This window comes from Tessaracoccus zhenghani (assembly GCF_054552775.1).
Map to the genome: position 1 here is coordinate 1,990,121 of NZ_CM137275.1, position 57,671 is coordinate 2,047,791.

At 67.8% G+C, this 57,671-nt stretch carries 49 protein-coding genes (2 of these 49 running past the window's edge); 36 read left to right on the forward strand and 13 right to left on the reverse strand.

Going from position 1 to position 57,671, the window contains the following annotated elements; all coding sequences use genetic code 11:
• The 3 genes in view from ACX1DX_RS09480 to ACX1DX_RS09490 are tightly spaced (at most 9 nt apart) and all read left to right on the forward strand, a layout consistent with a single transcriptional unit that may run on beyond the window.
• Window positions 1-604, forward strand: partial view of an ABC transporter ATP-binding protein gene (locus ACX1DX_RS09480; protein ID WP_459396400.1) — the 3' portion only. The gene continues 194 nt to the left of window position 1, outside the view; the window shows 604 of its 798 coding nt (coding positions 195-798); its start codon lies beyond the left edge, outside the window; the stop codon is at window positions 602-604.
• Window positions 601-1,374 (forward strand): ATP-binding cassette domain-containing protein, encoded by a 774-nt coding sequence (locus tag ACX1DX_RS09485; RefSeq protein WP_459396401.1) that lies wholly within the window; start codon window positions 601-603, stop codon window positions 1,372-1,374. The genes ACX1DX_RS09480 and ACX1DX_RS09485 overlap by 4 nt, the downstream gene beginning before the upstream one ends.
• Before the next feature lie 9 nt (window positions 1,375-1,383).
• Entirely contained in the window at window positions 1,384-2,205 is an 822-nt protein-coding gene (locus tag ACX1DX_RS09490; protein WP_459396402.1) for a CPBP family glutamic-type intramembrane protease, read from the forward strand.
• Window position 2,206: 1 nt separating this feature from the next.
• On the opposite strand, the gene ACX1DX_RS09495 is transcribed toward ACX1DX_RS09490, so the two are convergent.
• Window positions 2,207-3,985, reverse strand: coding sequence for an AMP-dependent synthetase/ligase (locus tag ACX1DX_RS09495; RefSeq protein WP_459396403.1), 1,779 nt, complete (start codon window positions 3,983-3,985; stop codon window positions 2,207-2,209).
• A gap of 174 nt (window positions 3,986-4,159) precedes the next feature.
• Here ACX1DX_RS09495 and ACX1DX_RS09500 point away from each other — a divergent pair, with 174 nt between their 5' ends.
• Window positions 4,160-5,773, forward strand: a complete 1,614-nt coding sequence (locus ACX1DX_RS09500) for an ATP-binding cassette domain-containing protein (protein ID WP_459396404.1) — start codon at window positions 4,160-4,162, stop codon at window positions 5,771-5,773.
• A gap of 4 nt (window positions 5,774-5,777) precedes the next feature.
• On the opposite strand, the gene udp is transcribed toward ACX1DX_RS09500, so the two are convergent.
• Window positions 5,778-6,551, reverse strand: a complete 774-nt coding sequence (gene udp, locus ACX1DX_RS09505; RefSeq protein ID WP_459396405.1) for a uridine phosphorylase — start codon at window positions 6,549-6,551, stop codon at window positions 5,778-5,780.
• 122 nt (window positions 6,552-6,673) lie between these two features.
• Here udp and ACX1DX_RS09510 point away from each other — a divergent pair, with 122 nt between their 5' ends.
• The 4 genes from ACX1DX_RS09510 to ACX1DX_RS09525 all read left to right on the forward strand — a co-directional run bounded on the left by ACX1DX_RS09510 (window position 6,674) and on the right by ACX1DX_RS09525 (window position 10,860).
• The gene (locus ACX1DX_RS09510; protein ID WP_459396406.1) at window positions 6,674-7,537 is read left to right on the forward strand and encodes a glycoside hydrolase 64/thaumatin family protein; all 864 of its coding nucleotides are present in this window, start codon (window positions 6,674-6,676) and stop codon (window positions 7,535-7,537) included.
• 78 nt (window positions 7,538-7,615) lie between these two features.
• Window positions 7,616-8,497: a hypothetical protein gene (locus ACX1DX_RS09515; protein WP_459396407.1), complete on the forward strand. Its 882-nt coding sequence runs from the start codon at window positions 7,616-7,618 to the stop codon at window positions 8,495-8,497.
• Between the two features lie 80 nt (window positions 8,498-8,577).
• Window positions 8,578-10,020, forward strand: coding sequence for an MFS transporter (locus ACX1DX_RS09520; RefSeq protein ID WP_459396408.1), 1,443 nt, complete (start codon window positions 8,578-8,580; stop codon window positions 10,018-10,020).
• 45 nt (window positions 10,021-10,065) lie between these two features.
• Window positions 10,066-10,860 (forward strand): deoxyribonuclease IV, encoded by a 795-nt coding sequence (locus ACX1DX_RS09525; RefSeq protein ID WP_459396409.1) that lies wholly within the window; start codon window positions 10,066-10,068, stop codon window positions 10,858-10,860.
• A 3-nt stretch (window positions 10,861-10,863) separates the two neighbouring features.
• Here the strand turns inward: ACX1DX_RS09525 and xylB are convergent, their stop codons facing one another.
• On the reverse strand, window positions 10,864-12,258 hold the full coding sequence (xylB, locus tag ACX1DX_RS09530; RefSeq protein ID WP_459396410.1) for a xylulokinase: 1,395 nt from the start codon (window positions 12,256-12,258) through the stop codon (window positions 10,864-10,866).
• 10 nt (window positions 12,259-12,268) lie between these two features.
• Entirely contained in the window at window positions 12,269-13,432 is a 1,164-nt protein-coding gene (gene xylA, locus ACX1DX_RS09535) for a xylose isomerase (protein ID WP_233120763.1), read from the reverse strand.
• Window positions 13,433-13,584: 152 nt separating this feature from the next.
• On the opposite strand from xylA, the gene ACX1DX_RS09540 reads away from it, so the two are divergent.
• The 14 genes from ACX1DX_RS09540 (at window position 13,585) to ACX1DX_RS09605 (ending at window position 30,048) form a co-directional block, all read left to right on the forward strand.
• Window positions 13,585-16,485 (forward strand): Na+/H+ antiporter subunit A, encoded by a 2,901-nt coding sequence (locus ACX1DX_RS09540; RefSeq protein WP_459396411.1) that lies wholly within the window; start codon window positions 13,585-13,587, stop codon window positions 16,483-16,485.
• Window positions 16,482-16,916 carry a Na(+)/H(+) antiporter subunit C gene (locus ACX1DX_RS09545; RefSeq protein ID WP_182763244.1) on the forward strand — a complete coding sequence of 145 codons (435 nt, stop codon included), beginning with the start codon at window positions 16,482-16,484 and terminating at the stop codon, window positions 16,914-16,916. The genes ACX1DX_RS09540 and ACX1DX_RS09545 overlap by 4 nt, the downstream gene beginning before the upstream one ends.
• Window positions 16,913-18,469 carry a Na+/H+ antiporter subunit D gene (locus ACX1DX_RS09550; RefSeq protein WP_459396412.1) on the forward strand — a complete coding sequence of 519 codons (1,557 nt, stop codon included), beginning with the start codon at window positions 16,913-16,915 and terminating at the stop codon, window positions 18,467-18,469. The genes ACX1DX_RS09545 and ACX1DX_RS09550 overlap by 4 nt, the downstream gene beginning before the upstream one ends.
• A complete protein-coding gene (locus ACX1DX_RS09555; protein WP_182763242.1) occupies window positions 18,466-19,065 on the forward strand; it encodes a Na+/H+ antiporter subunit E in 600 nt (199 codons plus the stop codon). Before ACX1DX_RS09550 ends, ACX1DX_RS09555 begins: the two co-directional genes overlap by 4 nt.
• Window positions 19,062-19,376 carry a monovalent cation/H+ antiporter complex subunit F gene (locus tag ACX1DX_RS09560; protein WP_459396413.1) on the forward strand — a complete coding sequence of 105 codons (315 nt, stop codon included), beginning with the start codon at window positions 19,062-19,064 and terminating at the stop codon, window positions 19,374-19,376. Before ACX1DX_RS09555 ends, ACX1DX_RS09560 begins: the two co-directional genes overlap by 4 nt.
• Window positions 19,373-19,735, forward strand: coding sequence for a monovalent cation/H(+) antiporter subunit G (gene mnhG, locus ACX1DX_RS09565; RefSeq protein ID WP_459396414.1), 363 nt, complete (start codon window positions 19,373-19,375; stop codon window positions 19,733-19,735). Before ACX1DX_RS09560 ends, mnhG begins: the two co-directional genes overlap by 4 nt.
• A 267-nt stretch (window positions 19,736-20,002) precedes the next feature.
• On the forward strand, window positions 20,003-21,442 hold the full coding sequence (locus tag ACX1DX_RS09570; RefSeq protein WP_459396415.1) for an HNH endonuclease signature motif containing protein: 1,440 nt from the start codon (window positions 20,003-20,005) through the stop codon (window positions 21,440-21,442).
• A gap of 47 nt (window positions 21,443-21,489) precedes the next feature.
• Window positions 21,490-22,563: an LLM class flavin-dependent oxidoreductase gene (locus ACX1DX_RS09575; RefSeq protein ID WP_459396416.1), complete on the forward strand. Its 1,074-nt coding sequence runs from the start codon at window positions 21,490-21,492 to the stop codon at window positions 22,561-22,563.
• A gap of 75 nt (window positions 22,564-22,638) precedes the next feature.
• A complete protein-coding gene (locus tag ACX1DX_RS09580) occupies window positions 22,639-23,187 on the forward strand; it encodes an NADPH-dependent FMN reductase (protein ID WP_459396417.1) in 549 nt (182 codons plus the stop codon).
• Window positions 23,188-23,238: 51 nt separating this feature from the next.
• The gene (gene pta, locus ACX1DX_RS09585) at window positions 23,239-25,296 is read left to right on the forward strand and encodes a phosphate acetyltransferase (RefSeq protein ID WP_459396418.1); all 2,058 of its coding nucleotides are present in this window, start codon (window positions 23,239-23,241) and stop codon (window positions 25,294-25,296) included.
• A 71-nt stretch (window positions 25,297-25,367) separates the two neighbouring features.
• Window positions 25,368-26,552 (forward strand): acetate kinase, encoded by a 1,185-nt coding sequence (locus ACX1DX_RS09590; RefSeq protein WP_459396419.1) that lies wholly within the window; start codon window positions 25,368-25,370, stop codon window positions 26,550-26,552.
• Window positions 26,553-26,757: 205 nt separating this feature from the next.
• Window positions 26,758-27,531, forward strand: a complete 774-nt coding sequence (locus ACX1DX_RS09595; RefSeq protein ID WP_459396420.1) for an SDR family NAD(P)-dependent oxidoreductase — start codon at window positions 26,758-26,760, stop codon at window positions 27,529-27,531.
• Between the two features lies 1 nt (window position 27,532).
• Window positions 27,533-28,339 carry a lysophospholipid acyltransferase family protein gene (locus tag ACX1DX_RS09600; RefSeq protein WP_459396421.1) on the forward strand — a complete coding sequence of 269 codons (807 nt, stop codon included), beginning with the start codon at window positions 27,533-27,535 and terminating at the stop codon, window positions 28,337-28,339.
• Window positions 28,336-30,048 (forward strand): FAD-binding oxidoreductase, encoded by a 1,713-nt coding sequence (locus ACX1DX_RS09605; RefSeq protein ID WP_182766696.1) that lies wholly within the window; start codon window positions 28,336-28,338, stop codon window positions 30,046-30,048. Before ACX1DX_RS09600 ends, ACX1DX_RS09605 begins: the two co-directional genes overlap by 4 nt.
• A 21-nt stretch (window positions 30,049-30,069) precedes the next feature.
• Here ACX1DX_RS09605 and ACX1DX_RS09610 read toward each other — a convergent pair whose 3' ends face one another.
• Complete coding sequence (locus tag ACX1DX_RS09610) at window positions 30,070-30,969, reverse strand: PAC2 family protein (RefSeq protein ID WP_459396422.1); 900 nt, start codon at window positions 30,967-30,969, stop codon at window positions 30,070-30,072.
• Window positions 30,970-31,058: 89 nt separating this feature from the next.
• On the opposite strand from ACX1DX_RS09610, the gene yaaA reads away from it, so the two are divergent.
• Window positions 31,059-31,829, forward strand: a complete 771-nt coding sequence (gene yaaA / locus ACX1DX_RS09615; RefSeq protein ID WP_459396423.1) for a peroxide stress protein YaaA — start codon at window positions 31,059-31,061, stop codon at window positions 31,827-31,829.
• Window positions 31,830-31,848: 19 nt separating this feature from the next.
• Here yaaA and ACX1DX_RS09620 read toward each other — a convergent pair whose 3' ends face one another.
• Window positions 31,849-32,139 (reverse strand): hypothetical protein, encoded by a 291-nt coding sequence (locus tag ACX1DX_RS09620; protein WP_459396424.1) that lies wholly within the window; start codon window positions 32,137-32,139, stop codon window positions 31,849-31,851.
• A 428-nt stretch (window positions 32,140-32,567) separates the two neighbouring features.
• Here ACX1DX_RS09620 and ACX1DX_RS09625 point away from each other — a divergent pair, with 428 nt between their 5' ends.
• Window positions 32,568-34,145 (forward strand): sodium-dependent transporter, encoded by a 1,578-nt coding sequence (locus ACX1DX_RS09625; RefSeq protein WP_459396425.1) that lies wholly within the window; start codon window positions 32,568-32,570, stop codon window positions 34,143-34,145.
• Window positions 34,142-34,264, forward strand: a complete 123-nt coding sequence (locus tag ACX1DX_RS09630; RefSeq protein ID WP_459396426.1) for a methionine/alanine import family NSS transporter small subunit — start codon at window positions 34,142-34,144, stop codon at window positions 34,262-34,264. The genes ACX1DX_RS09625 and ACX1DX_RS09630 overlap by 4 nt, the downstream gene beginning before the upstream one ends.
• Before the next feature lie 63 nt (window positions 34,265-34,327).
• Here ACX1DX_RS09630 and ACX1DX_RS09635 read toward each other — a convergent pair whose 3' ends face one another.
• From ACX1DX_RS09635 to ppdK, 3 genes are all read right to left on the reverse strand, one after another.
• Window positions 34,328-34,825, reverse strand: a complete 498-nt coding sequence (locus tag ACX1DX_RS09635; RefSeq protein ID WP_459396427.1) for a hypothetical protein — start codon at window positions 34,823-34,825, stop codon at window positions 34,328-34,330.
• A 101-nt stretch (window positions 34,826-34,926) separates the two neighbouring features.
• Window positions 34,927-35,448: a hypothetical protein gene (locus tag ACX1DX_RS09640; protein ID WP_459396428.1), complete on the reverse strand. Its 522-nt coding sequence runs from the start codon at window positions 35,446-35,448 to the stop codon at window positions 34,927-34,929.
• A 63-nt stretch (window positions 35,449-35,511) separates the two neighbouring features.
• On the reverse strand, window positions 35,512-38,166 hold the full coding sequence (gene ppdK, locus ACX1DX_RS09645; protein WP_459396429.1) for a pyruvate, phosphate dikinase: 2,655 nt from the start codon (window positions 38,164-38,166) through the stop codon (window positions 35,512-35,514).
• Window positions 38,167-38,386: 220 nt separating this feature from the next.
• Between ppdK and ACX1DX_RS09650 the strand changes: the two genes are divergently transcribed.
• From ACX1DX_RS09650 to ACX1DX_RS09680, 7 genes are all read left to right on the forward strand, one after another.
• Window positions 38,387-39,955, forward strand: coding sequence for a type I restriction-modification system subunit M (locus tag ACX1DX_RS09650; RefSeq protein WP_459396430.1), 1,569 nt, complete (start codon window positions 38,387-38,389; stop codon window positions 39,953-39,955).
• Complete coding sequence (locus ACX1DX_RS09655; protein ID WP_459396431.1) at window positions 39,952-40,965, forward strand: virulence RhuM family protein; 1,014 nt, start codon at window positions 39,952-39,954, stop codon at window positions 40,963-40,965. Before ACX1DX_RS09650 ends, ACX1DX_RS09655 begins: the two co-directional genes overlap by 4 nt.
• Window positions 40,962-42,200: a restriction endonuclease subunit S gene (locus tag ACX1DX_RS09660; protein WP_459396432.1), complete on the forward strand. Its 1,239-nt coding sequence runs from the start codon at window positions 40,962-40,964 to the stop codon at window positions 42,198-42,200. The genes ACX1DX_RS09655 and ACX1DX_RS09660 overlap by 4 nt, the downstream gene beginning before the upstream one ends.
• On the forward strand, window positions 42,197-43,093 hold the full coding sequence (locus tag ACX1DX_RS09665; protein ID WP_459396433.1) for a GIY-YIG nuclease family protein: 897 nt from the start codon (window positions 42,197-42,199) through the stop codon (window positions 43,091-43,093). Before ACX1DX_RS09660 ends, ACX1DX_RS09665 begins: the two co-directional genes overlap by 4 nt.
• Before the next feature lie 111 nt (window positions 43,094-43,204).
• On the forward strand, window positions 43,205-43,918 hold the full coding sequence (locus ACX1DX_RS09670; protein ID WP_459396434.1) for an AlbA family DNA-binding domain-containing protein: 714 nt from the start codon (window positions 43,205-43,207) through the stop codon (window positions 43,916-43,918).
• Window positions 43,879-44,838, forward strand: a complete 960-nt coding sequence (locus ACX1DX_RS09675; RefSeq protein ID WP_459396435.1) for an ATP-binding protein — start codon at window positions 43,879-43,881, stop codon at window positions 44,836-44,838. The genes ACX1DX_RS09670 and ACX1DX_RS09675 overlap by 40 nt, the downstream gene beginning before the upstream one ends.
• Window positions 44,835-47,864 (forward strand): type I restriction endonuclease subunit R, encoded by a 3,030-nt coding sequence (locus ACX1DX_RS09680; RefSeq protein WP_459396436.1) that lies wholly within the window; start codon window positions 44,835-44,837, stop codon window positions 47,862-47,864. The genes ACX1DX_RS09675 and ACX1DX_RS09680 overlap by 4 nt, the downstream gene beginning before the upstream one ends.
• Before the next feature lie 21 nt (window positions 47,865-47,885).
• Here ACX1DX_RS09680 and ACX1DX_RS09685 read toward each other — a convergent pair whose 3' ends face one another.
• A complete protein-coding gene (locus tag ACX1DX_RS09685; RefSeq protein WP_459396437.1) occupies window positions 47,886-48,788 on the reverse strand; it encodes a pyruvate, water dikinase regulatory protein in 903 nt (300 codons plus the stop codon).
• A 136-nt stretch (window positions 48,789-48,924) separates the two neighbouring features.
• On the opposite strand from ACX1DX_RS09685, the gene ACX1DX_RS09690 reads away from it, so the two are divergent.
• Entirely contained in the window at window positions 48,925-49,323 is a 399-nt protein-coding gene (locus ACX1DX_RS09690; RefSeq protein WP_459396438.1) for an SRPBCC family protein, read from the forward strand.
• A 74-nt stretch (window positions 49,324-49,397) separates the two neighbouring features.
• Here ACX1DX_RS09690 and ACX1DX_RS09695 read toward each other — a convergent pair whose 3' ends face one another.
• Window positions 49,398-50,852: a BamB-related PQQ repeat family beta-propellar protein gene (locus ACX1DX_RS09695; RefSeq protein ID WP_459396439.1), complete on the reverse strand. Its 1,455-nt coding sequence runs from the start codon at window positions 50,850-50,852 to the stop codon at window positions 49,398-49,400.
• A gap of 209 nt (window positions 50,853-51,061) precedes the next feature.
• Between ACX1DX_RS09695 and ACX1DX_RS09700 the strand changes: the two genes are divergently transcribed.
• Window positions 51,062-53,545, forward strand: a complete 2,484-nt coding sequence (locus ACX1DX_RS09700) for a sodium-translocating pyrophosphatase (protein ID WP_182763381.1) — start codon at window positions 51,062-51,064, stop codon at window positions 53,543-53,545.
• Between the two features lie 104 nt (window positions 53,546-53,649).
• On the opposite strand, the gene ACX1DX_RS09705 is transcribed toward ACX1DX_RS09700, so the two are convergent.
• Window positions 53,650-53,985, reverse strand: coding sequence for a YciI family protein (locus ACX1DX_RS09705; protein WP_076061457.1), 336 nt, complete (start codon window positions 53,983-53,985; stop codon window positions 53,650-53,652).
• A 146-nt stretch (window positions 53,986-54,131) separates the two neighbouring features.
• Here ACX1DX_RS09705 and ACX1DX_RS09710 point away from each other — a divergent pair, with 146 nt between their 5' ends.
• Window positions 54,132-55,604, forward strand: coding sequence for an NAD-dependent succinate-semialdehyde dehydrogenase (locus tag ACX1DX_RS09710; protein WP_459396440.1), 1,473 nt, complete (start codon window positions 54,132-54,134; stop codon window positions 55,602-55,604).
• Between the two features lie 10 nt (window positions 55,605-55,614).
• On the opposite strand, the gene ACX1DX_RS09715 is transcribed toward ACX1DX_RS09710, so the two are convergent.
• Entirely contained in the window at window positions 55,615-56,391 is a 777-nt protein-coding gene (locus tag ACX1DX_RS09715; protein WP_459396441.1) for a FadR/GntR family transcriptional regulator, read from the reverse strand.
• Window positions 56,392-56,519: 128 nt separating this feature from the next.
• Here ACX1DX_RS09715 and ACX1DX_RS09720 point away from each other — a divergent pair, with 128 nt between their 5' ends.
• A protein-coding gene (locus ACX1DX_RS09720) for an ABC transporter substrate-binding protein (protein ID WP_459396442.1) crosses the window boundary here: on the forward strand, window positions 56,520-57,671 show its 5' portion. 141 nt of this gene lie beyond the right edge of the window; 1,152 of the gene's 1,293 nt are visible here — the first part of the coding sequence; its start codon is at window positions 56,520-56,522; its stop codon lies off the right edge, out of view.

Here is a 57,671-nt window from a genome sequence, read left to right on the forward strand (position 1 = left end):
GGCCGGGCAGGAGGTCATCGGCGCCTCGGAACGGGTCCTCGCGGGTGTCCGCGGCGCGAAGGTGGCGATGGTGTTCCAGGATCCCTCCACCGCTCTGGATCCCCTGACGCGCGTGGGGGCGTTCCTCGCCGAACCGCTGCGCCGACACCGTGGGCTCGGCGGCTCCGGCCTGGAGGCGGCCATCCGGCAGGCCCTGGACGAGGTGGCGCTGCCGTCGACGGACCGGGTGCTGCGGGCCCTCCCGCACGAACTGTCCGGCGGGCAACGCCAGCGCGTGGCGATCGCGGCCGCCCTGGCGTGCCGGCCGAAGATCCTGCTCGCGGACGAGCCCACCACCGCGCTCGACGTGACGGTGCAGGCCGGCGTCCTGAGCCTGCTCGCCCGGGTGGTGGAGGAACACGAGATGGGGTTGCTGTTCGTCTCGCACGACCTCGCCGTCGTCTCGCAGACCGTCACACGGGCGCTGGTGATGCGCGACGGACGCGTCGTGGAGGAGGGGCCGGTGGAGGCCCTGATCACGGACCCCCGTGACCCGTACACGCACCGGCTGGTGGGCAGCGCTCGGGCGCTGGACCGTGCGCTGACCACCGGGAGGCTCGAGTGACGATCCTGGCGCTGGAGGGCGCCACCTACCGCTACCGCGGGGCCACAGAGCCGGCCCTGCAGGGGCTCGACCTCGCCGTCGACAAGGGGCGGAGCTTGGGCGTGGTGGGCGAATCGGGCTCCGGCAAGACCACCGCGCTGCGGCTGCTGCTGGCACTGGCGTCGCCCAGCGAGGGGCGGGTGCTGTTCGACGGCGAGCCGCTGTCGCTGCGGAACGCCGGGCAGGTGCGGCGGCTGCGTCGCGCGGTGCAGCCGGTCTTCCAGGACCCGTACGCGTCGCTGGACCCGCGGATGCGGGTGGACCGCATCGTGGCCGAGCCGCTGGTGTCGCTGGCGGTGGAGCGCGACGGTGCCCGCCGTCGAGCCCGGGTGGCCGACGCATTGGCGGAGGTGGGCCTGGAGTCCGACGCCCTGAAGCGCTACCCGCACGAGTTCTCCGGCGGGCAGCGGCAGCGCATCGCCATCGCCCGGGCCCTCGTGACCAACCCCGAGGTGCTGATCGCCGACGAGCCGGTGAGCGCCCTCGACGTGACCACGCGCATCGAGGTGATCGCGCTCTTCGACAGGCTGCGGAAGGACCGCGGGCTGAGCATCGTGATGGTGTCGCACGACGTCAGCGTCGTGGCCGCGCTGTGCGACGAGACGGTCGTCCTGCAGGACGGCCGGCTCGTCGAATCCGGCCCCACCATGGAGGTGCTGAACGCACCACGGGAGCCCTACACCCAGGCGCTGATCGCCGCTATCCCGCGGCTCGGGGCCGGCGCTGGATAGGGTGACGGCGTGACCACGGACTCCTCCGACGTCGCGCGCAGGCCGGGATGGAGCGCGTCGCTGATTCCCGCCGCGCTGGTCTCCCTGTCCGCGTTCTTCCTCTTCGGCCTCGAGGCCCGGCCCGTCGGTTACCTGACGATGGCGCTCGGCATCGCCCTGGCCGTCTGGCTCGACCGGGTCCTGCTCCGCGACCTCCTGCTGGTCGCCGTCGGCCTCATCATCGTCTCCACCATCTCGGTGCGCGCCGACGTGAGTTGGGGCAACGTGGCGCTGATGGGCACGGTGCTGACGCTGGCCGTGGCGGTGCCGTACCTGCTCAACCGCTTCGGCTACGGAGACCACACCATCCGTTTCCACTGGCTCTCAGGCCGCTGGACGACATGGATGTGGGCCTACCTGCTGGCGGTGCCGGTGATCGGCTGGGTGCTGCTGCCCACCTACTTCGTGCGCTCCGGTGCGTACCGCAACTGGCCCGCGCTCGAGGACTGGACGGAGGTGGCCCGCTTCTTCGTCGGCGTGAACTTCGTGGGCTCCTGGGACGAGTTCTTCTTCATCATCACGATCTTCGTGCTGCTGCGCCGGCACTTCTCCTTCTGGTTCGCCAACGTGTTGACCGCGATGATCTTCGTGTCGTTCCTGTGGGAGTTGGGCTACCGGGAGTGGGGCCCGCTGCTCACCACTCCGTTCGCCCTCCTCCAGGCGTACCTGTACTCGAAGACCCGCTCGCTACTGTACGTGCTGGTGGTGCACCTGCTGTTCGACGTGGTGGTGTTTCTGTCGATCGTGCACGTGCGCTATCCCGAACTGCAGATCTTCTTCTACCTGTGGTGACTCAGCCCTGCTTGCGGGCCTTCTCCAAGCGGGCGTACATCTCGTCCACCAACTCGCGGAAGCGCTTCTCCACCTCGCGACGGCGCACCTTCAGCGTGGGCGTCAGCAGGCCGTTGTCCATGGTGAATTCCTCATGCAGGACGGTGGTCTCCTTCGGCCGCTCCTGCGATGGCAGCCGCGCCGTGATCTCGTCGACGCGGCGGCGCAGCTCGTCGAGCAGTTCGCTCGAGTTCATCCAGTCCTTCATCTCCCCCGGCCAGGAGAAGCGCTTGGCCAGTTCCTCCACCGCGGGCAGCGACGGCTTGACCAGCAGCGTCACGAACGGCCTGTTGTCGCCGAGCAGCACGGCGTGTTCGAACAGCGGGTCCGCCAGGATCAGTCCCTCGATGGGCTGCGGGGCGACGTTCTTGCCGCCGAGGGTGACGATGATGTCCTTCAGCCGGTCCGTGATGATGAGGAAGCCGTCGGTGTCGACGTAGCCGACGTCGCCGGTGTGCAGCCAGCCGTCCTTGATCACCTGGTCTGTGGCCTCCTGGTCGTTCCAGTAGCCCAGCATGACGTTGAGACCCTTGTAGAGGATCTCGCCGAAGTCGCCGATCCGGAGTTGGCCACCTGGCAGCACCTTGCCCGTGGTGTTCTCCTTGAAGTCGTCCGGCGCGTTGAACGACACCAACGGCGAGGCCTCGGTCAGCCCGTAGCCCTGCATCACCGGCAGACCCACCGACGCGAAGAACTCCTCGATCTCCGGACGCAGCGGGGCGCCGCCGCAGGCCAGCACGGTCTTCGGGCCGCCCAGCGCGGCGCGGACGTTGCCGAGCACCAGCTTGTCGGCGATCCGCAGCTTCGCGCGGAGCGAGGCGCCGGGCTCACGGCCGGCGCGGAACGCGTACTGGTTGTGCCTGCCCACCTTCAACGCCCAGGCGAAGATCGCGCGCTTCACCGGCGACCCGCCGGCCTTCTGGTGCGCCGTGGTGTAGACCGTCTCGAACAGCTTCGGCACCGAGACCATCAGGGTGGGCTGGGCCAGCACCATCTGCTCCGCGACGGTGCGCGCGTTCTCGACGTAGGTGTTCATGCAGCCGTGCATCAGCACGACGTAGGTCCAGGCCCGCTCCAGCGCATGCGAGAGTGGCAGGAACGACAGCGAGTGGTCGTCGGGGGTGATGTCGAAGAACTGGTCCAGCGCCTCGGACTGCATCACGAACGCCTTGTGCTGGAGCATCACGCCCTTGGGGTTGCCGGTGGTTCCGGAGGTGTAGATGATCGAGGCGAGGTCGTCCCCGTCGGCCCCGGCGAAGCGCTCTTCGACGGCGGGGGTGGGCTCGGCCAGGAAGTCGGCGTAGCTCACGATCTGGGGCGGCATGCCGTCGTACGGCCTGGTGATGATGACATGCTCCAGCTCCGGCAGGGAGTCGAACACCTCCAGCACCCGTTCGGCCTCAGACTGGTTGCCGACGAACATCACCGTCAGGCCCGAATCCCCCGCGATGTGCTGGATCTGCTCCGGCGTGGAGGTGGCGTACAACGGCACGGGCACCGCGCGCACCGTGCCGGAACCCAGGTCGATCTCGGACCACTCGGGGCTGTTGCCCAGGAAGATGCCGACGCGCCCACCGGTCTCGACCCCGAGGTTCAGGAGCCCCTGACCGACCCGTCGGATCTGCTCACCGAACTGCGCGTAGGTCTGCGTCCGCCACGCGTCGTTCTCGCGGATTCTGGTGGCGGTGCGCTGGCCATGCTGCTCGATGATGCTGCGGACGCGTGCGACGACGTGGTTCATGGGGTTCCCCTCCGTTGGGCGTTGTCCAGCCTAACGCGCAGCGGCACAGACCTGCCCGTCGGTGTCTAGACTTGACGGACCCCAACCTTGGAAGTGACATGACTGACTGAGCCGGGCGCGCCCGTTGGCGTGCCGTCCACCAGACCGCATCCCAGCGACCCCTCAGGACCCCTCATGGCTCATTGCCCTGCCGTCGTCGCAGACGGCCTCTCCTTCCACCTGCCCAACGGAGCCGTCATCCTCGACGGCGTCTCCGCCACCTTCCCGGCTGCCCGGACGGGGCTCATCGGGCCCAACGGCTCCGGGAAAACCACCCTGCTGCGCCTCATCGCCGGCCGCCTCCAGCCGACGGCGGGCCAGCTGCTCGCCTCCGGGCGGGTGCACCTCCTGCCCCAGCGCGTGTCGACTGCGGGCTCGGTCGCCGGCCTGCTCGGCATCACACCCGTCCGATCCGCGCTGCGGGCCATCGAATCCGGGTCCGTAGACCAGGCGCAGTTCGACGCCGTCGGCGAGGACTGGGATGTGGAGCCCCGCGCCCTGGCCGCACTGGCCACGCTCGGGCTGCCGGTCGAGACGGACTTCCTCGACCGCGACGCCGGCTCGCTGTCCGGCGGCGAAGCCACCCGGATCGCCCTGGCGGGCGCGCGGCTCGCCCGAGCCGACATCACCCTGCTCGATGAGCCCACCAACAACCTCGACACCCGCACCCGACGGTGGCTCAACGAGGCCCTCAGCGCCTGGGACGGCGCGGTCATCGTCGTCAGCCACGACCGCGACCTGCTGGAGCGCGTGGACGCGCTGGTGGACCTCGATCCCCGCGGCACCGTCAGCTTCGGCGGCCCGTTCAGCGCCTACCAGGAGCAGCGCGCCGCCGCCCAGGCCACGGCTGAGCGGCGACTCCGGGAGGCCGACGCCGAGGTGTCCCGCGCGAAGCGTGCCGCGCGGGCCGAGCTGCAGCGGCAGGCTCAGCGAGACCGCTCCGGGCGGCGAGAGCGGGCCAAGGGCAACGTGGACAAGATGGCCGCCCACTACTTCCAGGACCGCGCGGACAAGGGATCCGGCGCCAAGGCGACGGCGCACGCGGGGGCCGTCGCCGACGCGCTGGACACGCGCAGCCGCGCGGACGCCGCGGCACGGGCCCCGGAGGTGATCAGGATCGACCTGCCGGACACGGCGGTGCCGCCGGGCAAGCGGGTCCTGGCCCTGCGTCAGCCCGGGGAGTCGCCGCTGGAGGTGGTCGGCCCCGAGCGGATCCGCCTCACGGGAGACAACGGGGCGGGCAAGTCCACCCTGCTCGGCCGGCTGCTGAGCAGCGGCACCGCTTCCCACCTCCTGGGCGATGTTGACGTCACGCTCCCGCCCCAGGTGCCCGTCGGCGTGCTGACCCAGAGCCTCGACGAGTTGGACGCTTTCCCCTCCGCCCTCGAGGCGGTGCGGGCGGCCACCCCGGGCCGGACGCCGCACGACGCCCAGGTGCTCCTGGCGCGGTTCCTGATCAGGGGCGACCGTGCGGACCAGCCGCCGGCCACCCTGTCCGGAGGCGAACGGTTCCGGCTGGGGCTGGCGCGCACGCTGTTCGCGGATCCGGCGCCCCAGCTTCTGGTGCTCGACGAACCCACCAACAACCTCGACCTGGCGTCGGTGGGGCAACTGGTGGCCGCGCTCGGCGACTACCGCGGCGCACTCCTCATCGTCACCCACGACGCGCACCTCGCCCGCGACCTGCACGTCACCCGTCGCTGGGATCTCACCCGGGAGGCGGGCGACGTGCGGATCAGTGACCGGTGAGGCGTCAGCCGCGCGCCCTGTCGGCCGCGATCACGCGACGCATGCCCTCAATGGCGGTGGGGATCAGGTTGCCGATCTGCGACGCTGCCTTCTCCTCGTCGGTCATGGGCTGGAAATCGTGGTGACCCATGATCATCATCACGCCGCCGGCGCGTACGCGGCGGGTGGCGGCGACGAGGAACAGCGTGGCACATTCCATCTCGGAGACCAGGCAGCCGCCCTTCACCCAGGCGTCCCACCGCTCCTTCAGGCGCGACGCCACGGGCATCGAATCCGGCGAGTGCTGCCCGTAGAAGGAGTCCTTCGACTGCGAGACGCCCACGTGGTAGCGCTTCCCCATGTCCCGCGCGGCCTCGGTCAGGCCCATGACGAGGTCCTGGTGGGCGACGGCGGGGAACTCCATCGGCAGGTAGTGCAGGCCAGTGCCCTCGTCACGGATGGCGGCGTTGATCACGGCGACATCGCCGGGCTGCGTCTCCGGCTGCATGGCGCCGGAGGTGCCGACGCGCATGAAGGTGTCGGCGCCCACGTGGATGAGTTCCTCGACGGCGATCGCTGTCGACGGGCCGCCCATGCCGGTGGACGTGACAGCGACGGGCACGCCGTCGAGTTCACCGGCCCAGGTGGTGTGTTCGCGGTTCGACGCGACGAAGCGGGGGTTGTCGAAGTGCTGCGCGATGACCTCGCAGCGGCCGGGGTCGCCGGGGAGGAAGACGTAGCGCCCGATGTCGCCCTGGGCGAGGTGGATGTGGTACTCGTAACCCTCTGAGTAGGCCATGAATGCTCCTTACTGAATGTCAGCCAAGCTACCCGTATCCGGGCAGCCCCTGCTGGGTTTAGAGTTTGTCAGGCACACCGTCGGGCGCGTCACCTCGGTGTGGGGGCCGAGGAGGAGATGCGATGAACGTGCTGCGCCGTGCGCTGGCCGTCGCCGCCAGCTTGCTCCTCGCCGTCCCCGTCGTGGCACATGCCGACGAGGGCACCGCCCCCGTCACGCCGGTCCGGCGCATCTCGTGCCCCACCGCCGAGCAGGTCTCGAAGGTGTCCGGCTACGACCTGTCCTCCCTGACCGCCACTCGCGCCTCCTGCTGGTACGAGAGCGCCCCCACCGCCGCGCAGGGCCTGCGGCAGCGCGTCGAATTCACCTACACGAAGGACGCCGGCCTGGCCGCAGCCCGGTCCCGCGTCGAAGCGTGGCAGGACGCCACCATCCGCTCGGCCGTCGCGCTGGGCCCGGAGGCGTTCTCCTGGGAGTCCGCGGGCCCGGCCAACGTCTACTGGGAGGTCAGCCCGGGGGCGGTGGGCACGCTCAGCGGCGTCGACGAGCACGCGAAGGCAGTGGCCACAGCGGAGTTGTTCCGCCCACAGATGGAGGTCTACACCGTGCCGGGCGAGCGCACGGTGGGCGGCCGGAAGTGGCGCACCACCTGCGAGCCGTACTCCGAGACCACCCGCTGCCGCACCGAGATCTGGGCGCACGCCGTCGTGCCGGACGGGGCTTCCTTCCGCCGCCAGGAGGGCTGGACCTTCAACTCGCTGACGTACCTCTGGTCCAAGCGCGCGCTGTGGGCGCACAACCCGCTCGCCACGGACGGAACGTGGCGGGCCGACGGCCGGGTCTGGCGCACCGAGTGCGACACGGCCGTCACCGGCCGGGGCGCCTGCCGCACCTGGCTGCGCCACCCCACCGTCGAGGTGGCCCCGGACGGGGAGTTCGTCACCACTGTCGGCTGGGTGTTCAACAACCAGGTCCTGTTCAGCTGAGCCGAACCGGTCCGCCTGTCAACCAAAGCGCCGCTCGTCGCGTCTTACCGGTACAGACCTTTGAGGAAGGCGATTCCAATGAAGCTCCGCACCACACTCAGCGTCCTGGCCGCCGCAGCGATGTTCGCCGTCGGCGTGGCCACTCCCGCGCACGCCGCCCCGGTCGCCGCCGTGGCCCGCGTCGCCTGTCCCAGCGCCGAGGCCGTCTCGGCCACCTGGGGCGCGAAGATGACCCGCACCGAGGTCACCACCACGTCCTGCCGCTACCAGAAGGTGGGCGGCGACGAATTCAGCGGCTTCACCGTCAGCGTCTCCGTCGGCACCCCTGCCGAGGCCATGGCGGCGTTGGCCGCCGGGTGGCCCGAGGAGAGCCCCTATCCGTTCCAGCCGCAACCCGTGCCGGCATTGGGGGCCGACGCGTTCAAGTGGGCGGATGCCAGCCCGGCGTTCTACTACTGGACCTTCGCGCCCGGCGCTCTGGCCACCATGGCGGGCAACACGAGCTCCGCCTCGTCCGAGACTGCGCTGATCGCTACGGCCAAGCTCTTCAGGCCGATGATGGAGGTCTACACCGTCCCCGGTGAGCGCACCGTCAACTCTCGCCAGTGGCGCACCACCTGTGAGCCGTACTCGGCCACCGCCCGCTGCCGCACCGAGATCTGGGCCTCCGTTATCACGCTGAAGGACGGCCGCTACATCAAGACGGACGGATGGGCTTTCAACTCGCTCACGTACCGCTGGTCGGACCGCGCCCTGTGGAAGAACAACCCGCTGGGTAACACCACCCCGGGCTGGACCGCCACCGACGGCCGCAAGTGGCGCACCGAATGCGACACCCCCACCACCGGCCGCGGCGCCTGCCGCAGCTACATCCAGGCCACCGTCATCAGCGCCACGGCCTCCGGTTACCGGCAGGAGACCACGTGGGTCTTCAACAACCAGGTCCTCTTCAACCAGTGACGGGCACGTCACCCGGAGGGGGACCGGTGACCCAGACACGCCACGCGGGTGATCCCGCCACTGGGTGACATACTCGCCGGGTGACCGATAGAAACCGCATCTCCGCACCAGGCACGGCCAGGACCTTCCACCGGATGAAGGTCCTGGCCGTCCTGCTGTTGTCGATGGGGATGTCGCTCATGGCCATCTCGTCGGTCAACGTGGCCCTGCCCACCATCCAGGAGGGGCTGGGCGCGACCGACCAGGACCTCCAGTGGGTGCTCGCCGGCTACGCGCTGGCCTTCGGAGTGACGCTGATCCCCGCCGGCCGCGCCGGCGACGTGCTGGGGCGTGGCTCCTGGTTCATCGTCGGTGCGGCGCTGTTCACCGTGGCGTCGCTGGCCTGCGGCCTGGCGCCCAACGCGTTCATCCTGAACGCAGCCAGACTGGTGCAGGGCGTGGGCGCGGGACTGTTCTCGCCGCAGGTCACCGGCATGATCCAGCAGTACTTCAGCGGCGGCGGGCGGGCCAAGGCGTTCGCCCTGCTGGGCGTGACGATCTCCGCCTCAGTAGCGGCCGGCCCCGTCATCGCCGGTGCCATCATCGAGGCCGCGGGCCCGGAGACCGGGTGGCGCTGGGCCTTCTTCGGCTACCTCCCCCTCGGCCTTGCCGCCGTCGTGCTGGGCCTGAGGTGGTTCCCGTTCGTGAAGGAACGCAGGCGCCGGCTGGGCCTCGACGCGACGGCGGGGAGGGTCGATCTGGACCCGGTAGGCTCGCTACTCATCACCGCCTCCGTGGTGGCCGTGATGTACCCGTTCATGGCCAGGCAGTCGTGGGCCTGGTGGCTCCTGCCGCTCGCCGCCGTCCTGATCCTCGCGTGGTGGCTCTGGGAGCGCCGGTACAAGGCCGCGGGCCGCGAGCCGCTCGTGGACCTCGAACTCTTCCGCTACCGCTCCTTCCGCAACGGGCTGCTGGTCTCCGGCGCCGCCTTCCTGGGTCTGACCTCCACGTTCGCGGTGGTGGCGATCTTCCTGCAGAACGGGCTGGGGGTCGACGCGCTGCGCACCGGCCTGCTGGGCCTCCCCAACGCGGTGCTGAGCGCCGTCGCCTCGATCTACACGGTGCGCTTCGTGATGACGCGCGGCAGGCGTCTCGTCGTCTTCGCGCTCGCGTTGATGGTCACCGGCGCCCTGTTGAGCATCCTGGTGGCGTGGGGCATCGGCGAGTTCGGCTGGTCGTTCTGGTGGCTCTCGGCCACGCTGGGTCTCAACGGGGCGGCCATGGGCGCGTTCGCCTCGGCGAACCAGACGTTGAGCATGCAAGACGTGCCCGTGCGCCACGGCGGCACCGCCAGCGGCCTGAAGCAGACCGTCGAGCGCATCACCACCGCGCTGGGCAACGCGGCCATCACCGGCGTCTTCTTCGCCGTCGCCGCCACGGGCTCGTGGGCCCTGGCGTTCATGGGCGCCTTCACCGGGATCGCGGCCTGCCTCCTGCTCGCGCTGGTGCTGGGGATCATGGACGACAGGCAGCATGCGCGCTGAAACCGCGCCAGTGACTTCCCCCGCCACGTAGCTAGGCTGGGCACCATGTCTTTCCCCCTCGGTGCCCACGTCGACTCCGTCAACCCGCTCGCCGACGCCGCGGCGCTCGGCGCCGGCGTCGTGCAGATCTTCCTCGGCGACCCGCAGAGCTGGAAGAAGCCCGCGGCCCTCACCGACGGCGGGGCCGAGGCCCTCAAGCAGGCCGCCGCCGACGCAGGCGTGCAGCTGGTCATCCACTCCCCTTACGTGCTCAACGTCGCGTCGCTGAACAACCGCGTGCGCATCCCCAGCCGCAAGCTGCTGCAGCAGACCGTCGACGAGGCGGCCGCCGTCGGCGCGCTCGGTGTGGTGGTGCACGGCGGTCACGTCACCGCGAAGGACGACCCAGCCGTCGGCTACGAGAACTGGCGCAAGTGCGTGGACGGGTTGAAGCTGCCGGTGCCGATCTTCATCGAGAACACGGCCGGCGGCGGGCAGGCGATGGCGCGCTACGAGGAGTCCATCGAGCGGCTGTGGGACGCCATCTCAGGTTCGGACAACATCGCTCAGGTGGGGTTCTGCCTCGACACGTGCCACGCCCACGCGGGCGGGCTGCAGCTCGACGGCCTGGTGGGACGCATCAAGGCGATCACCGGCCGCATCGACGTGGTGCACTGCAACGACTCCCGCGACGCCTACGACAGCGGCGCCGACCGGCACGCCAACCTGGGTCAGGGTCAGGCGGACCCGGAGGCGCTCATCGCGATCATCCGCGAAGCGGCCGTGCCGACCATCCTGGAGACCCCCGGCGGGGTCCCGGAGCACGACGCCGACCTGGCGTGGCTCCGGGCCCGGCTCTGAGGGCTACTTCCAGCCGTTGGCGACAGCCAGCCGCTCGGCCTCTGCGCGGTAGCGCTCCATGACCTCCGGCTTCGACGCGGCCTCGTAGGTCTGGGAACCGGCCAGCTCCCAGGTGGGGAGCGTTCCGGTCAGCACCCACGCGGCCTGACGCGCCGCGCCCAGCGCCACGTACTCGCCGGACGGCGGCACGTCCACGGGCACCCCGAGCACCTCTGGGGCGATCCGCCGCACGGCCTCAGACTTGGCGCCGCCACCGATCAGCGACACGCGCTCAACGGCGACACCGAGCGCTCGCACCGCATCAAGACCCCCACCGAGCAGGCCCAACAGGCCTTCGACGGCGGCGCGGGCGAGGTTCGACGGCGTGAAGTTGGCCAGCGTCATGCCCACCAGCGACGCCGTGGCGTCGGGCAGGTTGGGCGTGCGTTCCCCCTCGAACCACGGCACGAGGGTCAGCCCGCCCGCGCCGGGCGCGGCCGAGAGTGCCAGCCTGGCCAGTTCGTCGAAATCGACGCCCAGCACGGAGCGGGCGCTGTCGAGGATGCGGGCCGCGTTGAGGGTGGCGGTGAGCGGCAGCCAGGCGCCGGTGGCGTCCGCGAACCCGTTCACGGTTCCGGTGGCGTCGGCCACCGGGGTGCCGGAGACCGCAGCGACCACTCCCGAGGTGCCGATCGACAGCGACGTCTGGCCGGGCGCGAGGCCCAGCCCCAGAGCGGCCGCCGCGTTGTCGCCGGCGCCGGGCCCGATGAGGAACCCGGGCCCCTCGACCGCCTCGTGGGGACGCAGGACGCGGGGCAACACCACATTCGCGGCGTCGCGTCGCAGCGCCAACGACAACAGGTCGCGGCGGTACTCATTGGCGACCGAGTCGAAGTAGCCCGTGCCCGAGGCGTCGGAGCGGTCCGTGACCAGGTCGTCGAGCGAGCGTGCGCCACGGATGCGCCACGTCAGCCAGTCGTGCGGGAGCGCGACGGCGGCGACCCGCGCCGCGTTGTCAGGCTCCTCGTCCGCCAGCCAGCGAAGCTTCGTCTGCGTGAACGACGCCAGCGGCAGGTGGCCCACGGCCTCCGCCCAGCCGTCGAACTCCGCGCGCAGGTCCGCCGCGGCCCCCGCTGAGCGGGTGTCGTTCCAGAGCAGCGCATCGCGGATCACTCGGCCGTCGGCGTCCAGCGCCACCATGCCGTGCTGCTGGCCGCCGACGCTCAGCACCTCGACGTCATCCAGCCCGCCGGCCTGCTCGGCAGCCTGCTGGAACGCGTTCCACCAGTGTTCCGGGTCGACGGCGGTCCTGTCGGGGTGCGACGCCTGGCCCCGGCGCACCACAGCGCCGGAGTCGGCATCGACGATGAGCACCTTGCACGACTGTGTCGAGGTGTCGACGCCTGCCACCAATGCCATCGTCGGTCTCCTAGCCCTTGAGCAGGTGCCGCAGCGCTGCCTGCTGAAGCTCGACGAAATGATACTCGCGGGCGCCCTTCTCGGCGGGATCCGGCATCTCGGCCTTGCGCAGGTCCGCGATGGTCTCGCCCTCGGCGAGGGTGGGCTCCGCGAGCTCGAAGATGGAGGCCTTCTTCATCAGTTCCTGCACCTCGGGATCGGCGCGGAAGGCCTTGGCGCGGTCCGCGAGCATCGTGAAGGCCTCCATGTTGGCCTTCGCGGAATCCCAGATGCCCTCGACGCCCTCGGTGCGGCTGGGCTTGTAGTCGAAGTGGATGGGGCCGTCGTAGCGCGGCGCGTCCGGGCTGGCCGGGAAGCCGTTGACGATGAGGTCGACGGTGAAGAAGGCGCTCATGAGGTCGCCGTGACCGAACACGAGGTCCTGGTCGTACTTCAGGCCCCGCTGGCCGTTGAGGTCGATGTGGAAGAGCTTGTCGCAGTACAGCGCCAGCCCCAGGCCCTGGGTGTAGTTGAGGTTGGCCATCTGCTCGTGGCCGACCTCCGGGTTCAGGCCCACGATGTCGCCGTGCTCGAGCGTGTTGATCAGGCCCAGCGCGTGCCCGATAGTGGGCAGGAGGATGTCGCCGCGCGGCTCGTTGGGCTTGGGCTCCAGGCCGATGCGCAACCCGTAGCCCTGCTCCTTGATGTAGCCGGCGACGGTGTCGAGGCCCTCGGCGTAGCGCGCGTGTGCCGCGTGGTAGTCCTTGGAGCTGTCGTACTCGGCGCCCTCACGCCCGCCCCACATGACGAACGTGCTGGCACCCATGTCGGCGGCGATGTCGACGGCGTGCAGGATCTTGCGCAGCCCGTAGCGACGCACGGAGCGGTCGTTCGAGGTCAGGCCGCCGTCCTTGAACATGGGGTGGCTGAAGGTGTTGGTGGTGACCATCTCGATGGTCAGGCCGGAAGCGTCACACGCCTCCTTGAACTTGGCCAGCCGCTTGGCGACGGTGGCGTCGTCGGCATCGAACGGGTAGACGTCGTTGTCGTGGAAGGTCACACCCCAGGCGCCGAGCTCGGCGAGCTTGTCGGTGTAGTACCAGGGGTCGAACTCAGGCCGCGTGTCGCTGCCGAAGGGATCGGTGCCACGCCAGGCCACCGTCCAGAGACCGAAGGAATAACGAAGATCAGACACGGGACTCTCCTCCATTGGATTTGTTTTCTGAGAAAACAATATCAGCACGACCCCAGACACGGCAACGGGCATCGCCGAACTTTGAGAGCCCTTTGCCACACCCGATAAGCTGACCCCGCCACCAAGAACCCAAACCCGAGGGGAGCTCTGGCGTGCTCTATGCCCTGATCGCCGTCCATGCGATTCTGGGCGCCCTCACGCCCCTGATCGTGAAGCGGATGGGGGCCCGTGCCTACTTCATCCTGGCGCTCGCCCCGTTGGCCGCAGGCATCTGGCTGGTCTCCAAGGCGCCGCTGATCCTGGCGGGCCGCCCCTACGTCGAGGCCTACGGCTGGATCCCGGCGCTCGACATCGATCTCACGCTGCGCCTGGGCCTGCTCCAGTGGGTCCTGGCGATGATCGTCACCTGGATCGGTGTGGGCGTCCTGATCTACTCCCGCTGGTACTTCGAGGGCCTCACCAGCGGCCGGTCCGCCGCGGTGCTCACGCTCTTCGCCGGCACGATGCTGGGGCTGGTCACCGCGGACAACCTGGTGGTGCTCTACGTCTTCTGGGAACTGACCACGGTCTTCTCCTACCTGCTGATCGGCCACGACCCCACCCGCCGCGCCAACCGCGGCGCCGCGCACACCGCGCTGGTCGTGACCACCACCGGTGGCCTGGCCATGCTGATCGGCATCATCGCCCTCTGGAGCGCCTCCGGCACGTTCTCGCTCGAGCAGATCGTCGCCAACCCGCCGACGGGGGTCCTCGCCACGGCGGGCGCGCTCCTGATGCTGGTGGGTGCCCTGTCGAAGTCGGCGCTCGTGCCGTTCCACTTCTGGCTGCCGGGTGCGATGGCGGCGCCCACGCCCATCTCGGCCTACCTGCACGCCGCGGCCATGGTGAAGGCCGGCGTCTATCTGGTGGCCGTCCTCGCCCCCGCGTTCGCGACAGTACCGTTCTGGCGGCCGGCCGTGATGCTGCTGGGCACCCTCACGATGATCATGGGTGGCTGGCGCGCGCTGCGCCAAACAGACCTCAAGCTCCTGCTGGCCTACGGCACCGTCTCCCAGTTGGGCTTCATGGTGCTGCTGGCGGGCATCGGCACGGAGGCCGCCGCGCTGGCGGCCATCGGCACCGTGATCGCGCACGCGCTGTTCAAGTCCACGCTGTTCCTGTGCGTCGGCCTCATCGACCACTCCGCCGGCACCCGCGACATCCGCGAGCTCAGCGGTGTGGGGTACCGGGTGCCCTGGCTGGCGGTCCTCGCGGGCCTCGCGGCGCTCTCCATGGCTGGTATGCCGCCGTTGGTGGGCTTCCTCACGAAGGAGGCGGCGTTCGAGTCGATCGTCTACCTCGTCGTCGGCGACATCCAGGCGGTCACACCCCTGGCCGCGGCGGCGCTCGCCGTCGCGCTGGTGTTCGGCTCCGCCATCACCGTGGCCTATTCGCTGCGTTTCTGGTGGGGCGCCTTCGCCTCCAAGGACGGCGCCCCGGCGCTCAGCTGGCACCGTCCGGCCCTCGGCATGGCCGGCGTGCCGATGTTCCTGGGCGCGCTCAGCCTGGTGCTGGGCTTCCTCGGCCCCCAGCTCACCGACATCCTCACCCCCTACGCCGCCCAGGTCGGGCACGGGCAGCCCGGCCACGGCCTCGCGCTGTGGCACGGCGTCACGTGGCCGCTCGGCATGTCCGCGATCGCGGTGGCTGCCGGCGTGCTTCTCTTCGTCTTCCGCGAGCGGATCGCCGACATCCAGGGCACGTTCCCGACGACCACCACGTCGGAGGAGATCTTCCACCGCTCGATGCACGGTCTGGACCGGATCTCCGTCGAGGTCACCGCGCGCACCCAGCGCGGCTCGCTGTCGATCTACCTCGGCACCATCCTGCTGGTGATGGTCGCGCTCTCCACCTACGCCATGCTGCGCATCCGCATCTGGCCCACCTACCGGCTCTTCGACAGCTGGCCACAGCTCCTCGTCGCGGCCGTGATGGTGACCGCCGCGGCGTTGGCCGCCGCCTCCCGCGGGCGCATCCGCGCCGTCCTGCTCGTCGGCGTCACCGGCTATGGTCTGGCGCTGCTCTTCGCCATGGGCGGGGCGCCGGACCTGGCGCTCACCCAGGTCCTCGTCGAGACCGTCACGGTGGTGGTGTTCGTGCTCGTCGTGCGCAAGCTGCCGCGCTACTTCACCAACCGCCCGCTGAGCTCGACGCGCTGGTGGCGCGTGCTGATCGCGCTGGCCGTCGGCATCACGGTGACGCTCATCTCGCTGGTCGCCGTGGGCGCCCGCGTGGCGGAGCCAGTGTCGAAAGCCTGGTACGAGGCCGCCTACGAGTTCGGCTACGGCAAGAACATCGTCAACGTCGCGCTCGTCGACATCCGCGCCTGGGACACGCTCGGCGAGATCTCCGTGCTCGTCATCGCCGCCACCGGCGTCGCGTCCCTGATCTTCCTCCGCTCCCGCGTGGTGGGGATCACCTCGACGGCCCAGGCCTTCGAATCACGCGAGGACGAGCCGCAGGCGGACAGCTCTCCGGGCGTGTGGCTGCGCGCCGGCCAGACGCTGTCGCCGATGGTGCGCTCGCTGGTGTTCGAGGTCATCACGCGGATGCTGTTCGGCGTGATGATCGTGGTGTCGGTCTACCTGCTGCTCGCGGGCCACAACTGGCCCGGCGGCGGCTTCGCCGGCGGCCTGGTGGCGGGGATGGCGCTGATGACGCGCTACCTCGCCGCCGGCCGCCACGAACTGGACGAGGCCGCCCCGTTCGACGCCGGACGCCTGTTGGGCGGCGGGCTCATCCTCGCCCTGCTGGCCGCCATCACCCCCGCGTTCTTCGGCGGCAACATCCTGCAGAGCTACGACGCCCACCTCACCATCCCCCTGCTCGGCGAGCTCCACCTCGTGTCCTCGACGGTCTTCGACATCGGCGTGTACCTCGTCGTGGTCGGCATGCTGCTCGACGTGGCCCGCAGCCTCGGTTCCGGCATCGACCAGCACGCCTCCGAGGAGATCGCCCCCATGCCCATCCCGGATTCCACCAAGGCCATCCCCGGTTACGGAGAGCGCCGATGACAGCCAACCTCGTCCTGGCCATCACGGCCGGCGCCCTCGTCGCGGCAGGCGTGTACCTGCTGCTCGAGCGCTCCCTCACCCGCATCCTGCTGGGCGTCATGGTGGCCAGCAACGGCGTGAACCTGATGTTCCTGGTGGCGGCCGGCAAGCCGGCGCTGGCGCCCATCATCGGCCTCGGCGACTCCGGCGCCGACGGTGTCTCGGACCCGCTGCCCCAGGCGATGGTGCTCACGGCGATCGTCATCACCATGGCGGTGGCGGCGTTCGTGCTCACGCTCGCCTACCGCAGCTTCCAGCTGCACGGGCACGACGAGGTGGCAGACGACGTGGAGGATGCGCGCATCCGCCAGCTCGCGCTCGACGACGTCACCTCTGAGTCCTATGAGGACACCACGTTCTCCGACACCGGCGCGGACGTGGTGAGCGAATGATGCTGCACAACCTCCTCCCCCTACCCGTGTTGCTGGCCATCGGCGGCGCAGCCATTGCGCTGGCCCTCCCCCGTCGCCCCGGGCTCCAGCGCCTGGTGTCGATCGTCAGCCTGAGCGGCATCGTCGCTCTGGGCGCCCTGTTCATGTGGCTCACCCATGCCAACGGGCCCATGGCCCTCTGGCTGGGCGCGTGGGCCGAACCCCTGGGCATCTCGCTGGTGGTGGACCGGCTGAGCGCCCTCATGTTGTTCGTCGCCTCGGTGATCGCCCTGGGCGTGCTCCTCTTCGCCACCGGCCAGGACAGGGACGAGGTCAAGCGCGAGACCCCGGTCTCGATCTTCCACCCCACCTTCCTGCTGCTGATGGCGGGCGTGTCGAACGCGTTCCTGGCGGGTGACCTGTTCAACCTGTTCGTCGGCTTCGAGATGCTGCTGTTCGCGTCCTACGTGCTGCTGACGCTGGGTGGCACGTCGGACCGGGTCCGGGCGGGCACCACCTACGTCGTGGTGTCGCTGCTCAGTTCCTCGCTGTTCCTGATCTCGATCGCGGCCATCTACGCCGCCACGGGCACCGTCAACATGGCCCACCTCGCCGTCCGGCTGCGCGACCTCACGGAGCCGGTCCAGCTGCTGCTCGAGGTGCTGTTGATCGTGACGTTCGCCATCAAGGCGGCGGTCTTCCCGCTGTCGTCGTGGCTACCGGATTCCTATCCGACGGCGCCGGCCCCCGTCACCGCGGTGTTCGCCGGGTTGCTGACCAAGGTGGGCGTCTACGCCATCATCCGCACCGAAACCCTGCTGTTCCCCGCCGACACCGTCTACAACGTGCTGCTCGTGGCGTCCCTGCTGACCATGGTGCTGGGCATCCTCGGCGCCATCGCCCAGGTGGAGATCAAGCGAATGCTGTCCTTCACGCTGATCAGCCACATCGGCTACATGATCTTCGGCATCGCGCTGGGCACCGACGCGGGCCTGGCCGCCACCATCTTCTACACCGCGCACCACATCACCATCCAGGCCACGCTGTTCCTCGTGACGGGGCTGATCGAGCGGCGTGGCGGCACGTCGTCGCTCGACGGGCTGGGCGGCCTGCTGAAGGTCGCCCCCCTGCTGGCGGCCCTGTTCTTCATCCCCGCCATGAACCTCGGTGGCATCCCTCCGCTGTCGGGCTTCATCGGCAAGCTCGGCCTGCTCCAGGCGGCCGCCGAGGTGGGCACCCCGCTGGCCTGGACGGTGCTCGCCGGCGGCGTGCTGACCAGCCTGCTGACGTTGATGGCGATGGCCAAGGTCTGGAACCGGGCATTCTGGGGCGTCACCCCCGCCGAACAGCGCCGGGCGGATGCCGCGGCGCAGGACCTCGACCCCGACGAGATCGCCGACGAGGACACCCGCCCCATGCCCCCGCTACAGGTGGGCGCCACCATCGGGCTGATCCTGTTCAGCCTCGCCCTCACGGTGTTCGCCGGCCCGCTCTACGAGTACGCGCACGCCGCCGCAGCCGCGCTGCGCGACGGTTCCTACGTCCAAGCCGTGCTGCCGGGAGGTCTGCGATGATCGCCAGGTCCCGCGTGCCCCTGGCCGAGCGGCTCACGTTCCGGCCGCTGTCGGTGCTGTCCATGGCCACCGTCTGGGTGCTGCTCTGGGGCAGCGTCTCCCCCATGATCATCGTGTCCGGCCTCCTGCTGGGCTACGTGGTGGGCATCGTGCTCCCGCTCCCCCCTGTGTTCTGGAAGGGTCGCCTTCGGCCGGTGGGCATCCTGCGGTTGATCGGGCACCTGGTCTACGACCTGGTCGTGTCGTCCATCCGCGTGTTCCTGCTCGCGTTCCACCGGAAGGTCGACCTGCGCGCGGGCATCGTGCGGATCGACCTCATCACCGACAACGACCTCTATCAGGTGCAGGTGGCCGAGATGATCTCACTGGTGCCCGGCACCGTCGTCGTCGAAGTGGTGCGCAACCCGCGCCGCCTCTACCTGCACGCCATCCAGTTGCACGGCGACGACCCCATCGGGCGGGTGCAGAAGATGGCCGTCGACGTGGAGTCGCGGGTGGTGCGCGCCTTCGGTTCCCGCCGCGAGATAGAGGACTTCAACGCCGCGCTGCACCACCACCCGGCCCCCGACGCCCTCGACCTGGAGGTCGAACCATGATCCTGGCCACCAACATCATCCTGTCCGTCGCGGCCGTGCTGCTGACCGTGGCGGCGTTCATCGGCGTCAACCGGATCGCGGCGGGCCCTTCCCAGCTCGACCGCTCCGTCGCGGCAGACCTCATCGTCGCCGTGATGGTGGCCTCGCTCGGGCTGTGGGTGGTCTGGACGGACCTGTCCACCGAACTGATGGTGCTCGTCCTGCTCTCGATGCTGGGCTTCACCAGCGCCGTGTCCGTGGCGCGGATGGTGTCGGACAGGATGCTGCAGCGGCACCGCTACAACCGGCAGCGCAAGGAGCACACATCATGATCGATTCGGTTTTCGACCTGTTGGGGGCCCTCTCCATTCTGGTGGGCGCAGTCCTCTGCTTCGGCGCCGCAGTGGCCCTCGTGCGGTTCCCGGACCTGCTGGGCAGGATGCACGCCATCACGAAGCCGCAGGTGTTGGGCCTGCTGTTCGTGTCCGTCGGCATCGCGCTCAGCCTCCGGACGTGGTGGTCAGCTGGGCTGTGCCTGCTGATCATCACGCTTCAGTTGTTGACGGCGCCCGTGTCGGCGAGCCTGGTGTCGCGCTCGGCGTACCGCAGCGGCCTGACCGACGACACCGAACTCGTGGTGAACCACTTGGCCGAGGACCTTCAGGGCGCCGGCTTCCGCCACCTGGACTGAGACGGTTTCCTGGGCTCGCCGCCTGCGGGCCTGCGGGCCTACGGGCCTACGGGCCTACGGGCCTACGGGCCTACGGGCCTACGGCCAGTCCATCGTTTCCTGAGCCAGCGGGTTGCGGCTGGCCCAAGGACCCCCGATGCCGACACCTGCCCGCCCCTGACCGGCCATGTGATGACGGGAATTGTCAGAGGTCAGTGCTAGCACAAGTTGCGCCTGACAAGGCATTTTCCCTTGTTTTAGACCGTGCGTTCCCTTAGGCTAGTTCACATGAGCGAAGCGCGGGAACTGATGCAGCAGGGCATCGCTGCGCTCTGGGACGCCGCAGGCTCACTCCGAACTGATTCACCGGCCGCAGAACGGTTGGCCCACATGGTGCACACCGTCACCGAGGCCGAGGCCCAACTGGCCGGCCTGCGCCTTCACCTCCTCCATGAGGCCCGCCTCTCCGCCGCCGACGGCGTGGTGGAAGAGGTTCGCCAATCCGTGCGCACCACCACAGCCCAGGCCACCGCCTCGCTGAAACTCGCGCTGGATCTCGGGGAGCGGTTCCCGCTGATCGCCGCGGCGTTGAACGACGGGGAAATCTCCCTGGCGCAGGCCGAAGCGATCATCTCCGGGCTACGGAAGCTCCCCAACGCCGTGACGCGCGCAGAGGTAGAACTGTGCCAGCGCTCCGTCCTGGCGGAGGTCCACAACCTCGGCCCGGACGAGTTGCGGGAACTGGCCAGCCACGTGTTCCGGGTGATCGACCCCGACGGCGCCGAGGCCGAAGACAAGAAGAGACTCGACGCGCAAGACCGCGCTGCCCACCGCAACCGGTACCTCACCATCACCCCGGACCACCACGGCGCCTCCCGCTTCACCGGCCTGCTGCCCACCGCCCAGGTAGAACTGCTCGCCGCCCAACTGGACGCGGTGATGCCGCCGGCATCCTCGTACCGCGACTCGGATGAGCCGTCGGATCCGGCCGTCCGCCGCGCGGACGCGTTGATGATCCTGGTCCACACCGCTGCCGCCACCGGGAAGCTCCCCGCCCACGGCGGAGACCGGCCCCAGGTCCACATCACCGTCAACTACGACACCCTGCTCACCGGGCTGGGACGCGTCGACGTGCTCGGCGGCGCCAGCCTAGGCGGCCTATCCGCCGCCGACGCCAGACATTTGGCCTGCGACGCGGACCTGATCCCCGTCGTCCTCGGCACCAACTCACACCCCCTGGACGTCGGCCGCAAACACCGCCTGTTCCCCACCGGGATCCGCACCGCCCTCACCCTCCGCGACGGAGGCTGCGCATTCCCCGGCTGCGCCGCCAAACCACGGGCCTGCGAAGCCCACCACATCGTCCCCTGGTGGGCAGGCGGAGAATCGTCGATCACCAACGCAGTGCTGTTGTGTGCACACCACCACCGGCTGGTCGAACCAGACCCACACCAATCAGCCGGATCACAATGGCAGGTCCACCTCGACCCGGACACCGGAAAGCCGTGGTTCACCCCACCCCGGCATGTCGATCCGGCGCGAAGGCCGAGGCAACACCGCAGGCACCTCCTGCGCGAACACCTCGTCTCCTCGACCAAGGCACCACCCTGCCCAGACGAACCCGAGCCCCCTGACCTCAGCCGGCTCGAGGACCTGATCGCCCGCACCGCGGCCGTCTGGCAATCCGCTGCCCCTGAGGGCGTGGCCTGCCGGGCGTCGTCGAGATAGGGCCCCACCGAGACCACAGCTTGAACGGTGCCTCTACGGTGGGGGGTATGCAGCTTTCGGTACTCGACCTGATCAGCGTCCGCAGGGGCCAGACGACGGCGGACAGCCTCCGGGCCAGCCGGGAGATGGCCGAGACGGCGGACCGGCTGGGCTTCACCCGGTACTGGGTGGCCGAGCACCACAACACAGACTCGGTCGCATCCACCTCCCCCGCCGTCGAGCTGATGTACCTGGGGCAGGACACGCACCAGATCCGCCTCGGCTCCGGCGGCGTCATGCTGCCCAATCACGCCCCGTTGGCGGTGGCGGAGCAGTTCTCCCTGCTGACCGCCGTGTACGGCGACCGCATCGACCTGGGCATCGGCCGCGCGCCGGGCACGGACCCCATCACGTCGGCCGCCATCCGCGGGCAGCTGGGCGGGGGCCACTTCGTCGACGCCGACGGCCGCCCCGTCGATCCCGTGCGCGAGTTCCCCCGCAACGTCACCGACATCCTCACTCTCCTCAGCCCCGACGGTGCCGAGGTGCGGCTCCCCCACGGCCGCACCTACCAGCTCCGCGCCGCCCCGGACATCCAGCACTCCCCGCAGGTGTGGCTGCTGGGTTCCAGCGACTACTCGGCGCAACTCGCCGCTGCGCTCGGCCTGCCGTACGTGTTCGCGCACCACTTCAGCGGGCGCGGCACGCGGCAGGCGCTCGACCTGTACCGCGGCTCGTTCCAACCCACAGACAACGGTGAGGCACCGCGGACGTTCGTCACCGTCAACGTCTGCGTGGCCGAGACGGCCGACGAGGCCTGGGAACTCGTCGAGCCCCACCTCTACACGATGGCGAAGTTCTCCACCGGCGGCGGCCTGTCGCCTTCGCCGTTCGTCGGCGCCGACGTCAAGCGGTTGCTGACCGACGACCTGCGCCGCGCCGCCCAGCCCACCCTCGACACGTGGGCGGTGGGCGACCCCGACGAGGTCGCCCACCAGTTGCGCGAGACCGCGGCGGAGTTCGGCGTGGACGAGATCATGGTGCACCCCGTCCAGGGCGCCTACGAGGGCGACGCCGCAGACCGCTGGCCGGCGAAGGTGCGCGGCTTCGAACTGTTGGCGGAGGCTCTCCTCGACAGTTGAGCCGTCTGGGCCGCTCGGCCGCGATAGAGTCGCTGGTATACCAACACCGTTCTCGCGCATCCGAAAGGCACTGACATGTTGATCGGCATCGTTCTGGGCTCTGTCCGCAAGGGCCGCAAGGGCACATCCGTCGCTGACTGGATCATGGGCCTCGCCGCGGAGCGCACCGACGCCGAGTTCGTGCTCATCGACCTGGCCGGCTACGACCTGCCGGTGCTCACCGACGAGGTGGAGCCCTTCGATTACGCGGGCAAGTACCCCGACGCCAACGTCCAGGCGTGGGCCGACGCGCTCGCCGCCTGTGACGGCTACGTGTGGCTGACCCCGGAGTACAACCACGGCGTTCCGGGCGGCTTCAAGAACGGCGTCGACCACCTCGGCATGGAGATGGCGTTCAAGCCGGTGGCGTTCGTCTCCTACGGCTTCGAGGGCGGGGTGCGCGCCGTCGAGGCGTGGCGGCCCATCCTCGCGGCGCTGCACCTGTGGGGGCTGCGCAACCAGGTGTCGCTCAACAACGCCACGGAATTCGACGGAAACCAGGTCCGCCCCGACGCCCACCGGCCCGGGCAGCTGCAGCACCTGCTGGACGCCGTCGTGCTGGCCGCCGCGAAGCTCCTACGCTGACGCTGTAGACCCGCCCCATTCCAACAAACGAATCGCGATAAGGTGGTCCCCGTGACCAAAAGTGTTTATATTGCCTCGTCGGAGCGGCTGGTCAGTAAGTCGTCCATCGCCCTGGGCGTGATCGACCTGTTCGCTCGCCAGGTGCGCTCGGTGGGCGTCTTCCGCCCGCTCGTGCACTCCCTCGACGCTGACGCAGTGACCCAGGCCCTCCTTTCGCCGAAGGGCGTCAACCAGTCGCTGGAGTCCGCCGTGGGCGTGACCTACGCCGATTACGCCGCGGATCCGGACCAGGCGATCGACACCATCGTCGCGAAGTACAGCGAGCTGTCGGAGAACCGCGACGCCGTGGTCATCGTCGGTTCGGACTACGACGACTTCGAGTCGGCCCTGGAGCTGGACCACAACGCCGTCATCGCCGCCAACCTCAACTCGCCCGTGATCTTCGTGGCACGCGCCAAGGACCGCTCGGCCGAGCAGGTCCAGCGGATGACCGAGTCCGCCGTCGACGCGTTCGAGTCGCGGCACAACACCGTCATCGCGCTGATCGCGACGCATGCGGACGAGGGCCGGGAGGCCGAGGTCGCCGATGCACTGCACAGGGTCCGTGAAACCGTGGTCGCCGTGCTGCCGGACAGCCCCGTGCTGCGCGCCCCCTCCGTCGGAGCCCAGTTCGCCGCCGTCGGAGCCACCCAGTGGCTGGGGCAGAGCGAGTTCCTGGCGCACGAGTCGCTGCACACCATCGTGGGCGGCATGACGCTGCCCAACCTGCTGCCCTACCTGAAGCGTGAATCCACCGTCATCATGCCGGCGGACCGCCTCGACCTGCTCCCCGGCCTCGTGATGGCGCACCGCTCGCCGCACTACGGCCCGCTGTCGGCGATGGTGCTGACCGGCGGTTTCGAGATCCCGGAATCGGTGTCGAAGCTGTTCACGGATTCGACGATCGACCTGCCCATCGCGGTCACCAAGGGCGACACCTTCTCCACCGCCGTGAAGCTGCAGGGCGTGCGCGGCACGTCCACCAGCTCCCCCCGCAAGATCGAGGTGTCGCGGGCGCTGTTCTCGCAGTACGTCGACGAGAGTGCGCTGCTGGAGAAGATCGACCTCACCACCACGGACATCCGCACGCCCACCATGTTCGAGTTCCAGATCATGCAGATGGCCCGGGCCAACAAGCAGCGCATCGTGCTGCCGGAGGCCACGGACGACCGCATCCTCGAGGCCGCGGACATCGTGCTGCAGCGCTCCGTCGCAGACATCATCCTGCTGGGCGACGTGGCGCGCATCAGCCAGCGCGCCTCGGAGCTGGGCCTCAACCTCTCCGACGCCACCGTCGTCAACCCGGAGGACCCGGAGCTGGTCGAGCAGTTCGCGGCGGAATACGCCAGGCTGCGCGCCCACAAGGGCGTCACCATCGAGCAGGCCCGCCAGCGGATCACGGACCCGTCCTACTTCGCCACCATGATGGTCCACCTGGACATGGCCGACGGCATGGTGTCGGGCGCGATCAACACCACCGCCGCCACCATCCGGCCGTCGCTGGAGTTCATCAAGACCAAGCCTGAGGTCTCCGTCGTGTCGGGTTCGTTCCTGATGTGCATGAGCAACCGCGTGTTGGTCTACGCCGACTGCGCCGTCAACCCGGATCCCACCCCCGAGCAGCTGGCGGACATCGCCATCACCTCGGCCGCCACCGCCGCGAACTTCGGCATCGAGCCCCGCGTGGCCCTGCTGTCGTACTCGACGGGCGACTCGGGTTCCGGCGCAGACGTCGACAAGGTGCGCAAGGCCACCCGCCTGGTGCGCGAGCGCGCGCCGCAGCTGAAGGTCGAGGGCCCCATCCAGTTCGACGCCGCCGTCGACGAGGTGGTCGCCGCCAAGAAGATGCCCAACTCGGAGGTCGCGGGGCGTGCCACCGTGTTCATCTTCCCGGACCTCAACACGGGCAACAACACCTACAAGGCCGTGCAGCGCACCTCCGGCGCCATCGCCATCGGCCCCGTGCTGCAGGGCCTCCGCAAGCCGGTCAACGACCTGTCGCGCGGAGCCCTCGTGGACGACATCGTGTCGACCATCACCATCACCGCCATCCAGGCCCAGACCAACTGAGCCAGGAGCCGACGCGGCAGGGTCCCCACCCTGCCGCGTCGTTCATCACAACCCCCAATAAAGGAAGCGCCATGAGCCAGCCGATCCTCCTGCTCAACTGCGGATCGTCGTCGATCAAGTACCAGCTACTCGATCCGGGGGTGGGCTCGCCGCAGGCGGTCGGCATCGTGCAGCGCATCGGTCTTGAGGTCGGCACCATCACCCACGAGGTGGGCGATGAGGAGTACCACGAGGCCCGCCCGTTCGCGGACCACACCGAGGCAGTGGCCGCCGTCGTGAAGATGTTCACGGACCACGGGCCCAGCCTCGACGACGTGGTGGCCGTGGGTCACCGCACGGTGCACGGTGGCGCCACCTTCATCGAGTCGGTGCTGATCGACGACAGCGTCATCGACAAGCTCGTGGAACTGTCGGACCTGGCGCCGCTGCACAACCCACCCGGCATCGCCGGCATCAATGCCGCCAAGGAGGTCCTGCCGGACGTCCCGCACGTGGCCATCTTCGACACGGCGTTCTTCTCCACCCTCCCGGCCGAGGCCTACACCTACGCCATCGACTACGACACCGCGCAGCGCCTGGGCGTGCGCCGCTACGGCTTCCACGGCACCTCGCACAGCTACGTGTCGAAGAAGGCCGCGGAGTTCCTGGGCAAGCCCATCGAAGACCTCAAGACCATCGTCTGCCACCTCGGCAACGGCGCCTCGATCTCCGCCGTCGACGGCGGGGTCGCCATCGACACCTCCATGGGCCTCACCCCGCTGGAGGGCCTCGTCATGGGCACCCGTTCCGGCGACGTCGACCCCGGTCTGCACAAGTACCTGGTGCGCAGCGGCATGACCATCGACGAGGTGGACAACCTGCTCAACAAGAAGTCCGGCATGGGCGGCCTCTGCGGCTTCACCGACATGCGCGACGTGCAGACGGCCATCCTGGAGGGCGACGAGCGCGCGCAGCTGGCGCTCGACGTCTATGTGCACCGTCTCATCAGCTACATCGGCTCCTACATCGCCGTGCTGGGCGGGGTCGACGCCCTGGTGTTCACCGCCGGTGTCGGCGAGAACGCGGCGCACGTGCGTCGCCCCGTGATCGAGCGCCTGAAGAACCTGGGCTTCGAACTCGACCAGGCCGCCAACGACGCCCGGTCGAAGGAGCCGCGTGAGATCTCCACGGCTGAGTCCAAGGTCCGCGTGCTGGTGATCCCGACCAACGAGGAACTGGCCATGGCGCAGGAGACCCTCGAGGTCATCTCCCGCTGAGCGAAGCCCTTCAGGGGGTGGTGTCGCGCACACCGGGCCGAACGGTCCGCGTCTGCGCGAGATCGCCCCCTGAAGCATTTCCAGCCCCCTTTTTGTAGCTCTCCGACAACCCCGGGCCCCGCCGTTGTGGGATTACCACGAACCCCGCTCAGCAACGCCAGACACGCTTCGCGAGCCCCACCCCCAGTGGCGTACCTTTGACCTCATGGCTTCAGCTTTGATCACGGGTGGCACTTCCGGCATCGGTCTCGCGTTCGCGCAGGAGTTGGCCAGGCGTGGCACCAACCTGATCCTGGTGGCCCGCGACACCGCCCGCCTCGAGGCCGTCGCGGCCGAGTTGAACGGCCAGTTCGGCGTCGAGGTCGAGACGATTCAGGCGGATCTGTCAGAGCGGGCCGACATGCTGCGCATCGGTGAGCGGCTCGAGGACCTCAGCCGCCCCGTCGACATCCTGATCAACAACGCCGGGTTCGGCCTCCACTCCACGTCGCTGAACCCCGACGAGGTGGAACTCAACACCAACGCCATCGAGGTCATGTGCGTGGCGGTGTTCATCCTCAGCGGCTCCGCCGCCCGCGCCATGAAGACCCGAGGGCACGGCCAGATCATTACGGTGGCGTCCTCGTCGTCGTCGATCTTCTCCGGCAACTACTCCGCCATCAAGGCCTGGGCGCGCACGTTCTCGAACTCCCTGGCCCTGGAGCTGAGCGGCACCGGCGTCACCGCCACCGCGCTGCTCCCCGGCTGGGTCAAGACGGAGTTCCACCAGCGGGCCGGCATCAACGCTTCCAAGCTGCCAGGCATCGTGTGGATCGACGCGGACAAGCTCGTGCGCACCGCCCTCGACGACTCCGCCAAGGGCCGCTTCGAGTCGGTGCCGGACTGGAAGTGGAAGACCGCCATGTTCCTCGCGGACCACGGGCCGCGCGCCTTCACCCGCTGGTTCTCGAAGAAGCTGTCCGCCTCGAGGAAGCACTGACGTGGCAGCCGAACTCGAATCGGGCAACTCGCGCTACACCTCCAAGGTGCAGGCGACGACGCGCCAGACCGCCCAGATGCTGGTGCTCAAGCCCGCGCTGATGCGACTGCTGCGGGTCCATGTGCACGGCGCCAGCAACCTCGACACCCTCGACGGCGCCTTCATCGTGTTCGGCAACCACTCCTCCCACCTCGACGCCCCACTCATCCTGGCCTCGCTGCCCACCCGCCTCTCGAAGCGCGTCGCCACCGGGGCGGCGGGCGACTTCTTCTTCGGCAACTGGTTCAAGTCCATGTCGATGGCGCTGTTCATGAACGGCTTCCCGATCGACCGCGGCAAGGGCGGCAAGGGCAGGCGCGGCATGTCCGGCCAGCTATTGTCCGACGGCATCCCGTTGCTGCTGTTTCCCGAGGGCACGCGTTCCCGCACCGGCGCGATGGGCAAGTACGTCCCCGGCGTCGCGTCGCTGTGCATTTCGCGCGGCGTGCCGGCGCTGCCGGTGGCCCTCGTCGGCGCCTTCGAGGCCTGGCCGTCGAAGCAGAAGCACCTCCCCAAGGGCCGGCCCGAGGTGCACGTCGTGTTCGGACGGCCCATGACGCCGCGGCCCGGCGAGATCGCCCACGAATTCAACGAGCGGATGCGCCGCCAGGTGCTGGAGCTCCATGACACGACCGCGCGCGCTTACGGTAAGAAGACGCTCGCGGAGTATGAGCGTAATGTGGCGCTCGAACGCGCACAGGAGACGGAAATCGCGACTCTGGCTGAACATGCCCGGGAGCAGGCCGACAAGCAGGAGGATCCTCAATGATCGAGGGCGTCAAGCAGCAGAAGTGGTGGGGCTGGGGCGAAGAAGGCCATAGCTTCGGCTACAAGGACAAGCCGAAGTTCGCACCCTTCGTCATGAACCGGGTCGGCGTCGACATCGACGAACCCGTCAAACCCGTCCCGCCCTTCTCCTCCCTCGAGGTGCCGGCCTCCCAGCTCTCAGAGTCGCTGCGCACGAGCCTCGTCGCCATCCTGGGCGAGAAGTACGTGCAGACCGACGACGAGACCCGCGTCGTCCACGCGTTCGGCAAGGGTGTGCGTGACCTGGTGCGCGTGCGCCGCGGCCAGCTCGGCCGCGTACCCGACGTGGTGCTCTACCCCGGCACCCAGCGTGAGGTCGAAAGGCTCGTGGACGCCGTCGTCGACGCCGACGCCGTGCTGATCCCGTTCGGCGGCGGCTCCAACATCGTGGCCGCCCTGGAGGCCATGCCCGGTGAGTCGCGGCAGGTCGTCTCGGTCAACCTCGGCCGGATGAACAAGGTGCTGGAGATCGACGAGGTCTCGGGCCTTGCGCACATCCAGGCCGGCGTCTTCGGCCCCGACATGGAGGACCAGCTCCAGGCTCGCGGCTGGACGCTGGGGCACCACCCCGATTCGTTCGTGTGGTCCACGCTCGGCGGGTGGATCGCCACCCGCTCGTCGGGCATGCAGTCCGACAAGTACGGCGACATCGCCGACATCACCCGCGGCCTCACCATGGTGATGCCCGGCCAGGTGCTGACGCTGCGCCCCCTCCCGTCCACCTCGTCCGGCCCGTCCGTGCGCGAGATGGTGCTGGGCTCCGAGGGTCGCCTGGGCGTCATCACGTCCGCGTGGGTCAACGTGCACCGCGTGCCGGAGGTGCGCGAGATCCAGGCCTACTTCTACGCCACCTACGCCGACGGCCTCAAGGCCTGCCGCGAGATCGTCGAATCCGACGCGGAGGTCATGATGGCCCGCGTCTCGGATGCTCTCGAAACCGAATACATCATGGCCAACGGCAAGAAGGGCAGCAAGGTCTCGTCGCTGGTCAGCAAGGGCATCAAGAAGCTGATGGAACAGAAGGGCTGGGACCTCAGCCAGATCGCCATGAGCTTCGTGGGCTTCGAGGGCTCGGCCAGCCACGTGCGCTACCTGAAGGGCATCGTCGGAAAGATCGTGCGCAACAACGGCGGCATGGGCGTCGGCAAGGGCCCGGGCGCGCTGTACGACCAGAAGAAGTACGACACCCCCTACCTGCGCGACTTCATGCTGGACCACGGCCTGGTCTGCGACGTCTCCGAGACGACGACCCCCTGGGCCTTCGCGGAGCAAATCCACACCAACGCCACGGACGCCTTCTACCAGGTGATGGACGACCTGGGCCTGCGGGGCGTCGTGTTCTGCCACCTCAGCCACTCGTACCACTCGGGCGCGTGCCAGTACTTCACCTTCGCCATCAACGACGACTCCGAGAGCAATCTCGTGACCTACGACCTGGCCAAGCGCGCCATCCAGCAGGCGTTCATGGACAACCACGGCACGGTGTCGCACCACCACGGCGTCGGTGAGGAGCACAGCCCCTGGATGGAGCAGGACATCTCCCCCGCGGGCGTGTTCATCCAGAGCAAGCTGTTCGACGGCGTGGATCCGGGCCGCAACTTCAACCCGGGCAAGATCGTCCACGAGGGCGCGCCGGGCATTTCGACGAACTCAGCAGACCACGTCGGCTGACGCCTGCCGGGGCCACGTGGCCTACTCGGTGTCGTCCAGAGACCTGAGGAAGGCCTCGGCCTGAGCGCCCAGCTCATCGGCCGAGGGCACGTCCTTGGGCTCCGCCTGGTGGCCCAGCGCCCGCACGACCCGGTCGTGTTGCTCCTCGAGCGACTCCACCAGTTCGCGCAGGTCGTCGTCCGCGGCCATGCCCTCACCCAGCCGGGCGGCCACGTGGACCGCCTTCGTCTCCAGCGTCGACGTCGGCAGGTTGAGCTGGGCGTGCACTCCCAGCGAGTCGAGCAGCGCGACGGCGGCCGCGGGGAAGTCTGTCTCCGCCAGGTACGGCGGGATGTGGGCCGCCAGGCCCACCGACGCCACGTCGGCCTCACCGAGCCGGACGTTCAGCAGCGCCGGCAGTGAGGCGCCCATGCGCATGGTGCCGAAGATGGGCTGGTGGCCGGGGATCAGGTCCGGGCTTGTGGCGAAGCGCGACAGCGACACGGGGCGCGTGTGCGGCACCGCCATGGGCACTCCCTGGAGCGTGATCACCTGCGCCACGTCGAAGGTGTCGGCGAGGTGGACGACGGCGGCGGCCATCCGCTCCCACTGGTACGACGGCTCCGGGCCGTTCAACAGCAGGAACGGGGCACCGTCGGTGTCCAGCACATGGTGGAGGGTGATCTCGGGGCGCTCGTAGTCCGTGAAGTGGTCGCGCTCGAACGTGATGGGCGGCCGACGGCTGGCGTAGTCCAGCAGCTGGTCCGCGTCGAAGCGCGCCAGCACGTGGTTGGGCAACGTCTCCAGCAGGTGCTCGTCCACGAGTCGCTGCACGTGTCCGGCGTCCACGAAGGCGCCGAGCGTCACCACCATCGCCTTGGCGTGGATCGTGCGTGGGTCGACGTGCGACTCGAACTGGTACAGGGCTGCTGGGTCCAACATGAATACATCCTCCTCACACATTCAAACACCGATACTGCCCTGGGTATTCCCAGGCACGTCCGCGCGTGGGTTCACCTACAATCGGGGCCATGCTGTCCGTCTTGTCGCCGGCGAAGTCGCTGGATTTCGAAAGCCCGCTGCCCACGAAGAAGCACTCCGAACCACGCCTCATCGGGCAGTCGGACGGGTTGATCGAAATCATGCGCACCAAATCCCCGGCGGACATCTCGCAGCTCATGCACATCTCCGACGACCTGGCCCACCTCAACGCCACGCGGTACCAGGACTTCACCAGCGAACACACCGCGAAGAACGCCCGGCCCGCCATCCTCGCCTTCAACGGCGATGTCTACCAGGGCCTCCAGGCGCACACGTTCGACGCCCGCGACTTCACCGAGGCGCAGAAGTCGCTGCGCATCCTCTCCGGGCTCTACGGGCTGCTGCGGCCGATGGACCTCATCCAGCCGCACCGCCTCGAGATGGGCACCCGGCTCGCCTCCGCTCGGGGGCAGTCGCTGTACGACTGGTGGGGCAGTCAGGTCACGGACCTCCTGCACCGCGACCTGGACGCCTCCCCCGGTGCCGACGTCCTCATCAACCTGGCCAGCACGGAGTACTTCAAGGTGCTCGACGGCGAACGCCTGGGCGCCAGGATCATCTCGCCGCGCTTCGAGGACCGCGACAAGGACGGCGAGCCCCGCATCGTCAGCTTCTACGCCAAGCGGGCCCGTGGCACGATGGCCGCGTGGCTGGTGAAGGAGCGGGTGCGCACGCCCTCCAAGCTGCTGGATTTCAACCGCGACGGCTACGAGTACGACGAGGCCCGCTCGACGAAGGACCAGCCGGTCTTCGTGCGTTGAGTTCGCTCCATGCCCAGCGTCAGGGCATCGAGGCGAACAGGGAGATGAAGAACAGGATGTACAGCACCCAGAACACGACGCCCAGACCCATCAGCACGATCCAGATGATGCTGAACACCTTGCCAAGCATGTACCCGGTCTTGAGGTTGCCGTCCCACGGGAACGGCGCGCCGGCCTCGATCTCCTTCTTGGCCTGTCCCCCCAGGTACCAGGCGACGAAGGACACGACACCGGTGAAGATGCCCACGATGCCCAGGATGAAGACCATCTGCGTCTGCGGGTGTTCGGGGCGCGCCCCAGGGCGCCGCATAGGGCCCCGGCCCTTGCGCGTAGGGCGAGGGTGCATAGTGTCCCGGCTGCACATAGGGAGCGGGTTGGCCATAGGGAGCGGGTTGGCCATAGGGCGCCGGCTGCCCGTACGGCTGGGGCTGGGGCTGGACCGGGGGCTGGCCCCACGGTGCGGGCGACGATGCGCCCCGGCTGGGCGCGGGGCCGAATTCCGACGGCGACGAGGGGTCGGCGAAGTCGTCGGGTCGGTAGGGCGGGACGTCACTCACAGGGCTCTCCTCCGTCTGGTGCTCACCCGAGTCTCCCACGGTGGGCGACACTGAGACATGAGGCACACATCCCGGGGCCGCACTGCGCTGGGCCACTGAGCGAGCCATCATGCGCACCCCCTATCGCGCGCGCCCCCGTGGCCTATACGCTACGCCCGTATCACTACCCATAGGAGGACGGATGAGCGATCCATCTGTCATGCGGCCGGCGGCGCCGACGACCCACCGTCGCGAGACGTTCAGCTCACGCAACGTGTTCATCTTGGCGGCCATCGGATCCGCCGTCGGTCTCGGCAACATCTGGCGATTCCCCTACGTGTCATACACCAACGGTGGCGGCGCCTTCCTCATCCCCTACCTCATCGCGCTGTTGACCGCCGGCATCCCGTTGCTGTTCCTCGACTACGCCCTCGGCCACCGCTATCGCGCCTCTCCCCCGCTGGCGCTGCGCCGGGCCGGGAAGAAGTGGAGCGAGATGTTCGGTTGGTGGCAGGTGCTGGTCTGCTTCGTCATCGCCGTCTACTACGCCGCGATCCTCGCGTGGGCCGCGATGTACTTCCTCTTCAGCTTCACCGAGGCCTGGGGTGACGACCCGGAGGCGTTCCTCTTCGGCGAGTTCCTCCAAGTGGCCGAGACCCCGCACATCGGGTTCGACTTCGTCCCGCAGGTGGCCATCCCCATGCTGCTGGTGTGGGTCCTGACGCTCGTGGTGATCGGCCTCGGCGTCAAGCGGGGCATCGCGAGGGCCAACCTGGTGATGATCCCGCTGCTGCTGGTGATGTTCCTGGTCCTGGTTGTCCAGGCGCTCACCCTGCCGGGCGCGATGGACGGCCTCAACGCCTTCTTCACCCCGGACTGGGCCGCGCTGGCGAACCCCGGCGTGTGGGCGGCGGCGTACGGTCAGATCTTCTTCTCGCTGTCGGTGGGCTTCGGCATCATGATCACCTATTCGTCCTACCTGCGTCGCCGCACCAACCTGACCGGCTCCGGCCTGGTGGTGGGCTTCGCGAACTCCGGCTTCGAGTTGCTCGCCGGCATCGGCGTTTTCGCGGTGCTGGGCTTCATGGCGCAGTCCTCGGGTAGCGAAGTGGGTGACGTGGCCTCCGGAGGCATCGGGCTGGCGTTCATCGCTTTCCCCAGCATCGTGTCCTCCAGCTCCATCGGCCCGCTGCTGGGCGTCCTGTTCTTCGCGTCGCTGGTGTTCGCCGGCTTCACGTCGATGATCTCCATCGTGGAGGTCTGCACCGCCGCCCTGCAGGACAAGCTGGGCCTCGGCCGCGTGCAGGCCACGCTCGCCGTCGGCCTGCCGATGGCCGCGGCGTCCATGCTGCTGCTGTCCACCACCACCGGCCTGTTCTTCCTGGACATCACGGATGAGTTCATCAACAAGTTCGGCATCCTGCTCGGCGCGTTCGCGATGGTGATCGTGGTGGCCTGGGTGCTGCGGAAGATCCCGCTGCTGCAGAACCACCTCTACCGCGTCTCCACCGTGCGCTTCGGCAAGGTGTGGATGGTGCTCGTCGCCGTCGTCGTGCCGGTGGTGCTGGGCTACATCCTGGTGACCGAGGTCATCAAGCACGTCACCACGCCCTACGGGGACTACCCGCTGGGAATGCTGGGCATCTTCGGCTGGGGCATGGTGGCATCGCTCATCGTCGGAGCCGCCATCCTGGCCCGCACGCCGTGGAAACGCGGCACCGTGGAATCCATGGACGAGGACGCGCTCGACGCCAAGTATGAGGAGATCATGAAGAAATGACATCCACCGCCATCACCATGATGATCATCGCCATGCTCACCCTCTGGGGCGGGCTGGCAGCAGCAGTGGTGCACCTCGTGCGCACCCCCGAGGTCGTCGTCGACGAAGGCGACCACTGACCCAGACAGAAGACGACGGCGCGGCCACCGATGGTGGCCGCGCCGTCGTCGCGTGTCAGGCGATCAGTAGCCGGATGAAGCGGCCAGACCGATGATGAAGATGAACCACACGATCGTGAGGACGACGCCGATGATGGTCAGGATGGAGATGACCTTGCCCAGCAGGTAGCCGGTCTTCAGGTTGCCGTCGAAGGCGTAGGGCGCGCCGGCCTGGATCTCCTTCTTGGCCTTGCCGCCCATGTACCAGGCGATGAAGGCGCAGACCTGCACGAAGATGCCGATGATGCCGAGGATGAACACGGTCTGGCTCTGCGGGTGCTCGGCGGCGGGGCCGTAACCCGGCTGGCTGTAGGGGGTGGGCTGGCCGTACGGCTGCTGCTGGCCATAGGCCGGCTGGCCGTAGGGCTGCTGCTGGCCGTAGGGCTGTTGCGGCTGGCCATAGGGCTGCTGACCGTAGGCCGGTGCCGGCGGGGTCTGGCCGTAGTCAGGCGACTGACCGTAGAGAGGGCTCTGCTGAGGATCCGGCTGGCCCTGCGGGGCCCCGTACTCCGGCTGGGACATGGCTGTTCCTTTCGATGGCGAATGCACCGCAATTGTCGGGCATGAGGAGGCCATCGCGTTGGAGATTGTCCACAAGGGCCGCCGAAGGTCACGGCAACCGCTCACATGCTGGCCATGATGCCCAGCATGATCAGCGCTGCGAACAGCATCATGAACACGGAGTAGATGATGCCCAGCACCCAGCCGACCTGCCCGCCGGCACCCCACTGGTAGGGCGCGCCGAGGGCGATCTCCTTCTTCGCCTTGCTGCCCATGTACCAGGCGAATGGTGCGGTGACCACCACGAACACACTGAGGACGCCCAGGACCAGCACGGCCACCGACGAGGGGTGCTCCGGCTTTGCCAACTGGTAGCCGTAATACGGTTGGGGCGGCGGCTGCATGGGCTGCTGGTAGGGCACCGGGTAGCCGTACGGCGGCTGCTGCGGCGTGGGCGGCACCACCGGGGCGGGCGACGCGGCCGGGGGCAGGTACGTGGGGACGGGCTGGGCCGGCGGGGGCGTCGGCGCAGTGAACGGGTCCTCGAGGTAGGGGTCGTAGCTGGGCCCGCCGAATTCCGGCCCCCTCGGCGTGCCGTACGGCTGCGGCTGCGGCTCCGACGGCGGGTACTGGTCGTTCGACACCCTGACCTCCTAGTCTCGGGGCCAGTGTAGGCCGACGGGGCCGCAGCCTCTGCACGTTGCGGGTCAGCCGGCGCGCTCCTGCAGCACCGCCTTGGCGGCCGCGAACCGGGCGATCGGCACGCGGAACGGCGAGCAGCTCACGTAGTCGAGGCCGGCGCCGTGGAAGAACGTCACGGAATCCGGATCGCCACCGTGCTCGCCGCAGACGCCCGTCTTGAGCTTGGGCTTGGTCTGCCGACCCTTGGCCACCCCCATCTCCACCAGGGCGCCCACGCCGTCCACGTCGATGGTCTCGAACGGGTTGCGCTCCAGCACGTGGTCCATCACGTAGTTGGTGAGGAAGCCGTTCTCCGCGTCGTCGCGCGAGATGCCGATGGTGGTCTGGGTGAGGTCGTTGGTGCCGAAGGAGAAGAAGTCGGCGAACTCGGCGATCTTGTCGGCCACGAGCGCCGCGCGCGGCAGCTCGATCATGGTGCCGATGGTGTAGTCGAGTTGCTGACCCGCCTTCGCCAGTTCGTCGTCAACCGCTGCCACGACGATGGCCCGCTGCGCCTCGAGCTCCTGCGTGAGCGCCACCAGCGGGATCATGATCTCCACGCCGACGGTCTCGCCCTCGCGCTCCTTGACCGCCAGGGCGGCGCGGATGATGGCACGGGCCTGCATGTCCGGGATCTCCGGGTACAGCATGGCCAGACGGACGCCGCGGGTGCCGAGCATCGGGTTGAGCTCGTGCAGGCGCTTGACCTGGGTCAGCGTCTCGCGGGCCTCGGTGAGCTGCTGACCGTCGCCGTTGGTCAGTTCCAGCCGCTGCACCAGCAGCGACTGCTCCACCAGGTTGGGCAGGAACTCGTGCAGCGGCGGGTCCAGCAGCCGGACGGTGACGGGGAGGCCCTTCATGGCGGTGAAGATGCCCTCGAAGTCCTGCTGCTGCATGGGCAGGATCTCCTCGAGCGCGGCGGCGCGCTGCTCGGGGCTCTCGGCGAGGATCATCTTGCGGACAGCGGGCAGGCGGTCCTGGGCCATGAACATGTGTTCGGTGCGGCACAGCCCGATGCCCTCGGCGCCCAGCTCGCGGGCCTTGGTGGCGTCCTCGAAGTTGTCGGCGTTGGCGCGTACGCCCAGGCGTCGCACGTCGTCGGCCCACTGCACGACCTTGAGGAAGTCCTCGTTGATCTGCGGCGGGATGAGATCGAGCTTCTCGCCGTAAACCTTGCCCTGGGAACCGTCGAGCGTGATGACGTCGCCCTCATGGATGACGCGGTCGCCGATGGTCAGGGTCTTGGCCACAGTGTCGATCTTGATGCCGTGCGCGCCGGCCACGCAGGGCTTGCCCATGCCGCGCGCCACGACGGCGGCGTGCGAGGTCATGCCGCCGTGGGCGGTGAGGATGCCCTGAGCGACGATGACGCCGTGGATGTCGTCGGGGGTGGTCTCGTAGCGCACCAGGACGACTGCCTCGCCCTTGCCGCCCAGCTCAGCTGCGGTGTCCGCGTCGAACACCACGCCACCGACGGCCGCACCCGGCGAGGCCGGCAGGCCGGTGGCGATCGCGTCGTTGCCGTGGTCCGGCGGGATGGCCGGGTGGAGCAGCTGGTCGAGCTGGCCCGGCTCGATGCGCATCAGCGCGTCCTCCTGCGAGATGACGCCCTCGTCCACCAGGTCCGAAGCGATCTTCAGCGCGGCGGCCGCGGTGCGCTTGCCGTTGCGCGTCTGCAGCATGTAGAGCTTGCCGTCCTCGATGGTGAACTCCATGTCCTGCATGTCGCGGTAGTGCAGTTCCATGTCCTTCATGGTCTTGACGAGCTGGGCGTACGCCTCCGGCAGCACCTCCTCCATCTCGTGGAGCTGGCGCGGGGTGCGGATGCCGGCGACGACGTCCTCGCCCTGGGCGTTGACGAGGAACTCTCCGTAGAGCGCGTTCTCGCCGGTGGACGGGTTGCGGGTGAAGCAGACGCCGGTGGCGGAGGTGTCGCCGCGGTTGCCGAACACCATCTGCTGGATGTTGACGGCGGTGCCGAGCGAAGCGGAGATGTTGTGGGCGCGGCGGTACACCTCTGCGCGGGGGTTGCCCCAGGAGCGGAAGACGGCGTTGACGGCGCGGTTGAGCTGCTCGTGGGGATCCGAGGACCATTCCCCGCCGAGGTACTCGTTGGAGATCTCCTTGTAGGTGGCCACGAGCTCCTTGAGGTCGTCGGCCGTGAGGTCTGTGTCCTGATCGACGCCGCGCTCGTGCTTCAGCGCGCTGAGCGCGTCCTCGAAGAGGTGGCCCGGTACGCCCTCGACGACTTCGCCGTACATCTGGATGAAGCGTCGGTAGGAATCCCACGCGAAGCGCTCGTTGCCGGATTCCTCCGCGAGGGCCTTGACGGATTCGTCGGAGATGCCGAGGTTGAGGACGGTGTCCATCATGCCGGGCATGGAGTGGACGGCGCCGGAACGCACGGAGAGGAGGAGGGGCTTCTCGGCGGCACCCAGCACACGGCCGGTGCGCTGCTCGAGGCGCTTCAGCGCCGCGGCGATGCCGTCGGCCAGGCCTTCTGGCCACTTTCCACCGTTGTTCATCGTCTGAACGCAGGCCGTGGTGGTGACGGTGAACAGGTCCGGGACGGGAAGGCCGACCTTCGCCATCTCGGCGACGTTGGCGCCCTTACCGCCGAGGAGGCTGCGCATCGTGGCGTCACCCTCGGACAGGTCGTAGATGTAGCGATCCTCGCTCATGTGGGGATATCTCCTTTGACAAACCCTGGGGAACCGCCTTTGGCTCCCCGCTGCCCCAAGACTAGTCCTGACAAGCCCGGCGAAGGGGGCGGGGTGGGAGAATTACGCTGCGGTCAGGGGAGCCATCCGCCATTGATTGAGCCAGCCATCCTAGGCGTCGGTGGTCGTCGCTAGGGTTGGCCCCACCGAGCCGCCGACGACCAGGGAGAGACGACGCCACATGGCACCCACCACCAAAGAAGCCCAGCGCGCCGAGTTGCACAAGACAATCTGGCGCATCGCCAACGACCTGCGCGGCAGCGTCGATGGGTGGGACTTCAAAACCTACGTCCTGGGCATGCTGTTCTACCGGTTCATCTCGGAGAACCTCACCTCGTACCTCAACGGGTTCGAACGCGACGCCGGAGTCGCCGATTTCGACTACACCCAGCTCAGCGACCCCGAAGCCGAGTTCGGCCGCGACGTCACCGTCGCCGAGAAGGGCTTCTACATCCTCCCCTCGGAGCTGTTCGTCAACGTCCGCGCCCGTGCCAAGACCGACGCCAACCTCAACGAGACCCTCGAGCGGGTGTTCACCCACATCGAGGGTTCTGCGCTGGGCACTGCCAGCGAGCACGACCTCAAGGGACTCTTCGACGACCTAGACGTCAACTCCTCCAAACTCGGCCCCACCGTCGCCCGGCGCAACGAGAAGCTGGTGAAACTCCTCGACGCAATCGGCGACCTGCCGCTGGGCAACTTCGGGGACAACACCATCGACCTCTTCGGCGACGCCTACGAGTACCTGATGACCATGTACGCCTCCAGCGCCGGCAAGTCCGGTGGCGAGTTCTACACCCCGCAGGAGGTCTCTGAACTCCTGGCCCGGATCACGGTGGTGGGCAAGACGTCGGTCAACAAGGTCTACGATCCCGCGGCAGGTTCCGGGTCGCTGCTGTTGAAGTTCGCCAAGGTGCTCGGGAAAGACAACGTTCACAACGGGTTCTACGGCCAGGAGATCAACCTGACCACCTACAACCTGGCGCGGATCAACATGTTCCTCCACGACATCAACTACGAGAAGTTCGATCTCGCCCACGGCGACACCCTCACGGACCCGGCCCACTGGGACGACGAGCCGTTCGAGGCGATCGTGTCCAACCCGCCCTACTCCATCAAATGGGACGGCGACGCCAACCCGCTGCTCATCAACGACCCGCGCTTCTCGCCCGCCGGGGTGCTGGCGCCCAAGTCGAAGGCCGACCTCGCCTTCACCATGCACATCCTGAGCTGGCTGGCCGTCAACGGAACTGCCGCCATCGTCGAATTCCCGGGCGTGCTCTACCGCGGCGGGGCGGAACGCAAGATCCGCCAGTACCTGATCGACAACAACTACATCGATGCGGTCATCCAGCTCCCGCCGGACCTGTTCTTCGGCACCACCATCGCCACCTGCATCATCGTGTTGAAGAAGTCGAAGATTGACAACCAAGTCCTTTTCATCGACGCCTCCGCCGAGTTCACCCGCGCCGGGAACAAGAACAAGCTCACCGATCCCCACCAGCGCCGCATCCTCGACGCCTTCACCGCCCGCGCCGACGAAGCCCATTACGCCAAGCTCGTCACCGCCGACGACATCGCCGCGAACGACTACAACATCGCCGTGTCGTCCTATGTCGAGCAGGAAGACACCCGCGAGGAGATCGACATCACCGCCCTCAACGCCGAGATCGCCCGCATCGTCGCCCGCCAACACGAGCTCCGCGCCGCGATCGACGAGATCGTCGCGGACCTGGAGGGGTCACGGTGAGCGAGCCATCGGGCGAGGTCATCCTCTACAACAGGGACGACGGCACCACCGCACTCGAGGTCCGGTTGGAGAACGACACGGTCTGGCTGACACAACAGCAGCTCGCCGAGCTCTTCCAGACCTCCCGCACGAACATCGTCGAGCACATCCACAACATCTACGACGAAGGCGAACTCGATCAGGCGGCAACCTGTCGGGATATCCGACAGGTTCGGATGGAGGGCACGCGTGAGGTTGCCAGGTCCATCCCGCACTACAACCTGGACCTGATCATCTCAGTGGGCTACCGCGTGAAGTCCGCCGTCGCCACGCGCTTCCGGATCTGGGCGACGGAGCGGTTGCGCGAGTACCTGGTCAAGGGGTTCGTTATGAACGACGAGGCTCTTAAGGAACTCGGCGGCGGCCGCTACTGGCGCGAGTTGCTCGACCGCATTCGCGACATCAGAAGCAGCGAGAAGGTCCTCTACCGCCAGCTCCTCGACCTCTACGCCACCAGCGTCGACTACGACCCCAAGGCTCCCGAGACCCCCCAGTTCTTCGCCGTGGTGCAAAACAAGCTCCACTTCGCGGCCCACGGTCGCACAGCCGCCGAGGTGATCGTCGAGCGAGCCGACGCGACGCAGCCGAACATGGGGCTCACAAACTTCAGCGGCCAGCGCCCGCGCAAGAGCGACATCGCTATCGCCAAGAACTACCTGACGGAGCCCGAGCTCAAGCGGCTGAACACGTTGGTGTCGGCCTACTTCGACGCGGCCGAGTTTCGCGCACAGTCCCATGAGCCCACGTACATGAAGGACTGGCTGCAGCACCTTGACCGGCTGATCGTGGCCATGGGGGCAGAGTCCCTGCCAGGCGCTGGAGCTGTCAGCCGTGCCGCTGCCGAAGGCGTGGCTACTGGCGAGTACGAGAAGTACCGGGCCGCCCTCGACTCCTCACCGTCGAGCGTTGAGACTGCCTACCTGGAGACGGTGAAACGGGCCGCTCAAGCCCTCGAAGGAAGAACCGAATGACCTCCGTCGACGCCCTCATTCGTGAGCACTGCCCGGAGGGAGTGCCGTTCGTCCCACTGGGAACGCTCGGCACGTGGTCCGGTGGAGGGACCCCATCGAAGAGCCGTCCGGAGTTCTGGAAGGACGGCACGATTCCGTGGGTATCCCCGAAGGACATGGGCGGTGTGCTGGTCGACTCGGCGCAGGATCACATCACAGAGGCTGCAGTTCGCGCATCCGCCACGAAACTTGTCCCGAGCCCGGCAATCGTGATGGTCGTCAGGTCCAGCATTCTCGATCACACGTTCCCTACTGCGCTGACTACGGTCCCGGTCGCGTTGAACCAGGACATGAAGGCTGTGGTCCCCTACGACAACCTGCTCCCCGGGTACCTGGCCCACGTCCTGAGGGCCAACGGGCAGGCGATCCTCCGTGCCGCCCGGAAGACAGGCGGATCGGTTGCCTCCATCGACTCGGGCAAGCTCCGGTCCTTCAGGATTCCGGTCCCACCACAAGCCGTGCAGCGTGAGATCGTGCGCATCCTGGATCACTTCACGGAGCTGGAGGCGGAGCTGGAGGCGGAGCTGGAAGCGCGACGTGCACAACGGACTGCGCTGGCCAACAACCTGGCAGTCGCTGTGCGAGACGACGAGCACGAGCGCACTCAGTCAGAACGGGTGCTGCTCGGGGAGATTGCCCGCGAGTCGGTCGAACCGGTGAGGATCCATGCTGAGCAGTCGTATGCCAGCCTCGGGGTGAAGTGGAACGGGGAGGGTGTCCTGCATCGCGCCCCGCGCAGTGGTCACTCCATTAAAGCAACCACGTTGTATCGTGCGCGTCCTGGACAACTGATCTACAACCGAATGTTTGTCGTCGAAGGGTCGTTTGCTCTCGTCCCGGATGAGTGCTGTGATGCGGTGGTCTCAGGAGAATTTCCCCTGTTTGAAATTGACGAGTCTCGAGTGGAACCTCAGTGGCTGCTGCAACACCTTTGCGATCCATACATTCTTAAGCGAATCGAAGCAGAAGTCACAGGCACTGAGCGCGGATCGATGAAAAGTCGGCGGCGATGGAAGGCAGATCAGTTCCGAGAATTTGAGATCAAGCTGCCCTCTCTTGCAGAACAGCGACGGACGGTGGCAGCGCTTCAAGCAAGCACCGACCTCCTAGCCTCGCTCGAACAAGAGCTCGCAGCACGCCGGAAGCAGTCCCAGTACTACCGCGACAAGCTGCTCACTTTCGAGGAGAAGCGATGAACGGCAAACACATCGAGCTGTTCCTCGTTGAGGGCATCCCGGGTGGGATCACGACCGCCGAAATCGCAGGCTGGACCGGGCACGTGCTCTCCGGACCGCGCGCTGATCTTGCCGACATCCTCAAGCGTGATGAGGCGCAGCGCAACGGCGCCTACCTGCTGATGGGGAACGACGACGAGGCCATCGGCGGCGTGACCTGTTACATCGGACGCACCGAGAACTTCCGCAACCGGTTCAGGGATCACAAGGCCAAGAAGGAGTTCTGGGACCGGGTGGTCCTCATCACGGCCAAGGACGACGGCTTCAACGAGGGCCACTGGGGCTACCTTGAAGCGCGGCTGGTAGATCTGGCTCGGCAGGCCGCCCGGGTGACGCTCCGCAACGACAACACACCTCAAGGACGCAAGCTGTCCGAGGCTCAGGCCTCGGACATGGAGGCATTCCTCAGCCACCTGCACATCATCCTTCCCGTCCTCGGCGTGAACGTGATCCGCACCCGGACGACGCCCCAGGCCGAACCGAAGCCGTCGACGGATTCCCCCGTCTTCACGCTCACCCGCCCCCACCTGGGCGTCCAGGCCAGGGCGCAGCTCTTCGGCGACGAGTTCACGATCCTCGCCGGCTCCCTGGTGGTGGGCACGTGGTCAGGCACAGGCAAGGCCCAGAGCACCCAGCGGGCCTACGCCTCGTACCGTGCGCAGCACCAGAAGTTGGTGGCGGACGGCTCCATCATCGTCGAGGGCAAGGTGGGGCGCCTGACGCGTGACGTGCCGTTCACATCACCGTCGACCGCGGGCGCCGTCGCCCTCGGCCGGTCCTGCAACGGCCGGATCGAGTGGGTGTGGGAGGGCGGGAACTACGCCGACTGGGAGAACCGTGGCCTCGCCATCTGAACAGCGGCAACGCGGAGCTAGCCGGAACCTCTCGGTTCATGCAACGCGTCATGCTCATGATCATCGTCATAATCATGATCAAGATCAATGAGTATGAGGAGAGGGGGCACTGTGGACACGCAAAGCTTGGTGGACGACCTACGGCAGCGGGGGGCCGAACTGACTGATGTCGAGGTGAAGGCAGCAACCGGCGGCTGCCCCTCCAGCCTCCGTGAGACCCTGTCCGGCTTCGCCAATCGAGGTGGAGGCACGATCCTGCTGGGCCTTGCCAACCGAACCTTCGAGGCTGTCCCCATCAACGCCGATGCTCTCCGTGATGCCGTCGCAGGGATGGCGGCCAACGACCTGACCCCTCCACTCACACCCCACATCGAGATTGAGGTGATTGACGACGGCAAGCGCATCGGGCGAGTCGACGTGCCAGAGTTGGACCCCGTCGAGAAGCCCTGCTACGTCACCAACCAGGGGCGATACTCAGGGGCATACGTGCGCAACGGGGAGGGAGACCGGAGGCTCACGCACTACGAGATCGACAGGCTGCTTGAGAATCGAGCGCAGCCCGAGTTTGATCGCCAACCGGTCCGGGCAACCTTGAACGATCTCGTACCTGACCTTGTTGACTCCTATCTCACGAGGGTTGTCGGGCAGCGGCCGCGCGCCTTTCAGGGGCTTGACCGCTTGGAGCGGATGCGGCGGCTTGGTCTGGTGGCGATCGAGGAGGGTCACCCCCGACCCACCCTTGCAGCGCTCCTGACAACATCTCCTGCGACGGCCCCATCCCCGAGATGGTCGAGACAGCCGTGGCGTCGATACGACGCAACATGACCCGCGCGGCACTTATCGAGGGGATCGGCAGAACCGATCGCTACGAGTATCCGCTGGAGGTGGTGCGCGAGTTGGTGCTCAACGCCGTCCTCCACCGCGATTACTCTCCGGGTGCCCTGGGTACCCAGATTCAGATCGAGTTGTACCCCGACAGATTGGTGGTCCGGAGCCCAGGCGGGTTCTACGGATCAGTCGAGCCAGGAACCCTGGGGGAACCGGATGTCTCCTCCACGCGCAACAGCCTCCTCGCCCGGATCCTCGCCGACATTCCGTCGGGGGAAGGCTCTCACATGCTGGTCGAGAACCGAGGCTCAGGGATTCCCACGGTGCTTCGCACCCTCAATCGCGCCGGCATGCGGCCACCGGACTTCGATGGCAACTTCCGTCGGGTCCAAGTGACCGTTCCGCGTCACGCGTTGCTGACTCCCGAGATCCTCAATTGGATCGGGTCACTCGGAGAACCCGACCTGACTGAGGCCCAAGTCCAGGCACTGGCCGTGCTCATAACCGGGACTCCGGTGCGCAATCAAACGCTCCGTGGCTGGGGGCTCCATGCCGCTGATGCAACACGAGCGCTCACAGACCTGGTAGACAGAGGACTCATCACAAAGGTCGGCGATCGACGCGGAGCTTCCTACACCCTCTCCGACGAGATATCCGTCCAGGGCGACCTCCTGGCCTCGATGAGTGGCGAAGACCGACGAGATCGAATTGTCGAGTTGGTGACCCGTCACGGGGAACTGAGGATCACAGAACTGCAGACGATGGTCCGGGCAAGCCGGCCAACGTTGGTTCGGGACCTCAACACCTTGGTCGCTGAGGGGAGACTGGAGGCCACGGCGCCGGCGCGCAGCAGACACCGCGCCTACCGACCCTCTCAGGGCGAGCAGCTACCTCTCTCTCGAGAGACAACGCCATGAGCTCTCTTGGGGCGCCGCACTTCGAGCCCATCGCGATCAGCGCAGAGAGCACCGTGGTGGCCGAGTACCCGGCGGAGGCGTCGGCGCCTGACGGGTATCAGTCGGAGGCCGATCTTGAGCGGGAGTTCGTCAGCATCTTGGAGGCTCAGGCGTACGAACGCCTCCACGTGAGCAGCGAGGCTGACCTCATCGCGAACCTACGACGACAGCTGGAGGCCTTGAACCAGATCACCTTCTCCGACGAGGAATGGCGGCGCTTCTTCACCGAGCAGGTCTCCAGCGCCAACGCGGGAATCGTCGACAAGACCGTCAGCATCCAGGAGGACCACGTCAAGCTGCTGCGCCGCGACGACGGGACCACCAAGAATGTCCGCCTGATCGATAAGGAGCACATCCACAACAACAAGCTGCAGGTTCTCAACCAGTACGAGACCGGCGTGGGCGAGGGCGGTGGAAACCATGCCACCCGCTATGACGTCACCGTGCTGGTCAACGGGCTGCCGCTGGTGCACGTTGAGCTGAAGCGGCGCGGGGTGGACATCCGCGAAGCGTTCAACCAGATCAACCGCTACCAGCGCGACTCGTTCTGGGCAGGGTCAGGGCTCTTCGAGTACGTCCAGCTCTTCGTGATCTCCAACGGCACGCTGACCAAGTACTACTCCAACACCACCCGCCGCCTGCACCTGGCTGAGAGTTCCGGGTCGCGGCGCACCCGCAAGACGTCGAACTCGTTTGAGTTCACCTCTTGGTGGGCCGACGCCAACAACCGTCCCATCCAGGACGTGACGGCGTTCGCCAAGACATTCTTCGCCCGCCACACCCTGCTCAACATCCTCACCCGCTACTGCGTCCTCACGTCCGACCGGTTGCTCCTGGTGATGCGGCCCTACCAGATCGTGGCCACCGAGAAGATCCTGGGCAAGATCCAGATCGCCACCAACTACAAGAAGCTCGGCACCCTCGACGCGGGCGGTTACGTGTGGCACACCACCGGCTCCGGCAAGACGCTGACCAGCTTCAAGGCCGCCCAACTCGCCGCCCGGATGCCGGGTGTGGAGAAGGTGCTGTTCGTCGTCGACCGCAAGGATCTGGACTACCAGACCATGCGCGAGTACGACCGGTTCCAGAAGGGTGCGGCCAATTCCAACACCTCCACCGCCGTGCTGAAGAAGCAACTGGAGGACCCGTCGGCGCGCATCATCATCACCACCATCCAGAAGCTCGCCACCTTCATCGCGGGGAACAAGGGCCACGAGGTCTACAGCGGCCACATTGTGATCATCTTCGACGAGTGCCACCGCTCCCAGTTCGGCGACATGCACACCGCCATCACCCGGGCATTCAAGCGCTACCACCTGTTCGGCTTCACCGGCACCCCGATCTTCGCCGCCAACTCCGGCACGGCCGGCAATCCCCAGCTCCGAACCACCGAGCAGGCCTTCGGCGAGAAGCTGCACACCTACACAGTCGTCGACGCGATCACCGACAAGAACGTGCTGCCGTTCCGCATCGATTACGTCAACACCGTCCAGGTGGGGCAGGTCGTCGACAAGCAGGTCTCCGCCATCGACACCGAACGTGCCCTGCTCGCGCACGAGCGGATCGCCAAGGTCGCGGCATACACGCTGGAGCACTTCGACCAGAAGACGAAGCGGTCGCAGGCCTACACACTGGGTGCGAAACGCGTGCGAGGGTTCAACGCGCTCTTCGCCACGGCGTCCATCGACGCGGCCCGCCGCTACTACAACCAGTTCCACCTCCAGCAACAGGACCTCCCCTCGGATCAACAGCTGAAGATCGGCCTGATCTACTCCTACGCCGCGAACGAGGCCCTCGACGATGGCGTCCTCGACGAGGAGGGCTTCGACACCTACGGCCTCGACGCGTCGGCACGCGAGTTCCTCGAAGACGCCATCCAGGACTACAACGACCTCTTCGGCACCAGCTTCGACACCTCGGCCCAGCGGTTCGAGAACTACTACAAAGACCTGTCGATGCGGCTGAAGAACCGCGAGATCGACCTCGTGATCGTCGTCAACATGTTCCTCACCGGCTTCGATGCCACCACGCTCAACACGCTGTTCGTGGACAAGGACCTGCGCGCCCACGGCCTCATCCAGGCCTACTCCCGCACCAACCGAATCCTCAACTCGGTCAAGACCTACGGCAACATCGTGTCGTTCCGGGACCTGGAGCAGCAGACCAACGACGCCATCGCCCTATTCGGCAACCGCGACGCCCGCGGCGTGGTCCTCCTCAAACCGTACGCCGACTACTACTGCGAATACGGTGAGAAGGTCCACGAGCTGCTCGACCGCTTCCCCCTGCAACACCAACTGATCGGGGAGGGCGAGGAGAAGGCGTTCATCGCACTGTTCGGCGCGATTCTCCGGCTGACCAACATCCTGACCGCATTCGACGATTTCGCCGGGGACCAGTTGCTCACCGACCGGCAGAGCCAGGACTACCGCAGCCGCTACCTCGACCTCCACGCCCAGTACCGAGCAGTCACGGACTCCGAACGGGAGACCATCAACAACGACGTGGTGTTCGAGATCGAGCTGGTCAAGCAGGTGGAGATCAACGTCGACTACATCCTCATGCTGGTCGAGCAGTACCGGCAGCAACGAGGCGACGGCGACGACAAGGAACTGCGCGCCACCATCACCCGCGCCGTCGACGCGTCTCCGTCCCTGCGCAGCAAGAAGGACCTCATCGAGGAGTTCGTCGACTCGATCTCGGCAGAGGGGGGCGTCGACCATGAATGGCAGACCTATATCGCCGCCCGCCGCGAAGCGGAACTCCAGGCCATCATCGATGAGGAGAGCCTCAAGCCCACCGAAACCCGGAACTTCGTCGAGCACGCTTTCACGAACGGTTCCCTGCAGTCCGCGGGCACCTCGGTCACCAGGATCCTCCCCCCGGCCTCCCGATTCGCCGAAGCAGGCGGAGGCCACGCCGCGAAGAAGAATCGGGTGCTGGCCCGCCTGGGAGCCTTCCTCGAACGCTTCCTGGGGCTGGGATAACTCCCCAGGAGGCGGCGTGGCTCACTTGGGCGGGGGCGCCCAGGCACCTCCCGGCCGCACGATGCCCGGGGGCCGGCGGAGCCGTTGGCCCACCTTGCGGGCCCGGTCGTCGACCACGTCGATGATGCGTGAGGCGGCCTCCTCGATGGCGACGCCGGTGGTGTCGATGATGGGGCAGCCGAGCTTGCGCTGGGTGCGGCCGATCTCATCGAGCTCGTCGTAGATCTTGACCAGGTCGGCGTACCCGTCCTTGGTGCCGAAGCCACCCATGCCGCGCACCCGCTGGCCACGGATCTGATTGAGCCGCTCCGCGTCCATCGTGAGCCCGATGATGCGCCAGCGGTCCAGATCCCACAGCTCCTTCGGCGGTTCGATGCCCGGCACCAGGGGCACGTTGACCGCCTTGTAGCCCAGGTAGCCGAGGTAGATCGACAGCGGGGTCTTGCCTGAGCGGGACGGGCCCACCAGGCAGATGTCGCACTCCTTGAGCGCCTCCGGGAGCGACCCGTCGTCGTGGCGGACGGCGAAGTCGATGGCGGCCATCCGCACGAAGTACTCCGCCTCGACGCCGAGGGGGCGCATGGGGACCTGGTCGGCCTCGATGCCGCTGATGCGTTCCAGCGCACCCATCGCCTGCGTCATCAGATCGGCGAACGGCACCTCAATGTCGTTGCAGAACGATTTGACCAACTCGGCCTGTTCCTCGCTGACGAGCGTGAAGAACACCGCGACGGGCGCCCGCTCCGTGCTCTCCTTGATGGTCTCGAGCGCGGTGAGCAACGACGCCGTGGTGCCCACCTTGCGGTGGCGGACCAGGCTGAACTCCCGCGTCGGGAACTGCGTGATGGCGGCCCGCGCGATGCGGGCCGCGGTCTCGCCGGTGGAGTCGGCGATGATGTGGATCTCCAGCGGCTCTGCTGACATGGCAGTCACCTTACGCCGCGCGGCGAGGACTTCCGGAGTATTTCCCCGGCCACTCTTCCCTCCTGGGATCGCAGGGCTAGGCTTGGATACCAGGGCACCACGGAAGTTGCCCGCAGTACCCAGGAGGTGCACACAGATGGATGCAGTTGTGGAGGAGACGGCGGAAACCAAGAGCGTGAAGGTGACCCACAAGGTCGCCAAACCGCTCGAGAAGGTGTGGGCGGCGCTCATGCAACCCAACGGCCAGGAGCCGTTGCTGGGCAAGGGTGGTCACCTGGGATCGAAGGGGGTCGACTGGGCGTCCACCGAAGGCCCCCACGGCGTCACCCGGAGCTTCCACCCCATGGAACAGATCCGGTTCTCCTGGCATGAAGCCGAAGGCGCTCCCCGCAGCCTCGTCGACCTGCAGATGAAACCCGTCGACGGCGGCACCGAGCTTCACCTGACCCACGAACTCATCGAAGATGGCTACGCCCCTGAGTCGTTGACCGAGCGCTGGGAGACCGCGCTCCGGAAACTCGACGACCAGGCCTGACGCAATTGCGGCGGCGGGGTGGGCCGGAGGGCCCACCCCGCCGTCGCGACGGCCGCGTGGAACACGGTGTTGGCTCACCGATAGACCGCGACGCTGTCGTCGTCGCCCACCACCAACCGCCCTCCGTACACGGTGGCATACCCGTGCAACGTCCGCTCCCACCTGACCTCGCCGGTGTCGGGGTCGATGCCCAACGCTTTCGGCTGGGTGGTCTCGCCTGTCTGCGGATCTGACGGCGTGATCAGCACAACGAGCTGCCCCTCCCCCACGTACACGGCCGCTTCACCGGCGTGCGCCTCGATGGGGGTGCGCATCACCTCGCGTCCGGTGGTGGCGTCGAAGCGCAGCACCGCCATGGCTGCGGAACCGTAGGCTCCCTCGAGGACGATGAGGTCGTCGCCCCACAGCGCCCCGGGCGCAGCACCCTGCGGATCCCCCCACAGCTGGTTTGCCAGCGGTGTCACCCACCGCACTTTTCCGGTGCGCGGATCGAGCCGTTGCAGCTCCCCCTTGCCGCTCAGGGGCAGGAGGTAGAGGAGCCCGTCGTCGACCACGGTCCCCCAGTTGCCCACCTCGGAGCGCCACACCTCCTTCCCCGATGCGGGCTCGATGGCACGGACCGCGCCGAACTCGTTGATGACCGTCACGCCGTCCACCACGTGCATCGACGGCCGCGTAGGCTGCCAGTCGGGCTGCGCGCCGTCGGACATCCGGAACACGTAGCGGTTGGCGGCGAACTCAGAGGCGGCCGAGTCCGGCGCGAGGTACGCGAATCCGTCAGACTCCAGGACCTGCCTCGCAAAGCCTCCGGACCATCCACCCCCGGCGTCGACGTCGACATCCCACAGCGGGTGCACCAGATCGCCGGGGTCGTATGCCAGCAATCTGGCCGCGCCAGGACCGTAGGGGTCCTCGTCGTTCTGGCGCACCGCCAGGAACAACGTGCCGTTGTTGCTTGAAGAAACCCAGCTGTACCCGCCAGGCGACTCAAACACGTTCCCCGCCGAGTCCGTGTACTCCGTGGAGTCGAACACCGGCATCTCCAGCCGGTGCATCTCCCGGCCTGTCTCGCGGTCAAGTAACGCCGTCGCCCCTCTGAGAAGCACGCCGACCCACGGGGTCCCCGGCAGATCGGTGAGATGCGACTCGTCGAAGCCCCACACGCCCTGCACCGAGGTCCGCCACAGCTCTTCGCCGGACCCTGCCGCGAGCAGTGCCACCTGAGGCGGCGCCGGGTCCCCGCCTCCGACAGAGACCAGGAGGCGGTCGCCGCTGACGGGCACGAAACCCCCGTACGCCCTCCCGTCGTCGCCCCATCGCCACGCCTCGACGGGCCCGTCCTGGAGGCCGAGGACCTGCGGCGCGGGGGGCGGCGGCGACCTGAGGAGGAGGACCACCCCTAGCCCCAGCGCCAGCGCCATCGCCACGGCCCCCGCCACGACGGCAGTGCGGCCCCTGGACCACCCACCCAGTCGCCCGGTGGGGTCTGGTGCCGGCGGCGCGTCCAGGTCCAGCACGTCTTCGGTCATGCGGACAGCCTAGGGTCGCCGGACGCCGGCCGCGGCGGCCACCTTCAACGCGTGCGGCGCCCAGGCGACAGCCACGTTGAGCGATCAAACCCAGCCCCCGCTGACTTCGGCCACTACCGGAAGTAGTATGAGGGGACGGCACATTGCGTCGCGGCCCGGTTTCAAGGAAGAAGACGGTCATTATGGCAACCATGCTCTCCAGCAGAGGGATGAGGCGGGCCCGCTGGGCTGCGCTGGCAATCGCAGGACTCACGGCACTCGGAATCACCGGCTGTTCGGGCGACGGCGCCCCGCCCGGCGAGACCCACGTCGGAGGTGAGGCCAATCTTCAGCTGCCGGATCTCGGCAGCGTCGATTTCCTCGGCATCCCCGGTTCCGCGCTCCTCGGGCTCGGCCTCATCGTGTGCGCGCTGGGCCTCGGTTTCGGCCTCATGACCTACACGCAACTCAAGCGCATGCCCGCCCATTCGGCGATGCGCGAGATCTCGGAACTCATCTACACCACCTGCAAGGCCTACCTGAAGCAGCAGGGCAAGTTCCTGCTGGTGCTGTGGGCGTTCATCGCCGCGATCATCATCTTCTACTACCTGTTCCTCGTCGGCTTCGGCGTCGGGAAGACCGCCATCGTGATCGCGTTCTCGCTGATCGGCATGGCCGGCTCCTACGGCGTCGCCTGGTACGGCATCCGCGTCAACACGCTGGCGAACTCGCGCACCGCGCACGCAGCGCTCGGCGGCAAGCCCTACCCCTGCCACGACATCCCGCTGCGCTCCGGCATGAGCATCGGCATGGTGCTGATCTCGGTCGAACTCGCGATGATGCTCATCATCATGGTGTTCCTGCCCGGTGAGATCGCCGGCGCCTGCTTCATCGGCTTCGCCATCGGCGAGTCCCTCGGCGCGTCCGCCCTCCGCATCGCCGGCGGCATCTTCACCAAGATCGCCGACATCGGCGCCGACCTCATGAAGATCGTCTTCAAGATCAAGGAAGACGACGCCCGCAACCCCGGCGTCATCGCCGACTGCACCGGTGACAACGCCGGCGACTCCGTCGGCCCCTCGGCAGACGGCTTCGAGACCTACGGCGTAACAGGCGTGGCGTTGATCACCTTCATCCTCATCGGCGTGCCGGAAGTCAGCATGCAGGTGACCCTGCTCGTGTGGCTGTTCGTCATCCGCGCCGCCATGGTGGTCGCCTCCGGCATCTCCTACTTCGCCAACCGTGCCTGGGCGAAGGCCCGCTACGCCAACGCCGACGACATGGACTTCGAGGCGCCCCTGACGTCGCTGGTCTGGATCACCTCGGCCGTCTGCATCGCCACCACATTCCTCACCTCGATCCTGCTCATCGGCAACCTCGAGGGTGGCCTCTGGTGGAAGCTGTCGTTGATCGTCAGCTGCGGCACGCTGGCCGGCGCCCTCATCCCCGAACTGGTCAAGGTGTTCACCTCCACCAGCGCCCGCCACACGCAGGAAGTGGTCATCTCCTCCAACAAGGGCGGCCCCTCGCTGGGCATCCTCTCCGGCCTCGTTTCGGGCAACTTCTCCGCCTACTGGCTGGGGATGGCGATCGCGGCCCTGATGGCCGTCGCCTACGGCATCTCCACCCTCGGCCTGAGCGACATGATGCTGGCCCCGGCCGTCTTCGCCTTCGGCCTGGTCGCCTTCGGCTTCCTGGGCATGGGTCCTGTCACCATCGCGGTGGACTCCTACGGCCCGGTGACCGACAACGCGCAGTCCGTCTTCGAGCTGTCGACGGTGGAACATGACCCCAGCGCGGCCGACGAGTTGGCCACCGAGTTCGGCCATGAGCCCGACTTCGAGCGCGCCAAGTACTTCCTCGAGGCCAACGACGGCGCGGGCAACACGTTCAAGGCGACGGCGAAGCCCGTGCTGATCGGCACCGCGGTCGTCGGCGCCACCACCATGATCTTCTCGATCATGATGGGCCTCACCGACGGCCTGGAGAACGCGGAGGCCGTCGCGAACCTGTCGCTGCTGCACGCCCCGTTCCTGCTCGGCCTGCTCGTCGGTGGTGCCGTCATCTACTGGTTCACCGGCGCGTCCATCCAGGCCGTGACAACCGGCGCCTACCGGGCCGTCGAGTTCATCGGCGCCAACATCAAGCTCGACGGGGTGACCCGCGCGAGCGAGGAGGACTCGGCCAAGGTCGTCCAGATCTGCACCCAGTACGCCCAGAAGGGCATGTTCAACATCTTCCTCGGCGTCTTCTTCTCCACCCTCGCGTTCGCGTTCGTGGAGCCGTTCTTCTTCATCGGCTACCTGATCGCGATGGCCCTGTTCGGCCTGTACCAGGCCATCTTCATGGCCAATGCGGGCGGCGCCTGGGACAACGCGAAGAAGATCGTCGAAGTGGACCTCGACGCCAAGGGCACGGCCCTGCACGACGCCACCATCATCGGCGACACCGTCGGCGATCCCTACAAGGACACCTCGTCGGTGGCGCTGAACCCCGTGATCAAGTTCACCACCCTGTTCGGTCTCCTCGCGGTCGAACTCGCGGTCTCCCTGAACGCTCAGGGCGGCCAGGTGCTGACCTGGGTGCTGGCCGCGGCGTTCTTCTTCGCGTCGCTGTTCTTCGTCCACCGCTCCTTCTACGGCATGCGCATCAACGAGAACATGTCGGAGATGGAGATCGATCGGACAACCGAGGCTGTCGCGATCGACGCCTGACCCCTATTCCGAGTCGGAACCGCTCGGCACAAGGCCCGGATCTCCCTCCCCCAGGGAGATCCGGGCCTCGCGTGTTCGTCGGCCGGCCGGCTTGGGCGCCCAGCTCAGCCCTGGAAGGGCCGCACCTCGACGGTGGGGTTGCAGCCGGTGGCCACCGCCCGTTTCGCCCAGTCGAGCGCGGCCGCGTCGTCCTCGACGTCGATGACCCAGAACCCGTTGACCTGGTCCGGGTACTGCAGCACCGGGCCCTCGACGACGACACCCTCGGACGTGACGTACCGGGCGTCCGACGGCGGGGTGAGCCCGCCGGCGAACACCCAGGCGCCGGCGTCCATCATCTCCCGGTTGAGGGCGTCGACCGCCGCGAAGATCTCGCTCTGGTCGGCGTCCTCCGCGAACGGCTTGCCGTCGTGGATGACTGATAGCAGGAACTGGGGCATGGCTACTCCTCGTGTGCTCCGGTGCCGGTTCGTGCCCCCAGCCTCACCGCCGGCACGCCCCGCGTCAAGAGTCGATCACCACGCGCCCGGCGCGTCGTTCGTAGACTGGGGGCAGCGACTCCCAGCCGCAGATGTCAGGAGTGACCATGTCCACAGACCGCACCGCCCGCGCGTTGGCCTTGGCGCCAGCCGAACTCTTCATCGACGGCGTGTGGCGCCCTTCATCCTCCGGCGAGACCTTCGCCGTGCACAACCCCGCCACCGGCGAGGTGCTCACCCGGGTCGCCTCCGCCACGCCGGACGACGGCATGGCCGCGCTGGCGGCTGCCGACGGCGCCGCATCGGGCTGGGCGCGTACCCCGGCAAGGGAGCGCTCTGAGCTCCTGCGTCGCGCCTACGACCTGCTGATGGAGCGCGCCGACGAGTTCGCCACGCTGATGACCCTCGAGATGGGCAAGCCGCTGGCCGAGGCCAGGGGCGAGGTGACCTACGGCGGGGAGTTCCTCCGCTGGTTCGCCGAGGAGGCCGTCCGGATCAACGGCCGCTACTCCCCCTCGCCGGAGGGCAACCTGCGCATGCTGACGGTGCGCCGCCCCGTTGGGGCCTGCCTGTTCATCACGCCGTGGAACTTCCCGCTCGCGATGGCCACCCGCAAGATCGCCCCGGCGTTGGCGGCAGGCTGCACCACCATCCTGAAGCCCGCCGCCCTGACGCCGCTCACTTCGCTGGCCTTCGTGCGCCTCCTGGAAGAGGTGGGCGTGCCCCAGGGCGTGGTGAACGTCATCCCGACGGAGGACGCCCAGCCCGTGACCGGCCCCATCATCCGCGACCGTCGCCTGAGGAAGCTGTCGTTCACCGGCTCCACCGCCGTCGGCATGGCGCTGCTCGAGGAGTGCGCCGGCAACGTGGTGCGCACGTCGATGGAGTTGGGCGGCTGCGCGCCGTTCATCGTGTTCGACGACGCGGACCTCGGCAAGGCCGTGGAGTCGGCCTACCAGACGAAGATGCGCAACATGGGCGAGGCCTGCAACGCGGCCAACACCTTCTACGTCCAGGCGGGGGTGGCCGACGAGTTCGCCGAGCGGCTGGCGGCGCGCCTGGCCGCGCTCACCGTCGGCGACGGCCTCGAGGAGGGCACCCAGGTGGGTCCCCTGATCTCCGACGGCGCACGCAAGGGCGTCGGAGACCTGGTTGACGAGGCGGTGCGGCAGGGCGCGAAGGTGCTGACCGGCGGGGGGCCTGTCGACGGACCGGGGTACTTCTACGCCCCCACCGTGCTCACAGGGGTCACCGCCGACGCGGCCATCGCGTCCACGGAGATCTTCGGCCCAGTGGCCCCCGTCACGACCTTCGAGACCGAGGACGAGGTGGTCGAGCGGGTCAACGCCTCCCCTGTCGGGCTCTCCGCCTACCTGCACACCGGCGACCTGGCCAGGGTCTGGCGGATGACCGAGCGCCTGGAGACGGGCATGCTCGGAGTCAACGGCGGCACCATCTCGAATGCTGCCGCGCCGTTCGGTGGCGTCAAGCACTCCGGGATGGGGCGCGAGGGCGGCCCTGAGGGCATCGAGGCGTACCTGGAGACGATGTACGTCGGCTTCGCCGACCCGTTCGCCTGACCCTGGAGGCTCAAGCGGTGGCGCTGCCCTGCGCCATCTCAAGCATCTCGGCCGCGGACAGGGTCACGATCAGCCGTGCCGATTCCCGGGCGGCGTCCTCGTCGCCCGCGATGATCGCGGCTCCCAGCCTGTGGTGCCATTCCAGCGCCTGCGGGTCCACCCGTTGGGGCATCAGCCCCTGCAGGTAGCGGGCCTCAAGCATGCCCTCCACCAGCCGGTGGAGCGCCCCGAACATCGAGTTGTGGCCCATCTCCAGCACCATGGTGTGGAACCGCTTGTCCTGCCGGTGGAACTCCGGGATGTCGTCGTCGCGGCTGGCGGTGAGCAGCAACTCCAGGCACTCGGCGAGCTCGGCCCGGTCAGTGTCGGTGACCCGTTGCGCCGCCAACGCGGCGGCCGCCGGCTCGATCGCCGAGCGCAGCTCACTCAGTTCGATGATCTGCCTGGCGCGGTCCGGCGACATCAGCCGCCACCGGATGACGTCGCCGTTGACGAGTTCCCATTCCGTCATGGGCTGGACGACGGTGCCGACGCGGCGGCGGGACGCGACGAGGCCGAGCGACGCCAACACCCCCACCGCCTCGCGCATCACCGAGCGCGAGACGCCGCGCTGCACCGCCAGTTCGGTCATGTGGAGCGTCGTCCCGGCGGGGAGTTCCCCGGCACAGATCTGCGTCCCCAGGTCCTCCACGACGGAGAAGCGCAGGTTCGACACCGCGCCCGGCTCCGGCCGGTAGGGAGGCACGAGACCCCTGCGGGCACTCACGGAGAGGGTGGGGACGTCCATAGATAACATTCTGGCTCATTTTTCCCGGAAGCCCTTGCATATGTCTGACTTATTGGCCAATGTAAGGCAGGAGGGGCAACGCAGCCCACCCCCAGGTCTAGGGGACACGTCGAAGGAGACGAGATCATATGAAGCGTCGCACTGTCCTTATCAGCGTCCCGATCGGTGCCGCCGCCGTTGCGGCGCTGAGCGCCTGTGGCGGGGACGACACCGAATCCGGCGAAACGTCCACCGAACTGCAGGTCACCCTGTCCAACCACCCGTGGAGCGACGCCATCAAGGAGTTGTTCCCGGAGTTCGAGGAAGAGACCGGCCTCACGGTCAAGCTGACACAGCTCGGCGAGGACCAGCTCTCAGACCAGTACAACGTCAAGCTCAACTCGGGCACCGAGGACCTCGACGTCCTCATGTACCGCCCGCTGCAGGAAGGCAAGCTGTTCGCCCAGAACGGCTGGCTCATGGACCTCACGGAGAAGGTGGAGGGCAGCGCGGACTACGACTGGGCCGACTACCAGCCGGGCCCCGTCGCAGCCAGCTCGTTCGAGGGCAAGGTGGTGGGCGTGCCGCTCACCACCGAGCGTGAGTGCCTCTACTACCGCAAGGACATCCTCGAGGAGATCGGTGCGGCTGCCCCGCCGGACACGCTCGACGAGTTGTTCGAGCTCGCCCAGAAGGCCAAGAGCGGCGACAGGGCAGGCTTCGTGGCCCGCACCGGCCGCAGCGCCGCCGTCACCCAGTTCTCCAGCTACCTCTACAGCTACGGCGGCGACTTCCACAACGAGGAGGGCACGCAGGCCACCATCGACACGGCCGAGGCCAAGGCCGCCTACGACATGTACTCCAAGCTCATCCGCGAGACAGGGCCCGCCAACGTCTCGACCGACATGAGCTGGCCGGAGGCCATGGCGATCTTCACGCAGGGCAACGCCGCCTTCTACACCGAAGCCGACGTGCTCTACACCAACGCCACGGACGCCTCGAAGTCCGCGGTGTCCGACAAGGTGGGCTTCGCGCCGTTCCCTGCGGGGCCAGCCGGTCGCAAGCCGTTCAACATCCCGTCGTGGGGCCTGGCCATCAACGAGAAGTCCAAGAACAAGGACAACGCGTGGAAGTTCATCGAGTGGGCCACCTCGAAGGCCAAGACGCTCGAGAACCAGAAGAACGGTCTCATGAGCGCCCGAAACTCCGCCTGGGATGACCCGGAGGGTATCGCCGGCTTCCCGGAGGACCTCGCCGCCTCGATCAGCGAGAACGCCAAGGAGGGCGTCGGCCATGACCGC

Coding starts and splice junctions, on each gene's coding strand:
- ACX1DX_RS09495 (WP_459396403.1), bottom strand. CDS start 3,985: ATGAACCACGTCGTCGCACGCGTCCGCAGCATCATCGAGCAGCATGGC.
- ACX1DX_RS09500 (WP_459396404.1), top strand. CDS start 4,160: ATGGCTCATTGCCCTGCCGTCGTCGCAGACGGCCTCTCCTTCCACCTG.
- udp (WP_459396405.1), bottom strand. CDS start 6,551: ATGGCCTACTCAGAGGGTTACGAGTACCACATCCACCTCGCCCAGGGC.
- ACX1DX_RS09510 (WP_459396406.1), top strand. CDS start 6,674: ATGAACGTGCTGCGCCGTGCGCTGGCCGTCGCCGCCAGCTTGCTCCTC.
- ACX1DX_RS09515 (WP_459396407.1), top strand. CDS start 7,616: ATGAAGCTCCGCACCACACTCAGCGTCCTGGCCGCCGCAGCGATGTTC.
- ACX1DX_RS09525 (WP_459396409.1), top strand. CDS start 10,066: ATGTCTTTCCCCCTCGGTGCCCACGTCGACTCCGTCAACCCGCTCGCC.
- xylB (WP_459396410.1), bottom strand. CDS start 12,258: ATGGCATTGGTGGCAGGCGTCGACACCTCGACACAGTCGTGCAAGGTG.
- ACX1DX_RS09545 (WP_182763244.1), top strand. CDS start 16,482: ATGACAGCCAACCTCGTCCTGGCCATCACGGCCGGCGCCCTCGTCGCG.
- ACX1DX_RS09550 (WP_459396412.1), top strand. CDS start 16,913: ATGATGCTGCACAACCTCCTCCCCCTACCCGTGTTGCTGGCCATCGGC.
- ACX1DX_RS09555 (WP_182763242.1), top strand. CDS start 18,466: ATGATCGCCAGGTCCCGCGTGCCCCTGGCCGAGCGGCTCACGTTCCGG.
- ACX1DX_RS09560 (WP_459396413.1), top strand. CDS start 19,062: ATGATCCTGGCCACCAACATCATCCTGTCCGTCGCGGCCGTGCTGCTG.
- mnhG (WP_459396414.1), top strand. CDS start 19,373: ATGATCGATTCGGTTTTCGACCTGTTGGGGGCCCTCTCCATTCTGGTG.
- ACX1DX_RS09570 (WP_459396415.1), top strand. CDS start 20,003: ATGAGCGAAGCGCGGGAACTGATGCAGCAGGGCATCGCTGCGCTCTGG.
- ACX1DX_RS09575 (WP_459396416.1), top strand. CDS start 21,490: ATGCAGCTTTCGGTACTCGACCTGATCAGCGTCCGCAGGGGCCAGACG.
- ACX1DX_RS09580 (WP_459396417.1), top strand. CDS start 22,639: ATGTTGATCGGCATCGTTCTGGGCTCTGTCCGCAAGGGCCGCAAGGGC.
- ACX1DX_RS09590 (WP_459396419.1), top strand. CDS start 25,368: ATGAGCCAGCCGATCCTCCTGCTCAACTGCGGATCGTCGTCGATCAAG.
- ACX1DX_RS09595 (WP_459396420.1), top strand. CDS start 26,758: ATGGCTTCAGCTTTGATCACGGGTGGCACTTCCGGCATCGGTCTCGCG.
- ACX1DX_RS09605 (WP_182766696.1), top strand. CDS start 28,336: ATGATCGAGGGCGTCAAGCAGCAGAAGTGGTGGGGCTGGGGCGAAGAA.
- ACX1DX_RS09610 (WP_459396422.1), bottom strand. CDS start 30,969: ATGTTGGACCCAGCAGCCCTGTACCAGTTCGAGTCGCACGTCGACCCA.
- yaaA (WP_459396423.1), top strand. CDS start 31,059: ATGCTGTCCGTCTTGTCGCCGGCGAAGTCGCTGGATTTCGAAAGCCCG.
- ACX1DX_RS09620 (WP_459396424.1), bottom strand. CDS start 32,139: ATGCGGCGCCCTGGGGCGCGCCCCGAACACCCGCAGACGCAGATGGTC.
- ACX1DX_RS09625 (WP_459396425.1), top strand. CDS start 32,568: ATGAGCGATCCATCTGTCATGCGGCCGGCGGCGCCGACGACCCACCGT.
- ACX1DX_RS09630 (WP_459396426.1), top strand. CDS start 34,142: ATGACATCCACCGCCATCACCATGATGATCATCGCCATGCTCACCCTC.
- ACX1DX_RS09635 (WP_459396427.1), bottom strand. CDS start 34,825: ATGTCCCAGCCGGAGTACGGGGCCCCGCAGGGCCAGCCGGATCCTCAG.
- ppdK (WP_459396429.1), bottom strand. CDS start 38,166: ATGAGCGAGGATCGCTACATCTACGACCTGTCCGAGGGTGACGCCACG.
- ACX1DX_RS09650 (WP_459396430.1), top strand. CDS start 38,387: ATGGCACCCACCACCAAAGAAGCCCAGCGCGCCGAGTTGCACAAGACA.
- ACX1DX_RS09660 (WP_459396432.1), top strand. CDS start 40,962: ATGACCTCCGTCGACGCCCTCATTCGTGAGCACTGCCCGGAGGGAGTG.
- ACX1DX_RS09665 (WP_459396433.1), top strand. CDS start 42,197: ATGAACGGCAAACACATCGAGCTGTTCCTCGTTGAGGGCATCCCGGGT.
- ACX1DX_RS09675 (WP_459396435.1), top strand. CDS start 43,879: ATGGTCGAGACAGCCGTGGCGTCGATACGACGCAACATGACCCGCGCG.
- ACX1DX_RS09680 (WP_459396436.1), top strand. CDS start 44,835: ATGAGCTCTCTTGGGGCGCCGCACTTCGAGCCCATCGCGATCAGCGCA.
- ACX1DX_RS09685 (WP_459396437.1), bottom strand. CDS start 48,788: ATGTCAGCAGAGCCGCTGGAGATCCACATCATCGCCGACTCCACCGGC.
- ACX1DX_RS09690 (WP_459396438.1), top strand. CDS start 48,925: ATGGATGCAGTTGTGGAGGAGACGGCGGAAACCAAGAGCGTGAAGGTG.
- ACX1DX_RS09695 (WP_459396439.1), bottom strand. CDS start 50,852: ATGACCGAAGACGTGCTGGACCTGGACGCGCCGCCGGCACCAGACCCC.
- ACX1DX_RS09700 (WP_182763381.1), top strand. CDS start 51,062: ATGAGGCGGGCCCGCTGGGCTGCGCTGGCAATCGCAGGACTCACGGCA.
- ACX1DX_RS09705 (WP_076061457.1), bottom strand. CDS start 53,985: ATGCCCCAGTTCCTGCTATCAGTCATCCACGACGGCAAGCCGTTCGCG.
- ACX1DX_RS09710 (WP_459396440.1), top strand. CDS start 54,132: ATGTCCACAGACCGCACCGCCCGCGCGTTGGCCTTGGCGCCAGCCGAA.
- ACX1DX_RS09715 (WP_459396441.1), bottom strand. CDS start 56,391: ATGGACGTCCCCACCCTCTCCGTGAGTGCCCGCAGGGGTCTCGTGCCT.